This is a genomic window from Nannocystis pusilla, from assembly GCF_020073745.1.
GTDB lineage: Bacteria > Myxococcota_A > Polyangia > Nannocystales > Nannocystaceae > Nannocystis > Nannocystis radixulma.
Map to the genome: position 1 here is coordinate 115344 of NZ_JAIRAU010000028.1, position 57671 is coordinate 173014.

The 57671-nt window shown below is 72.4% G+C and carries 43 protein-coding genes; 25 read left to right on the top strand and 18 right to left on the bottom strand.

Going from position 1 to position 57671, the window contains the following annotated elements; translation table 11 throughout:
- The first annotated feature begins 187 nt into the window (after positions 1 to 187).
- The 4 genes from K7C98_RS22035 to K7C98_RS22050 all read left to right on the top strand — a co-directional run bounded on the left by K7C98_RS22035 (position 188) and on the right by K7C98_RS22050 (position 4600).
- On the top strand, positions 188 to 889 hold the full coding sequence (locus K7C98_RS22035; protein WP_224193695.1) for a geranylgeranylglyceryl/heptaprenylglyceryl phosphate synthase: 702 nt from the start codon (positions 188 to 190) through the stop codon (positions 887 to 889).
- On the top strand, positions 886 to 2502 hold the full coding sequence (locus K7C98_RS44950; RefSeq protein ID WP_224193696.1) for an adenylate/guanylate cyclase domain-containing protein: 1617 nt from the start codon (positions 886 to 888) through the stop codon (positions 2500 to 2502). The genes K7C98_RS22035 and K7C98_RS44950 overlap by 4 nt, the downstream gene beginning before the upstream one ends.
- A gap of 115 nt (positions 2503 to 2617) precedes the next feature.
- On the top strand, positions 2618 to 3289 hold the full coding sequence (locus K7C98_RS22045; protein ID WP_224193697.1) for a hypothetical protein: 672 nt from the start codon (positions 2618 to 2620) through the stop codon (positions 3287 to 3289).
- Between the two features lie 645 nt (positions 3290 to 3934).
- A complete protein-coding gene (locus K7C98_RS22050) occupies positions 3935 to 4600 on the top strand; it encodes a hypothetical protein (RefSeq protein ID WP_224193698.1) in 666 nt (221 codons plus the stop codon).
- A 261-nt stretch (positions 4601 to 4861) separates the two neighbouring features.
- On the opposite strand, the gene K7C98_RS22055 is transcribed toward K7C98_RS22050, so the two are convergent.
- Together K7C98_RS22055 and K7C98_RS22060 are read right to left on the bottom strand one after the other, a co-directional pair.
- Positions 4862 to 6961 carry a cation:proton antiporter gene (locus tag K7C98_RS22055; RefSeq protein ID WP_224193699.1) on the bottom strand — a complete coding sequence of 700 codons (2100 nt, stop codon included), beginning with the start codon at positions 6959 to 6961 and terminating at the stop codon, positions 4862 to 4864.
- Between the two features lie 352 nt (positions 6962 to 7313).
- A complete protein-coding gene (locus K7C98_RS22060; RefSeq protein ID WP_224193700.1) occupies positions 7314 to 9089 on the bottom strand; it encodes a CFI-box-CTERM domain-containing protein in 1776 nt (591 codons plus the stop codon).
- A gap of 213 nt (positions 9090 to 9302) precedes the next feature.
- Here K7C98_RS22060 and K7C98_RS22065 point away from each other — a divergent pair, with 213 nt between their 5' ends.
- Positions 9303 to 10985 carry a serine/threonine protein kinase gene (locus K7C98_RS22065; RefSeq protein WP_224193701.1) on the top strand — a complete coding sequence of 561 codons (1683 nt, stop codon included), beginning with the start codon at positions 9303 to 9305 and terminating at the stop codon, positions 10983 to 10985.
- 65 nt (positions 10986 to 11050) lie between these two features.
- Here the strand turns inward: K7C98_RS22065 and K7C98_RS22070 are convergent, their stop codons facing one another.
- The 5 genes from K7C98_RS22070 to K7C98_RS22090 form a co-directional block, all read right to left on the bottom strand.
- On the bottom strand, positions 11051 to 11890 hold the full coding sequence (locus K7C98_RS22070) for a hypothetical protein (RefSeq protein WP_224193702.1): 840 nt from the start codon (positions 11888 to 11890) through the stop codon (positions 11051 to 11053).
- A 7-nt stretch (positions 11891 to 11897) separates the two neighbouring features.
- Complete coding sequence (locus tag K7C98_RS22075; protein WP_224193703.1) at positions 11898 to 13397, bottom strand: hypothetical protein; 1500 nt, start codon at positions 13395 to 13397, stop codon at positions 11898 to 11900.
- Positions 13398 to 13852: 455 nt separating this feature from the next.
- Positions 13853 to 15589: a DNA repair protein RecN gene (gene recN / locus K7C98_RS22080; RefSeq protein WP_224193704.1), complete on the bottom strand. Its 1737-nt coding sequence runs from the start codon at positions 15587 to 15589 to the stop codon at positions 13853 to 13855.
- A gap of 39 nt (positions 15590 to 15628) precedes the next feature.
- On the bottom strand, positions 15629 to 16546 hold the full coding sequence (locus tag K7C98_RS22085; RefSeq protein ID WP_224193705.1) for an NAD(+)/NADH kinase: 918 nt from the start codon (positions 16544 to 16546) through the stop codon (positions 15629 to 15631).
- Complete coding sequence (locus K7C98_RS22090) at positions 16546 to 17487, bottom strand: GGDEF domain-containing response regulator (protein ID WP_224193706.1); 942 nt, start codon at positions 17485 to 17487, stop codon at positions 16546 to 16548. The genes K7C98_RS22085 and K7C98_RS22090 overlap by 1 nt, the downstream gene beginning before the upstream one ends.
- 307 nt (positions 17488 to 17794) lie before the next feature.
- On the opposite strand from K7C98_RS22090, the gene rplM reads away from it, so the two are divergent.
- On the top strand, positions 17795 to 18229 hold the full coding sequence (gene rplM, locus K7C98_RS22095; RefSeq protein WP_224193707.1) for a 50S ribosomal protein L13: 435 nt from the start codon (positions 17795 to 17797) through the stop codon (positions 18227 to 18229).
- Positions 18230 to 18254: 25 nt separating this feature from the next.
- On the top strand, positions 18255 to 18653 hold the full coding sequence (gene rpsI / locus K7C98_RS22100; RefSeq protein WP_224193708.1) for a 30S ribosomal protein S9: 399 nt from the start codon (positions 18255 to 18257) through the stop codon (positions 18651 to 18653).
- Positions 18654 to 18991: 338 nt separating this feature from the next.
- Here rpsI and K7C98_RS22105 read toward each other — a convergent pair whose 3' ends face one another.
- Complete coding sequence (locus K7C98_RS22105; protein ID WP_224193709.1) at positions 18992 to 19639, bottom strand: RNA recognition motif domain-containing protein; 648 nt, start codon at positions 19637 to 19639, stop codon at positions 18992 to 18994.
- 349 nt (positions 19640 to 19988) lie between these two features.
- On the opposite strand from K7C98_RS22105, the gene K7C98_RS22110 reads away from it, so the two are divergent.
- The 7 genes from K7C98_RS22110 (at position 19989) to K7C98_RS22140 (ending at position 27057) form a co-directional block, all read left to right on the top strand.
- Positions 19989 to 21857, top strand: coding sequence for a type I restriction-modification system subunit M (locus K7C98_RS22110; RefSeq protein ID WP_224193710.1), 1869 nt, complete (start codon positions 19989 to 19991; stop codon positions 21855 to 21857).
- On the top strand, positions 21854 to 23179 hold the full coding sequence (locus K7C98_RS22115; protein ID WP_224193711.1) for a restriction endonuclease subunit S: 1326 nt from the start codon (positions 21854 to 21856) through the stop codon (positions 23177 to 23179). Before K7C98_RS22110 ends, K7C98_RS22115 begins: the two co-directional genes overlap by 4 nt.
- A gap of 279 nt (positions 23180 to 23458) precedes the next feature.
- Positions 23459 to 23848 (top strand): hypothetical protein, encoded by a 390-nt coding sequence (locus K7C98_RS22120; protein WP_224193712.1) that lies wholly within the window; start codon positions 23459 to 23461, stop codon positions 23846 to 23848.
- A gap of 178 nt (positions 23849 to 24026) precedes the next feature.
- Positions 24027 to 25106 (top strand): WD40/YVTN/BNR-like repeat-containing protein, encoded by a 1080-nt coding sequence (locus tag K7C98_RS22125; protein WP_224193713.1) that lies wholly within the window; start codon positions 24027 to 24029, stop codon positions 25104 to 25106.
- A 16-nt stretch (positions 25107 to 25122) separates the two neighbouring features.
- A complete protein-coding gene (locus K7C98_RS22130) occupies positions 25123 to 25812 on the top strand; it encodes a hypothetical protein (protein WP_224193714.1) in 690 nt (229 codons plus the stop codon).
- A 151-nt stretch (positions 25813 to 25963) separates the two neighbouring features.
- Positions 25964 to 26674: a hypothetical protein gene (locus K7C98_RS22135; RefSeq protein ID WP_224193715.1), complete on the top strand. Its 711-nt coding sequence runs from the start codon at positions 25964 to 25966 to the stop codon at positions 26672 to 26674.
- Between the two features lie 83 nt (positions 26675 to 26757).
- The gene (locus K7C98_RS22140; RefSeq protein ID WP_224193992.1) at positions 26758 to 27057 is read left to right on the top strand and encodes a peptidyl-tRNA hydrolase; all 300 of its coding nucleotides are present in this window, start codon (positions 26758 to 26760) and stop codon (positions 27055 to 27057) included.
- A gap of 156 nt (positions 27058 to 27213) precedes the next feature.
- On the opposite strand, the gene K7C98_RS22145 is transcribed toward K7C98_RS22140, so the two are convergent.
- The 3 genes from K7C98_RS22145 to K7C98_RS22155 all read right to left on the bottom strand — a co-directional run bounded on the left by K7C98_RS22145 (position 27214) and on the right by K7C98_RS22155 (position 30223).
- Positions 27214 to 28203, bottom strand: coding sequence for a hypothetical protein (locus K7C98_RS22145; RefSeq protein WP_224193716.1), 990 nt, complete (start codon positions 28201 to 28203; stop codon positions 27214 to 27216).
- A 351-nt stretch (positions 28204 to 28554) separates the two neighbouring features.
- Positions 28555 to 29004: a putative ABC transporter permease gene (locus tag K7C98_RS22150; RefSeq protein ID WP_224193717.1), complete on the bottom strand. Its 450-nt coding sequence runs from the start codon at positions 29002 to 29004 to the stop codon at positions 28555 to 28557.
- A 277-nt stretch (positions 29005 to 29281) separates the two neighbouring features.
- Positions 29282 to 30223 (bottom strand): AraC family transcriptional regulator, encoded by a 942-nt coding sequence (locus K7C98_RS22155; RefSeq protein WP_224193718.1) that lies wholly within the window; start codon positions 30221 to 30223, stop codon positions 29282 to 29284.
- A 100-nt stretch (positions 30224 to 30323) separates the two neighbouring features.
- Between K7C98_RS22155 and K7C98_RS22160 the strand changes: the two genes are divergently transcribed.
- Both K7C98_RS22160 and K7C98_RS22165 read left to right on the top strand, forming a co-directional pair.
- Complete coding sequence (locus K7C98_RS22160) at positions 30324 to 30773, top strand: nuclear transport factor 2 family protein (protein ID WP_224193719.1); 450 nt, start codon at positions 30324 to 30326, stop codon at positions 30771 to 30773.
- The gene (locus K7C98_RS22165; protein ID WP_224193720.1) at positions 30773 to 31600 is read left to right on the top strand and encodes an NAD(P)H-binding protein; all 828 of its coding nucleotides are present in this window, start codon (positions 30773 to 30775) and stop codon (positions 31598 to 31600) included. The genes K7C98_RS22160 and K7C98_RS22165 overlap by 1 nt, the downstream gene beginning before the upstream one ends.
- 313 nt (positions 31601 to 31913) lie before the next feature.
- Here the strand turns inward: K7C98_RS22165 and K7C98_RS22170 are convergent, their stop codons facing one another.
- Positions 31914 to 33428, bottom strand: coding sequence for a vWA domain-containing protein (locus K7C98_RS22170; protein WP_224193721.1), 1515 nt, complete (start codon positions 33426 to 33428; stop codon positions 31914 to 31916).
- 278 nt (positions 33429 to 33706) lie between these two features.
- Between K7C98_RS22170 and K7C98_RS22175 the strand changes: the two genes are divergently transcribed.
- From K7C98_RS22175 to K7C98_RS22190, 4 genes are all read left to right on the top strand, one after another.
- The gene (locus K7C98_RS22175) at positions 33707 to 34318 is read left to right on the top strand and encodes an RNA polymerase sigma factor (RefSeq protein WP_224193722.1); all 612 of its coding nucleotides are present in this window, start codon (positions 33707 to 33709) and stop codon (positions 34316 to 34318) included.
- Positions 34319 to 34324: 6 nt separating this feature from the next.
- Positions 34325 to 37885 (top strand): serine/threonine-protein kinase, encoded by a 3561-nt coding sequence (locus tag K7C98_RS22180; protein ID WP_224193723.1) that lies wholly within the window; start codon positions 34325 to 34327, stop codon positions 37883 to 37885.
- A gap of 218 nt (positions 37886 to 38103) precedes the next feature.
- Complete coding sequence (locus K7C98_RS22185) at positions 38104 to 39039, top strand: hypothetical protein (RefSeq protein WP_224193724.1); 936 nt, start codon at positions 38104 to 38106, stop codon at positions 39037 to 39039.
- Between the two features lie 16 nt (positions 39040 to 39055).
- Positions 39056 to 39265, top strand: a complete 210-nt coding sequence (locus tag K7C98_RS22190) for a hypothetical protein (protein ID WP_224193725.1) — start codon at positions 39056 to 39058, stop codon at positions 39263 to 39265.
- A 158-nt stretch (positions 39266 to 39423) separates the two neighbouring features.
- Here the strand turns inward: K7C98_RS22190 and K7C98_RS22195 are convergent, their stop codons facing one another.
- Positions 39424 to 42747: a tetratricopeptide repeat protein gene (locus K7C98_RS22195; RefSeq protein WP_224193726.1), complete on the bottom strand. Its 3324-nt coding sequence runs from the start codon at positions 42745 to 42747 to the stop codon at positions 39424 to 39426.
- Between the two features lie 573 nt (positions 42748 to 43320).
- On the opposite strand from K7C98_RS22195, the gene K7C98_RS22200 reads away from it, so the two are divergent.
- Positions 43321 to 44112, top strand: a complete 792-nt coding sequence (locus K7C98_RS22200; RefSeq protein ID WP_224193727.1) for a hypothetical protein — start codon at positions 43321 to 43323, stop codon at positions 44110 to 44112.
- A gap of 431 nt (positions 44113 to 44543) precedes the next feature.
- The gene (locus tag K7C98_RS22205; RefSeq protein WP_224193728.1) at positions 44544 to 45050 is read left to right on the top strand and encodes a hypothetical protein; all 507 of its coding nucleotides are present in this window, start codon (positions 44544 to 44546) and stop codon (positions 45048 to 45050) included.
- A gap of 113 nt (positions 45051 to 45163) precedes the next feature.
- Here K7C98_RS22205 and K7C98_RS22210 read toward each other — a convergent pair whose 3' ends face one another.
- Complete coding sequence (locus tag K7C98_RS22210; RefSeq protein ID WP_224193729.1) at positions 45164 to 45775, bottom strand: hypothetical protein; 612 nt, start codon at positions 45773 to 45775, stop codon at positions 45164 to 45166.
- A 30-nt stretch (positions 45776 to 45805) separates the two neighbouring features.
- A complete protein-coding gene (locus K7C98_RS22215) occupies positions 45806 to 47098 on the bottom strand; it encodes an FG-GAP repeat domain-containing protein (protein WP_224193730.1) in 1293 nt (430 codons plus the stop codon).
- 534 nt (positions 47099 to 47632) lie between these two features.
- On the opposite strand from K7C98_RS22215, the gene K7C98_RS22220 reads away from it, so the two are divergent.
- Both K7C98_RS22220 and K7C98_RS22225 read left to right on the top strand, forming a co-directional pair.
- On the top strand, positions 47633 to 49435 hold the full coding sequence (locus tag K7C98_RS22220; RefSeq protein WP_224193731.1) for an acyl-CoA dehydrogenase: 1803 nt from the start codon (positions 47633 to 47635) through the stop codon (positions 49433 to 49435).
- 202 nt (positions 49436 to 49637) lie between these two features.
- Positions 49638 to 50855: a PAS domain S-box protein gene (locus K7C98_RS22225; protein ID WP_224193732.1), complete on the top strand. Its 1218-nt coding sequence runs from the start codon at positions 49638 to 49640 to the stop codon at positions 50853 to 50855.
- A 10-nt stretch (positions 50856 to 50865) separates the two neighbouring features.
- On the opposite strand, the gene K7C98_RS22230 is transcribed toward K7C98_RS22225, so the two are convergent.
- Entirely contained in the window at positions 50866 to 53865 is a 3000-nt protein-coding gene (locus K7C98_RS22230; protein WP_224193733.1) for a serine/threonine-protein kinase, read from the bottom strand.
- Positions 53866 to 54130: 265 nt separating this feature from the next.
- Between K7C98_RS22230 and K7C98_RS22235 the strand changes: the two genes are divergently transcribed.
- Positions 54131 to 55354: an ADYC domain-containing protein gene (locus K7C98_RS22235; RefSeq protein ID WP_224193734.1), complete on the top strand. Its 1224-nt coding sequence runs from the start codon at positions 54131 to 54133 to the stop codon at positions 55352 to 55354.
- Positions 55355 to 55438: 84 nt separating this feature from the next.
- Here K7C98_RS22235 and K7C98_RS22240 read toward each other — a convergent pair whose 3' ends face one another.
- Together K7C98_RS22240 and K7C98_RS22245 are read right to left on the bottom strand one after the other, a co-directional pair.
- Complete coding sequence (locus K7C98_RS22240; protein WP_224193735.1) at positions 55439 to 55855, bottom strand: Rid family hydrolase; 417 nt, start codon at positions 55853 to 55855, stop codon at positions 55439 to 55441.
- Positions 55856 to 56023: 168 nt separating this feature from the next.
- Positions 56024 to 57337, bottom strand: a complete 1314-nt coding sequence (locus K7C98_RS22245) for a DUF4215 domain-containing protein (RefSeq protein WP_224193736.1) — start codon at positions 57335 to 57337, stop codon at positions 56024 to 56026.
- Positions 57338 to 57671 lie beyond the last annotated feature (334 nt).

Below are 57671 nucleotides of genomic sequence, written 5' to 3' on the forward strand. Positions count from 1 at the left end.
TCGCTCGTCACGACCCGCCGGCCTGCCGGCAACCACTGTCACGATGGCCGCAGGGTCGCGGGACGCGCGCGAGGGAACCCACGCCCCCGGACCCGTCTCGCTCGACTTCGCGCACCTGCGCCGACCGCGGTTGCGTTACCCTGGGGCCCGCAAGGCCCAGCGGGCCGGCGAGACCGGAGGCCCAGTCGTGGAGCAGGACCGCAACTTCGTGTTCGAGCGCTACCTCCCGCTGCTCGACCCGGACAGCTTCTCGGACCTCAGCTTTTACCGCGAGCTCGAGCGGATCGGCTACCGCCAGGTGCTGCTGGGCGGCACCGGGGCGGCCGACCTGCCGGGCCTGACGATGAAGCTCAAGGAGCACACCAGGCTGCAAGTCGTGCTCTATCCGGCCGGCCCCGACTCGCTGGCCCCGGCGGACGTCGTGCTGCTGCCCGACGTCATGAACTCGAACTCGCACTACGCGCGCCCGTTCGGGTCCGGCTCGGTGGCGACGGCGATGCACGTGGCGCGGCGCGGCCTCAACTTCATCCCGCTGGCCTATTTCATCATGGGCAACAGCACCGCGCGCTGGTACTTCGACGCGTTCATCGTCAGCTCGCCGAAGATCATCCTCGGCTACGCCAACTACGCGCGCATGGTCGGCTACCGCTACCTCGCGCTCGACTACGAAGATCCGGCGCTGGCGATCGACCCGAACCTCATCGCCGCGCTCAAGCAGGTGCCCGGGCTCCACCTCGTGATCTCCGACGAGTTCGACCCCGTGAGCGGCCGCCACGCCCTGCACATGGGCGCCGACACGGTCGTGACCCCGTCCGACATCTTCGAGGACGCGAGCGACCCGCTGCGGCTCGCCCGCGAGTTCCACGACGCCATGCTCGGGTCCTCGTGAACCAACCCGCGTACGACCCCGCAGGCACCTCGCCGCGCCTGCGCCTGCTCACCCGCCCGCTGCCTGTCCAGGCCGACCTGCCGCTGCCGCCGCCGGGCCGGCTGCTGCGCGTGTTCGCGGTGGCGATCGCCATCGGCTCCACCGCCGCGGCCGTCGGCGCCTATTACATCACCCTCGCCGCCGAGTTCCCGTCCGGCGCGCTGCCGCAATTCCTGGCCCTCCTCGCCGGCCTCGTCGCCGCCTCGATCGCCGTCGTCTACGCCCGCCACCGCCGCTTCGTCGACCGCCTGGAGCCGTGGCTGCGCCGGCCGGGCGACCACGTCGACCTCGACGTGTGGCGCCAGGCGCTCAGCTACCCGGCGCGCCTGTCGGTCTTCATCGGCCTGTCGGCGGTGGCCGTCAGCCTGAGCGCGGCCGCGATCATGGCGGCGCTCACCCGCGACCCCTGGCTCGGCCTCCACATCGCCGTCGGCGGCCTGCTCGCGGCCGTGCTCGACGCGATCTTCGCCTGGCTGTACACCGACGCCGCGACCCGTCCGCTGCGCCGGGCCCTGATCGCGCGCAGCCCGATGCTGCCGGTCACCGGCCCCGGCATCGTCCGCCTCGGCCTCGGCGCGAAGATGGCGATCGTCATCGTCGGCGTGCAGCTGGCCGGCGCGGTGATCTCCGGCACGCTGGCCTATCGCGGCGCGAGCGCGGCGGTGGCCGCCCACGAGCCCACGGCGCTGGCGCTACACATCCTCGTCGTCACCGCGATCGGCCTGCTCGTCAGCCTCTCGGGCTGCCTGCTGGTCACGCGCCACACCACCGACCCGCTGCGCGAGCTGACCGACCTGGTCGGCACCCTGACCCCGGACCAGCTGTCGCGCCGCGCGCTGCCGATCGGCGGCGACGAGGTCGGCCAGCTCAGCGCCGCCGTCAACGGCATGCTCGGCGGCCTCGAGGAGCGCGACTTCATCAAGGACGCCTTCACCCGCTACGTCACCCGCCAGGTCCGCGACGTGGTCCTGCAGGGCGGCCTCGAGCTCGGCGGCGAGCTCGTCACCGCCACGATCCTGATGGCCGACATCCGCGGCTTCACCCCGCTGGTCGAGCACATGCCGCCGAAGCAGGTGGTGCGGATCTTGAACCGCTACTTCACCGAGATGGTCGAGGAGTGCATGGAGCACGGCGGCCTCATCGACAAGTTCATCGGCGACGCGATCCTCGTCGTGTTCGGCGCGCCGGTCCGGCTCGCTCCCGAGCTGTCCGCGCGCGCGGCGGCCCGCGCGGCCCTCGGCATGCAGCGGCGGCTCGCGCGGCTCAACGAAGCGCTCGCGGCCGAGGGCCTGGCTCCGCTGCGGATCGGCGTCGGCGTCCACACCGGCGAGGCGATCGCCGGCAACATCGGCGCGCCGCAGCGGCTCGACTACACGCTCATCGGCGACTCGGTCAACACCGCCACGCGCATCGAATCGGCGTGTAAGGAGGTGGGCTCCGACGTCCTGATCTCCGAGGCGACGCGGATCTTGCTCGGCGATCACGCGACCGTCGGCCCGCCGGTGACGGTCCAGCTCAAGGGCAAATCGCGCCCCACCGCGGTGTTCCCGCTGCTGGGCCTGCAGACCTCGTGATCGCCGTCGCTCGTCGCGGCCCCGATCGCTCGCGCCCCCGCGTATTCGCCCGCAGACTCGCGCCCGCGCCGCCCGCGGTGGACGGGCCGCTCGCCTGCGAGTACAAAGATCTGTCATGGGGACCAGCGACCTGAACTTCCAGTGGGCGGTCCGGCGCCCCGCATGGACGGTGCGCCAGGCCGGTGAACTCGTGCGCAGCGTGGCCGACACCGTCGCCAGCGCGTGTCAGACGTACTTCCCGCCGTCCGAGGGGTTCCAGACCGAGACCACCGAGCTGAACGGCCTGGTCGAGGGCGTCCGACTGTGCGTGTCCCGCGGCGAATTCACGGCGGTGGTCAGCGCCCAGTGCTACGCCGAGCAGATGTCTCCAGAGACATGCCCCTCCAGCCAGGTCGCGGTCCGCCTGGTCGCCGCCCGCCGCCACCGCGACCCGCCGCCGCTGGCCGTCGTGCGCCTGATGGAGATCGCCGGCCCGGTCGCGCTGCTGCTGGCCGTCAGCGCGCTGGTGTTCGCGCTGATCTGCGCGGCCGCGGTGCCGGGCGTCGGCGGCTACTTCCGCCTGTCGCTGTGGATGAGCTTCATGCTGATGATGGCACCCGCGGTCGCGTGGCTGGCCGGCGCCCGCACGTCGATGCAGCTCGAGGCGGTCGAGGCCAGCCAGTCGGCCCTCACCACCCGCGTGGCCGCGCTGGCCGACGCCAACGACCGCTGGCAACGCCTGCTCGCGGTCTTGCACGAGCAGCAGGTGGTGGTCGCGCAGTACAAGGCGCTGCCGTTCCGGCGCTAATCGTCAGACCGCGCGTCCGGGGGGCGCGGGGCCCGAAATCCTGGGTGACGGTCGTGCACGAGCAGCAGGTGGTGGCTTCGAGCTCCGTGGAATTCCGGCGGCGCGGCGCCCGAAGCACCGGGTGACGCCGGGCGCGGCGCGGCGAATTGGGGTCCTCGCTACGGCCGAGCGAGCGACCGAGGTCGACGCGCTGCGGGGACATCGCGGCCGGCAGACGGCTCGCGGGTCACGCGTGCTCGCAGCCGTCGATGCGGGCGGGACTCGGAGGTCGTTCTTCTACGGGAGCAGAGGAGCTCAAGAATGCTGGCGGTGCGGGGAGTCTCAGGTCCGGGCAGCGGCGGACGCCGCGAAATCCCAGCTTGTGCCGGATCTGCGCCTGGAGTAGCATGCGCGATGCTTTTCTGGCGCCCCAACGCATTGCATTGTCCGTCCTGCGCGATCTCCGTGCTGCTGCTGATCGTCGCCTGTTCGAATGACTCGGACCCACTCGACAGCGTATCCGCGAGCGGTCAGGCGACCGCGGCCACGGCGAATCCGTCCAGCCCGGGGGGGCCTACCGGTGCCCCTTCGAGCCAGGGGGACCCGAGCACCGATCCGACCGGGTCGGAGAGCGCGACGGAGAGCGCGACGGAGAGCACGACGGGGATGTCGGAGACCGATGGTCCGACCTCCGGCGGGCCGGACACCGGCGGAGTCTCGCAGGTGTCGTGCGAGCGCTATCTGGATTGTATCGCGGCGACCGATCCTGCGGCGCTGCCGGCCGCGCAGATGGGCTTCGGCCCCGACGCGGCGTGCTGGCAAGGGTCGCCCGAGACGGCCGAGCAGTGCCTGAAGGCTTGCCAGACGGGCCTCGAGTCGGCGCACATGGTATATCCGGACGAGCCCGCGTGCTTCCTCTGCGACGAGGACACGGACTGCGGCGCCGAGGAGCAGTGCCAGGCCGGTACTTGCAAGTTCGTCGGCTGTGGCGACGGCATCGTCAGCGACGACGAGGTCTGCGACGGCCCGAGCTGCCCGGACTGCCACGCGCCCGGGCTGTGCAATCCGCTGTCCCATGCCGGCTGCGAGGCGGGCGAAGAGTGCTTGCGCATCGAGAACGAATTCCAGTGCGCGAACATGCCGAACGCGCCGGGATATCACCAAGAATGTACTTACGACGTCGCGTGCGGGGCGGGGCTCGTCTGTACGATCTTCGACCCGGTCTGCGGCGAGTGCTGCAATAAGCTGTGCAGGACCGACGGGACGGCCAACTGCGATTGCAACCCGTTCGCGCCGCCCTACGAGTACCTCGGCGTCTGCCAGGACGAGTGACGCCGCTCGCGCCCGCGAGCGAGCCGCGCCGATCACCGTGCGGGTCATTCACGCCGACCCCCCAGAACAGCACGTTCCCTGTGAACACCAGGACGCCCGCGGTGCAGCCGAGCTGATTCGTCAGCTCGATCTTCCGCCGCAGGTGCTCGTCCAGGCCGGACTCGGCGCCGGCCCGGGAGATGCTGCGCCAGAGCTGGACCCCCGCCTTGTTCGACCCGAACGTACCATGACGCTCCCGCGCCCCGCCGCGGGCGTCCCCGCTCAACCGTCGCGCGCAGGGTCGGCCGCGGGCCCCTCGTGGAGCAGGGTCCTCGCCGCGAGGAGCGCCACTTCCGAGCCCGTCAGCGTCAGGATGTCGCCCGGTCGCAGGACGTCGTGCGGCGACGGGACCTCCGCGCCGGCGCCGTCGCGGCTGATCGCCAGCACCGTCGCGCTGGTGCGCACGCGCAGGTTGAGCTGCGCCAGCGTCGAGCCGACGGCCGCGCTCTGCTCGTGCAGCCGCACCGGCGTCATGTCCGGGAACCCCGGCAGCAGCGCCTGCACGTCGTCGAGCGAGGCCTGGACCGTCGTGCCCCCGCCGCCCTCGCGGCTCTGCTTCGCCAGCACCTCGACGATGAGCTCCGTACCCGCGCGGACGTGGCCGTGCAGGTGGGCGATGTTCCGCCACACGCTGATCACCAGGGCGACGACCACCACGAGCAGCACCAGCGGCGCCGAGCTGAGGGGCAGGAACGGCTGGACCAGCGCCACCAGCGGCAGGCCGACGACCAGGCAGAGCGCCAGCTCGAGCGCGACCACGAAGACGCGTCGCGGCGCCGAGCCGAGGTCGAGCTTGCTGTCGCCGCGGACCGGGATCACCGTCTCGGCCAGCCCGCGTGCCAGCGCCGCCGCGCGGCGGAGCACCCCGAACAGGAAGATGCCGGCGAGCAGCAGCGTGCCGCCGAGCCACGTCAGCTCGACCAGCCAGGGCGGCAGCGTGAAGCGCTCGGTGAGCTCGATGACGACCCACCAGTGGATCAGGTTCGAGCCGGCGAGCACCGCCCAGAGCAGCGCCGCGTCGAGCGCCAGCACCACCACGTCGGTGCGGATCTGCGACCACACCGAGACCGTGCGGGGCGTCGAGCGCAGCTGCTCGATCCACGACTGGTAGAACGTGACGAACGTCTGCAGCTTCGCGGGCAGCCGCCTCTCGAGCGCGAGCGCCACCGGCTCCGAGCGGCTGATCATCAGCGGCGCCGTCAGCTGCGTCATCACCGACACGCCGACGGCGACCGGGAACACCCAGTCGCCGAGGATCCCCTTCGAGATCGCGAACGACGCCATGATGAACGAGAACTCGCCGTTGTGCGCGCAGCTCATGCCGGCGCGCACCGACACCTTGAAGCCGTTGCCCGACAGGAACGCGCCGAGCGACACCCCGAGCACCTTGCCGACCAGCACCACCGCGGTGAAGAGCAGCACCAGCGGCCAGTTGGCGAAGATCTGCAGCGGATCGATCTGCATGCCGATGGCGACGAAGAAGATCGCCGCGAAGATGTTGCGCACCGGCAGCACCAGCGGCTCGATCCGCCCGCCCTCGCCTGACTCCGACACCAGGATCCCGGCGATGAAGGCCCCGAGCGCGACCGAGTAGCCGGCCGTCGCCGCCAGGGCCGCCATCCCGAAGCAGACCGCGACCGCGGCGAGCAGCGTCAGCTCGTCGCGCTCGCGGCGGACCACCGCCCGGATCGCCCGCGGCACCACGAACAGGCCGCCGGCCAGCAGCGCGAGCAAGAAGCCGAACAGCTGGCCGACCGACAGCGCGAACTCTCCCGGCCCCAGCCCGGCCCCCGACGCGATCGCCGTCAGCACCGCGAACACCATGATGGTCGTCATGTCGTCGAACACCAGGATCGCGAACGTCAGGTCGACGAAGCCGCCGCGCAGCTTCTTCTCCTCGAACGCCTTGGCCGCGATCATGGTCGACGAGCTGCAGATGCACCCGGCGATGAACAGGCTCTCCATCGTGCCCCAGCCCATCAGCGCGCAGACCAGGAACCCCAGCGTCATCATCAAGCCGATCTCGAACACGGCGGTGAGGCCGGCGCTGGGGCCGATCCGGGCGATCTTTCGCAGGCTGAACTCGAGGCCGACGCTGAACATCAGCAAGATGACCCCGAACTCGGACAGCCCCTGGGTCATGTCGTGGCTCTCGGGCCCGCCGAGCACGATGCCCGGCACGTGCGGCCCGATCAGCATCCCGGCGATCAGGTAGCCGAGCACCGGCGGCTGGCGCAGCGACTGCGAGATCAGCCCGGTCGCGGCCGCCGTGCCGAGGATGATGCCGAGATCACGGACGTATTGCGCCAGGTCGACCGCCATGCCGGATCGACGGTACACGCGCGGGCCGGCCGCCGCACGAACGCAGCCGCGACCTGTCCAAAACGTCATGTGCCGCGCAAGCTCGCAGAACCGCCTGCGCACCCTCCCCGACGCGAAGACCGTGAATCCGCCGGCGTCTCGTGTCGACCGTCACGCCCGGCGAGCCGCATGCGCAACCTCGCGTACACGCGCCGCCCCGCCCGGGGCGTGCGCCGAGCATGTCTGTTCGGGCATGTCCTGAAGTTCATTTATTTCAAGTCGACCCCGCCCATCATGTCGTGAGCCACGAAACATGTTTTGACGGTCCTACCAGGGCAAATCATGACATGTCCTCATGGACATGTCCAATCATTCACCCGTGCGACGTCGCGAGCAGCGCCGCGTCGGCGACCGGCTGCAGGACCACGCGCGCCAGCCCGCGCAGCAGCGGCTCGCGGCCGATCACGCGCGCGAGCGGCGGGCTGTGGGCGTAATAGAAGCGCACCAGGTCGACGCCGGTCGCCGAGGTCTTCAGATAATCGTCGCGGAAGGCCCGCAGCGCCGCGACCTGGGCGGCCCACGGCGCGCCCCAGGCGGCGGTGGCGAGGAAGCAGAACGACTCGACGGTCTGGAACTTCTGCGCCTCGGTGGTGATCTCCGCGGTCACCAGCGGGCTGCGGTTGGTGCACGCGTCTTCGTAGACCACGCCGAACTGGTAGGTGTAATCGCCCCACAGCTCGCCGATCTCGAGGTCGATGATGCCCTCGGTGGCCGGCAGCTCGGCGGCGCTGAAGGTCGCGAGGTGGGCCGCGCCGAGCAGCTCCTGCGTGAGCTCGGCGGCGCCGGTGATGTGATACACGTGGATCTGCTTGAGCACGACCGCGGGGTCGGGCAGCGGCGGCATGCGGAAGCTGACCTGCACGCGGTCGAACGACTCGCCGGCGAGCACGAGGTCGTCGGCCGGCGGCAGCGTGGCCAGCCTGCACGTGCCCCAGCCGTCGTCCGGCGGTTCGCCGCCGGTGCCCTCGGTGCCGGCGCCGGTGCCGGGCTCGCCGCCGGTGTCGCTGTCGCTGTCGCCGTCGCCGTCGCTGTCACTGTCGGTGCCGCCGGGGTCACCGGGCCCGCCGTGGGAGTACACGCCCCAGCGGAACGTCTCGCCGTTCTTGTTCATGACGCGCAGGCGGTCGGCTCCGCTGCCGCCGTCCGTGCTGATCTTCGCGTCGGGCGGGTGCAGCGTGCCGGTGGCGCCGTTCCAGTCGCCGTAGCCCGCGTAGTCGACCGTGCCCTGAAAGCCCTTGGCGCGCGGGTCGAACGGGACCGCGTAGACCACCGACGGCTGCCCCAGGTACTCGATGCCGAACGCCGCGAGGTCGGGGTCGACGTAGTGGTCGTTCTCGCGGTCGAACGTGAACGCCGCGTTCTCGTCGTTCTCCCGGCTGATCTCGATGTACGCCGTCAGCGGCGCCGCGGCCATCGCCTCCGGCGGCACCAGCACGGTCACGAACGCCGGCAGCTCGCCGGCCGGGGTCGCGGCGGTCACCGCGTCGAGGTCGTTGAGCGCCGCGTAGGTCTTGGTCTCCTCCGCGTCCTTCTGCGCGTCGAACTCGACGATGTCGTTGCGCGGCGGGTACCAGCTGATGCCCCCCTCCGGGTCGAACTGTCCCTTGTCCGAGTTGAACACCTTCGGCGACGGACAGGTCATGGTGTCGACCGAGATGACGTCGTGCTCGGACTGCGACAGCGGCCGGCAGTGGTAGGGCTCGGACGACGAGGTGTTCTCGTGAAACCCGAGCGAGTCGAGATCGCCGGGGTCCTCGTCGTGAAAGATGATCTTCGGGTACGTCTTGCCGCGCCGGTGGGCCCACACCGGCAGCACCGACGGGCGCGGCCCGTACGGCGCGCGCCAGCTCGACAGGAAATTCCAGATCCCCGGCCGGTTGCCGATCCCGTACTTGCCGACGGCCTGGGTCACCAGCACGTCCTGGACGTAGTTGCCGTCCTGGTCCTCGAGCCAGATCGCGAGCTGGGCGTCGCTCACCGGCGTGAAGTGGAACTCGACCAGCACCGGCTCGTCGGCCGCGGCCACGCGCGGGACCGCCGTCGTCGCGACCAGCGAGACGGCGAGCGGGAGCGAGCGCGGGCGCGGCACTCGCGGACGATAACACAGGGCGCGCCGGAGTCGCGCCGTGCGTTCGCCGCCGTCGTCACATCGAGTCGAGCCATCACCCCAGGCCGCGACCTCGCCAGCGGAGGTGCACGCGTGCGTATCGAGGTTCCGGCAGCGCGATCGCGCCGCGCAATAATGCGCCTTTGACCCGCATTGAAGGCTCGCGCGCAATGATGGTAGAGAGGCCGTGAAGTGGTGCCTGACCGCGACGCCCAGGTGATCGGCACGGTGCTCGAGAACCGGTACCGCGTGCTCAGCTTGCTCGGCCGCGGGGGCATGGGCGACGTGTACGTCGGCGAGGACACGCGGCTGCGGCGGCGCTGCGCGCTGAAGATCCTCCACGCCAGGCTGGCCGAGGACCGCACCAGCGTCGAGCGCTTCCTGCGAGAGGCGCAGATGATCGCCTCGCTCGACCACCCCAACATCGTCGACATCTACTCGTTCGGCGAGGAGCCGTCCGGCCTGGTGTTCTTCGCCATGGAGCTGCTGCAGGGCGACGACCTCGACGCCCGCCTGCGCCAGCGCGCCCAGCGACCGTTCTCGAACCACGACTGCTGCCTGTGGGCGATCCAGATCGCCAGGGCCGTCGGCTGCGTCCACGACAACGGCCTCATCCACCGCGACCTCAAGGTCTCGAACGTGTTCCTCGCCCGCAAGCGCGACGGCGAGGAGATATGCAAGCTGCTCGACTTCGGCATCGCCCGCGCCGAGGACTCGTCCGAGCTGACCGAGACCGGCATCACCCTCGGCACGCCGAGCTACATGTCGCCGGAGCAGGTGCGTAACGCCAACCTCGACCGCCGCAGCGACATTTACTCGTTCGGCGTGGTGCTCTTCAAGCTGCTCACCGGCCGCGTCCCGTTCACCGGCGAGCCGATCCAGGTGGCGATGCAGCACTGCGACTCCCCGCCGCCGGCGCCCTCGAGCGTCGCCCCCGCCGCCGGCATCTCGCCGGCCCTCGATGCAATTGTCCTCAAGGCCATGGCCAAAAAGCCAGGCGATCGCTTCCAGACGATGCACGAGGTCGGCCAGGCGCTGGTCGAGCTGCTGCGCAGCGAGGCGCCCGAGCTCGCGCCGGTCACCACGAGCGGCCGCACGCTGACGCAGCCGCACCTCGGCGCCTCGGCGGTCCCTTCTCCTTGGCTCGCCGCCGCCGCCGGGCCTGCCACCCAACCGTCCCTCGACCACCCGCGACCCGCGCCTGCGCCCGATCCGGGCGGGCGCGAGGCCGCCGTCACGGTCCCCGCGCTCGACGCCTCGACGCCCGGCGGAGGCAGCAAACAGACCGGCGCGACCACGGCGTTCCCGTCCCCGCCGGCCCGCAGCACCCGTCCCCTGCTCGCGCTCGCCGGCGCCGGTCTGCTCGCGGCGATCGCCGTGTTCGCGCTCGTGCTGAGCGGCGGCGACGATCCGCCCCCGCCGCCGCCCGCGCCCGCCGTCGTCGACGCGCCGAAGCCGACGCCGGTCGTCGCGCCCCCGCCCGCCGAACCTGCGCCCGCGCCCGCACCCGCGCCCGAGCCCGCGCCCGAGCCCCCGCCCGCCGAAGCCGAGCCGCAACCCGTGGCCGACGAGGAGCTCCCGCCGCTCGAGTCCGAGGTCGCGGCCGAGCCGGCGCCGGCGGTCAAGAAGGCGGCCGTGAAGCCCGCCGTGCCGGTCGATCCGCTCAAGCAGATCGAGCGCAAGGCCAAGGCTTGCCGCAAGACCCACGACGCCGTGGGCGGGCCGAAGATCGTCATCGACTACGCGATCGGCCTCGACGGCAAGGTCACCCGCTCGGTGCCCTCGGTCAACGACGCGCTCGGCAAGTGCCTCGCCGACGCCGTGATGCAGACCCGCTTCGAGGCCAAGCTGGCGCTCGGCCGCAAGATCTCGCTGTGAGCGCTGCCCCTCCGGAAATGTCCTTCAGGACATGACCTCGAGGTCAGCCTCGCCAGCGGCGCGGCTCACGGCGACCTGGCCTGCGGCCCGCAGTGGATGATCGACGACTCGAACGAGTCGGTGATGATCTTCTCGCGCACGGCCGGATCCTTGACGCTGCTGATGTCGGGGTAGAACTCGCGGTAGACGGCCATCGCCGTCTTGCAGTCGCCGGCACGGCCGAAGCAGGTGGCGGCGGTGTGGAACAGCGCCTTCGGCGTGTCGCGGATCTGCGAGTCCTCCGGGCCCTGCGGCTTGACCCTGGGGATCAGCGCGCGGGCCACGTCGAGCGCCGCCTTGCAGTTGGCGACGGTCTTCTTGTTCATGTACGCGCCGTCGGACAGGTCGAAGTAGGCGCGCAGCAGGCGGTCGCGGTCGGTCGAGTCGCCCTCGCGGCAGCGCATCGACGCCAGCGACTCCGCGGTGGCCATGGCCCGGTCCGGGTGCATGTTGGTCTCGTCCTGGTACCACCGCGCGACCCGCTGCTTGCCCTCCTGACAGCGGCCGACCAGCATCTCGCACATGCCGCGGGTGACCGCGAGGCGCGCGTCGTACTTGGGGTCGATCGCGTGGATCCGGTCGAGGTCGTCGAGGCAGCCCTTGCCGTCGTCGAAGTTCATCTTGCGCGTGGCCGCGGCCACGAGCTCGCCGATCTCGGCCGCCGCCGGGGTCGACGCTCCGGGCTGCTGCGCCTGCACCGGCGTGGTCGTCGTCGCCTGCACCGGCGTCGCCGTCGACTTGTCGTCGGCGGCGCAATTGCACTCGCACGGCGGGCACTTGTCCTCCGCGTGCGAGGGCCGGACGTCGCACGCGACGGAGCCCCAGATCAACATGACCGACCACCAGGAGCTCCGTCGCAATTGCATCGTCACCTCATTTCGCAGCGGTCTTGACCGCGCATTTCTTGTTGAAGCTCTCGAACGACGTGCGCGCGATCTGCTCCGCCTGCGCCTTGTCCTTCATGTCCGGCAGCCGGCTCGGGATGAAGGTCTCCTTGAAGATCACCCACGCGCGGTCGCAGTCGCCCGCCCGGCTGAAGCAGCCCGGCACCCACGCGTAGTGGTCGCGCTGGGCGTTGATGATGCTGAAGTCCTCGTCGTCGTTCGGCTTCACGTCCTTGTGCTTGAGCAGCAGCTTGTAGCTGTCCTCGCACTCCTTGGCGCTCAGCTTCGTCGTGCCCGTGTTCGCCATCATCAGCGCCGTCGAGACCTTGATCAGCTCGTCGCGCGGGCTCATCTTGCCCTGACAGTGCTGGCCCACCATGTGCTCGACCGCCTTGTCGATCTGCTCGGGCGAGTTCACCGGCGGCTGGGCGAAGCTCTCCAGCACCTTGCGCGCCAGCACCTTGCCGGCGTCGCACTTGCCGGCGACCATCAGGCACCACGCCCGCCACTGGGCCACGCCGTTCTTGCCGTCGGTCGACTTGCGCTTGGGCTCGAGCTTGTCGTACGCGTCGAGCTCGGCGAGGCAGCCCTTGCCGTCGCGCGAGGTGAACCTCTGCTGCGCCGCCTCCATGCGCGAGCGCGCCTCCTCGCTCATCTCCATCTTGGCGTTGATGACCCCGGCCGCGTTGAGCGACTCCTCGCTCTCGGGCGCCTTCATCGCCTCCTTCTCCGGGTTCGCGCCCTCGCGGATCGGCCGCAGCGTCAGGCGGATCGGCGACTTGCAGCCGTCGACCTCCTTGGCCGAGTCGCCCTTGCAGGTGCCGAGGTCGCCGCCCTGCTTGTCGGCGGTGCGCGAGCGCTCGTTCTTGCCGCCGGCGCCGAAGCCGTACAGGCTCGCGCTCGCCTCGGCCACGAACTCGGTCACCGACCCGAGCGCGAACGCGCCGAGGTTGATGCCGTAGACGAAGTGGGTCGCGCCCTCGCAGCCGGGGTTGCCCGCGATGTCCTCGCGGTACACCGCCGAGCGCGTCGAGTTGCGCGTGCCGGCCACGAAGTACTCCATCGAGAACTTCTCGCCGCCGGCCACGCGGCCGCCGAGGGTGCCGACCGACAGCGGCAGCTTGGCCACCAGCTCGCCCTGGTTGGAGATGTTCAGCTTCTCGAGCGCGCCCGACGTCCACTCGACCGGCTTGTACGCGCCCTGCTCGCCGCGCACGCTGTCGTTGCGGCACTCCTCGAGGATCTGCATGTTGCAGCCCTCGTAGCGCACGACCACCACGTCGTCGGCCGCGTACGCCTCGAAGCTCGAGCGGTCGGTCGCGTCCCACTCGATGATGAAGGGGCGCAGGTGATTCTCGGGGTTACAGGCGTTCTTGGCGGCGAAGGTCTCGTTCATCAGGCCGCTCTGACCTGACTCGCGCGTGGGACCCGACTTGGGGATCCGGCCGTGACAGCCGGGCCCGGCGAGTGTGAGCGAGAGGAGGCACATGACTGGAAACAGGGGGCGGGGCGACATCATAGCTCGTTGCGGGGGAGGGACTCCGGGGCGCGATCTTGGCCGAATCCGACGCATCCGGGAAGCCCCCCTGGCAAGCCCAGACGTCCCTCGAGCGTCGGTCGCGAGAATCTCCGCCGGGCCCATCCCGAGCGCCAAAACGCTCCAGAACATTGTCCGCGACCCGGCAGGGGCCCGACCTCGTCGTGCGAGGACCACGGAGATCACGCCCGCGCCCGCCCCTGCGCGCTCGCGTACGCCCAGCCGGGCCGCTCCGGCCTCAATCCATACACATGCCTGCAAGGACATGTCCCTGTCCGATCGACCGGGCGATCAATCGACATGGCCCCCAGGACATGTTCGTCCTGTACGGGTCACCGATTCGAATGTCCATTCCATCATGCCCGTTCGAGCATGCCCTGACGAGCATGCCCGTTCGGGCATGTCCGTCAGGACTGGCTCGCCTGCGCGCGACGGCCGGCCCGCGGCTCCTTCTTGCGCGGCGGCGTCGAGCGGGCCTCGGCGATCAGCGCGTGGGCGTGCTCGCGGGCGCTGGTGGTCACGCGCGAGCCGCCGAGCATGCGGGCGAGCTCCTCGACGCGCTCGTCCTCGGACAGCTTGACCACCCGGGTGATCGTGCGGCCGGCCTGGGTGTGCTTCTCGACGCGGAAGTGGGCGTCGGCGAACGCGGCGATCTGCGGCAGGTGGGTGATGCACAGCACCTGGCGCTGGCGCGACGCCGCGTGGAGGCGGCGCCCGATCGCCTCGGCCACGGCCCCGCCGACCCCGGCGTCGACCTCGTCGAACACGTAGGTCGTGACGCTGTCGCCGGTCGACAGCACGCTCTTGATCGCCAGCAGCACGCGCGACAGCTCGCCGCCCGAGGCGACCCGGTTGAGCGCCGCGACCGGCTCGCCGGGGTTGGCCGAGAACATGAACTCGACCCGGTCGAGCCCGCGGGGGCCGAGCTGCCCCGGCGGCAGCTCCTCCACCCTGGCCTCGAGGCGGGCGCGCGGGATGTGCAGCGCCGCCAGCTCGGCCTCGACCGCGCGCCCCAGCCCCTCGGCGGCCGCGGCCCGGCGCGCGTGCAGCCCCGCGGCCCGCTGCAGGCACTTGTCGAGCAGCTCCTGCGCGCGGGCGTCGAGCGCCTCGAGGTGGGCGTCGGCGTGGTCGAGCTGCGACAGCTCCTCGCGCATCGCCGTGAGCCTGGCGGGCAGCGCCTCGAGGTCGCCGCCGTGCTTGCGCTTCAGCGTCTCGAGCTCGTGCAGGCGCTCCTCGACCTGCTCCAGATCACCTGGCTCGAAGGACATCTCGTTGGCGAACCGCGCGGCCGCGGCGGCCGCCTCCTCGCACGCGACCTGGGCCGCGACCAGCTGCTCCTGGATCTCGCCGAGCAGCCGCGAGCTGTCGGCGCCGCGGCGGGCCTCGTCGAGGAGGATCGCCAGGCGCCCCGCGATCGCGTCGTCGGACTCGTAGAGCACGTCGTGGGCCTGGCGGGCGAACGCGGCCCAGCGGTGGGCGTCGCGCAGCAGCACCGCCCGCTGGCGCAGCGCCGCCAGCTCGCCGGGCTCGGGGCTGACGCGCTCGATCTCCTCGATCTGGAAGCGCAGGAAGTCGGCCCGCGCCGCGCCCTCGGCCGCGCGCCGGCGCAGGTCGGCCGCCGCCTGGGCCGCCGCCTGCCACTCGCGGTACTGCTCGGCGTAGGCCCCGGCCTCGGCGTCGAGCCCGGCGTAGGCGTCGAGCAGGTCGATGTGCCGCGCCACGTGCGTCAGCGAGTGGTGCTCGTGCTGGCTGCAGATGTCGATGAGCTGCTCGCCGACCCGCTCGAGCATCCCCTGCGTGGTGAGCACCGCCTGCACCACCGAGCGCCCGCGGCCGGCCCGGCCGACCACGCGCTCGAGCACCAGCGCCTCGCGCCCCTCGCCGATCCCCAACTCGTCGAGCGCCGGGCCCAGCCGCCGCAGCGCCCCGGCGTCGAGCTCGAACTGCGCGCTGGCCCGGGCCGCGTCGGCCCCCTGGCGCACGATCTCCGCCCGCCCGCGGGCCCCTCGCAAGAGCGCCAGCGCGTCGACGATGATCGACTTGCCCGCGCCCGTCTCGCCGGTGAGGACATTCATCCCGCGCCCCAATTCGAGGGCGACGTCGTCGAGCAGCGCGAGCCCGCGGATGTGCAAGTAGCTGAGCACGACGGCGCTATAGCATGCGCACCGGCGGGCGTCAGCGCGTCAGCGCGTCCGGCCGCCCATGCCGGCGCTCCAGCCCAGCTTGGTCGCCAGCACCCGGAACACGCTGTAAGCCGGAGGGCACAGCCGCAGCGGCTCGGGCGCCTCGAGGATGACGACCTCGTCGCCGAGCTCGAGCGACACGCTGGTCTGGCCGTCGATCGTCAAGAAGGCCCCGCCCTCGACCGGGCCCTCGTAGGTGATCTCGATCTGCGCCCCGGCGTCGACGACCACCGGCCGGTGCGTCAGGCTGTGCGGGCAGATCGGCGTGATCGTGAAGGCCGAGGCGCTCGGGGCCACGATCGGGCCGCCGGCCGCCAGGTTGTACGCGGTCGAGCCCATCGGCGTGCACACGATCAGGCCGTCGGCCTTGTACGTCGCCATGAACTGCCCGCCGACGTCGGTCGCCAGCGACAACAGCCGCGGGAACTCGCCGTGCTTGATGTACGCGTCGTTGCACGCGGTCTCGCGCAGGAACACCGCGCCCGCGCGCCGCAGCTCGACCTGCATGCGCAGCCGCGGCTCCCACACCAGCTCGCCGCGGACCGCCGCCGCCAGCCCGACCTCGCCGTGCTCCGCCTGGTACGCGGTGAGGAAGCCGAGGTCGCCGAGGTTGATGCCCAGCACCGGCACCCCCGCCTCGGCCGCCCACCGGCTCGCGCGCAGCAGCGTGCCGTCGCCGCCGAGCGCGATCACCAGGTCGCAGCCCTCGGCCTGGCCCTCGCAGCTCGGCACCACCTCGGCGCCCTCGCGCCGCAGCACCGCCGCGTCGTCGCCCTCGGCCAGCGCGCACACCTGCACCGCGACCGCGTGCTCGCGCAACCACCGGGTCGCGTGGACCGTGGCCTCGAACGCCCGCCGACCGTCGCGCGGGTAAAGAAGGACGCGGCGGACCGCGGGGATCGGCACACGCTTCGACATCAGTCGTCGGGCGAATAGAGGTAGCCCTGGTGCTGGAACAGGCAGATCTTGCCGCCCTGCTCGCGCCGCGCCCGCTCGAGCGCCGCGTCGACCAGGTCGAGCAAGTCCTGCAGCGAGCGCGTGTCCTTGTTGGGATAGAAGGAGACCCCGATCGAGACCGAGAACCCGCCCGCGCCGGCCGCCCGTACCGCCGACGGGTGGAGCAGCGGCCGCCTCGCCTCGCGCGCGACCCGTTCGGCCACCGTCAGCGCGCCCGGGAAGTGCGTGTTCGGCAGCACCAGCAGGAACCCGCGCTCGTCGCTGCGGTGCACGAGGTCGATCTTGCGGACGTTCCCCTCGATGATCGCGTGCAGCGCCGGCGTCAGCTCCGCCGCCGGGCGCGCCCCCTCCGGCGCCTCGTCGACCTCGACCCGCAGGCACGCCAGCGGGTCGCTGTAGCGCTCGGCCCGCTCGAATTCCTCCTGCAGGCGGCGGCGGAACTCGTCGGCCCCGAGCTCGACCCGCCGCGCCCGCGGCCCGTCGCCCTCGGCGCCGTCGCCGAGCGAGAACTGCGCCCGCGTCCGCAGCAGCACGTCGATGCGCGCGCGCAGCTCGTCCGGGTTGTAGGGCTTGCCGAGGTAGTCGTCGGCGCCGCTGCGCAGGCCCTCGACGCGGGCGTTGACCGAGTTGCGGGTGCTGACCATGAGGACCGGCAGGAACCCGCTGGCCTTGGCCTTGAGGATCCGGCACACCTCGAGCCCGCCGATCTTGGGCATGACCACGTCGAGCATCACCAGCGCCGGGCGCTCGCGGTTGAACAGCTCGAGCACCTGCTGTCCGTCGGTCGCCTCGACCACCAGGAAGCCGGCCTCGGTGAGCACCGAACGGGCCGTGGCGCGATCGCCGGGCGAATCGTCGGCGATCAGGATCTTCACGCCGGAGCTGGATTGGACCGCCGTCACGCCGTTCGACTTGCCTTCAGGCCCGCCGGGCCGACCGCGCAGGGCCGTGACCTCGGCCCCAAGGGCCGGGGAGAGAAAGTCTGGCGCCCGCGAACCACGCCAGCAGTATGTCCGAGTCGTCGCTCGCGGCCCAGCCCTCGCACGCCCGGCCCGCCGCCAGAGAGATCGCGCGACCGCGGCCACCGCCGGGCATGTGAGTCTGAGCCCGAACCTCCCGGCGAGGAGCTCACAGGAGCCCGGCGGGCGACGCCTACGCCGCGTCCGGCGCTTGACAGCCCCGGGGTGCTCGCGTATCCATCCCCGGCCCATGGGTACGCACTACCCCAATCCCGCCGATATCCGCCGCGACTGGCTGCTGATCGACCTCACCGGTCTCACCCTCGGTCGCGCCGCCTCTCAGATCGCCAACATCCTTCGCGGCAAGCACAAGCCGACGTTCACCCCGCATCTCGATGCGGGTGACTTCGTGATCTGCATCAACGCCGACAAGGTCAAGCTCACCGGCGACAAGCTCGACAAGAAGTTCTACTACTTCAACTCGGGCTTCCCGGGCGGCATGAAGTCCGCCTCGGCGCGCACCCTGCTCGCCAAGAAGCCGGAAGAGCTGATCACGATCGCCGTCCGCCGCATGCTCCCCCGCTCGCCGCTGGGTCGCGCCACCGTGAGCAAGCTCAAGGTGTTCGCCGGTCCCGAGCACAACCACTCGGCCCAGCAGCCCAAGCCCTACAAGCTCCCGTTCTGACACTCCAGCATCCACGGTTCGTCTCATGGCCAAAGACACGATGAAGTACTACGCCACCGGCCGCCGCAAGAGCGCGGTCGCCCGCGTGTGGCTGTTCCCCGGCGAGGGCAAGATCCTGATCAACCGCCGCGAGGCCGACAGCTACCTCTGCCGCCCGACCAACCTCAAGCTCATCGAGCAGCCCCTGGTCGCCGCCGGTAGCCGCGAGAAGTACGACGTGTGGTGCACGGCCAATGGTGGCGGTCTGTCCGGCCAGGCCGGCGCGATCCGCCTCGGCATCGCCCGCGCCCTCCTGCAGGTCGACCCCGAGGCCCGCTCCTCGCTCAAGAGCGCCGGCTACCTCACCCGCGACTCCCGCGCCGTCGAGCGCAAGAAGTACGGCCGCGCCGGCGCCCGCCGTCGCTTCCAGTTCAGCAAGCGCTGAGCCCCCCGGCGCTCGCGCCACCCGAGAGCGGAGCTCACCAGCTCCGCTCTCGCTGCTTTTGGTCGCCGCGCATCCCGTCCTCCTGCGCGTGCCGTCTCCCGGCGCACGGCCGCGACTCCCCGCATCGAGAACATGTCTCTCGGAGCATGTCCCCGACGCCATGTACGCTCGGGCCTGCCCTCCAGACCATGTGTGGTCCGCCCGAGCTGACGACGCCGACGCGAGCGGCGCGGAGCCCGACCGCGACGGAGCGCCGTGACCGGCTCCGGCAGATCGCCTCCCGTTCGCGACGACGGCGGTCGTGAGACCGCCGCCGTGCTCATCGGCCCTCGCCGCGCTCAGTAGTCCGTGTCGAGGTCGCCGTCGCCTTCCTCGTGGCGGCGGCGGCCGCGACCGACGCGTTTCTTGGCGCGGTCTTCGCCCTCGTCGCGATCCCGACTGCGGTCGCGGTCGCGATCGCGGCGGCCACGGCCCTCGGCGGGCGCAGGTGCGGGCGGCGGCGCAGCCGTGAAGCCACGCGGAGACATGCCCCCGCCGGGGCCGGCGTCGAAGTTGCGAGGCGGTCGCCCCGGGCCGCCGGACGGTCCGGGCGGGCGCGACGCGAACCCGCGATCACCGGCAAAAGCCTCGCGCGGCGGCGGGCGCGAGTCGGGCGCTCCGCGGCCTTCGCCCGGACGACCGGGCCCGCGCGGGGGACCGTCGAACGAGCGCGGCGGTCCATCGGGACGCGGCCCGCGTGGCTTGTCCTCGGCCACGCTCACGCGGATCTGCCGCGTGTCGAGCGTCGCGCCGTCCATCGCCTGCATCGCCGACTCGCTGTCGGCGGGGTTCTGGAACGCCACGAACCCGAAGCCACGCGAGCGTCCCGTCTCGCGGTCGGTCACCACCTTCGCCTCGGTCACTGTGCCGAAGCGAGCGAACGCTGCCCTCAGACCCTCGTCGGTCGTGTTCCAGCTGAGCCCACCGACAAATAATTTCCTCGCCATTCTCTCTTCGCCCTGTCGCGCGTGCGCGCGGCGCCTCACTTCGGATGCTGCTCGCGATCCCTGTCTCTGTCAATCCGAGCCCCCGTCTGCGCCGCAGACGGGCGCGTCGTCCCGCTCTGTTGTCCGGGCCACAAGCGGGCCCGAATGTCGTACAAAACCCACGGCCTTCGGCCTGCCGCGCCGACTGCCTCCGGCCTGCCGCGCCGCCCCAGCGCCACGCCCTTCGACCCTACGACCTGCGCTTCCAAGCCGTTCCCGCGACCTCCCGCACCTCGCCTTCTCGGGCCCCGAACCGCGTCCTCGCCCGCGCCCGGCGCCGGCGCGCCCCTCCCCGGACTTCCCCCGCTTCATGTTGTTCTCACGCCACGAAATGATCCTCGCGGCCCTGGAGACGCCGCGCCTGATCGAGCTCGCTCGACTCCTGCAGATCCCCGAGCCCGCGCGACGCCAGCGCGCCCAACTCATCGACCTCCTCTGCACCGCCCGCTATCACGAGTTCCGCGGCTTCCTCGAGCGGCTGAGCGTGCTCGAGCTGCGCGGCGTCTGCGAATTCATCGGCCTCCGCGACGTCCACGGCGACCCGGCCGACATCATCGATCGCCTGCTGTTCATCGACCGCTCGTCTGGGCCCCCGCCCGCACCTGCGGCTCCGGGCGCGCCCGCAGCTCCGGCCTCGGGCGGCGCGCCGCCGGCCCCGAAGCGCCGCGGCGCCAAGGGCCCCGCCCGCGGTGAGCTCGGCTTCGAGGCCACCCTGTGGCAGGCGGCCGACCGCCTGCGCAGCAACATGGACGCCGCCGAGTACAAGCACGTGGTCCTCGGCCTCCTCTTCATCAAGTTCGTCAGCGAGGCCGGTCCGCCGCTCCGCGCCGCGGGCGCCAAGCCGCCGCCCACGCGCGGCTTCAAGGTCCCCGCCGCCGCGCGCTGGGACAAGCTGCTGCAGAAGGCCCGCTCGCCGCTCCTCGGCCACGACCTCGATCAGGCCATGGCCGCGATCGAGGCCCAGAACCCGACCCTGCGCGGGATCCTCCCGCAGATCTACCAGCGCCCCGGACTCGACGCCGCCCGCCTCGGCGAGCTGCTGCATCTCCTCGACGACATCCCCGACCTGGGGTCGCAGGGCCGCAAGGCCCACGACGTCCTCGGTCGCGTCTACGAGTACTTCCTCACCTGCTTCGCCTCGGCCGAGGGCCGCAACGGCGGGCAGTTCTACACCCCGCCGAGCGTCGTCGGCCTGCTCGTCGCCCTGCTCGCGCCGACGCGCGGCACCATCTACGACCCCGCCTGCGGCTCCGGCGGCATGTTCGTGCAGAGCGAGCGCTACTTCGAGGAGCACGGCGGCCACCGCGGCGAGCTCAAGATCGTCGGCCAGGAGTCGAACCCGACCACCTGGCGGCTCGCCCGCATGAACCTCGCCATCCGCGGCATCGAGGGCGACCTCGGAGCTGAACCTTCGGACAGCTTCATGCGCGACCTCCACGCCGACCTCAAGGCGGACTACATCCTTGCCAACCCGCCGTTCAACGCCCGCGCCTGGGGTGCTACCGCCTTGGCCGAGGACCCGCGGTTCTGCTTCGGCCTCCCGCCCGACGCCAACGCCAACTTCGCGTGGGTCCAGCACATCCTCTATCACCTTGCGCCGCAGGGCCTCGCCGGCCTGGTGCTCGCCAACGGCTCGCTGACGGTCGGCGGCCGCGAGGGCGAGATCCGGCGCCGGATCGTCGAGGCCGACCTGGTCGACGGCATCATCGCCCTGCCCGCGCGGCTGTTCTACAGCACCGCCATCCCCGTGTGCCTGTGGCTGCTCGCGCGCGACAAGGCCGGCGGCCGCGACCGCCGCGGCAAGATCCTCATGATCGACGCCCGCGACATGGGCGCCATGCTCGACCGCACCCACCTCGCCCTCCGCCCCGAGGAGCTGGCCGAGATCGCCGGCATCTACCACGCCTGGCGCGGAGCACCTGTCGCCGAGGGCATGTCCAAGCGGACATATGCCGACGTGCCCGGGCGCTGCTGCGCCGTCGACCTGCCGACCCTCGCCGAGCACGAGTTCATCCTCGCGCCGACGCGGCACGTGCGGCCGCCCGAGGCGGCGAACGCCGCGCCGGCGTTCGCCGAGCAGTTCGCCGCGCTGCGCCGCGAGCTGCTCGAGCAGATCGAGCGGGCCGCCGGGCTCGACCGCGACATCGCCGACGCGCTGGCCCGGGTCGAGGTCCCGTGAGCGCGCCGGCCCACTGGGTGCGCACCACCCTCGACGCGATCAAGGCCGACAGCGAGAACGCGATCGCCGGCGGCCCGTTCGGCTCCGACCTCACCCAGGCCGACTACGTCGACCACCCCGACGGCGTCCCCGTCATCCGCGGCTGCAACCTCGGCCACGGCGAGCGCCGCTTCTACCCGGACGAGCTGGTGTTCGTGCACCCGGACAAGGCCGAGGCGCTGCGCCGCTCGCAGGCCCTGCCCGGCGACGTCATCTTCACCCAGCGCGGCACCGTCTCGCAGGTCGGCCTCGTCCCCGACGACCTGCCGTGGCGGCGCTTCCTGCTGTCGCAGAGCCAGATGAAGCTGACCTGCGACCCGGCCCGCGCCGACCCCGAGTACGTCTATTACTGGTGCCGCTCGCCCGAGGTCCAGCGCTACGTCGAGAACTGGACCATCGCCGCCGGCGTCCCGCACACCAACCTCAGCACCCTGCGCCAGACCCCGCTGCTGCTGCCGCCCCTGCCCGAGCAGCGGGCCATCGCCGCCGCCCTGTCGGCCCTCGACCGCCGGATCAGCCTGTGCGACGACCAGCGGGCCGTCCTCGTCAAGCTCGTCGACCTGCTCTTTCGGACATGGTTCATCGAGCATCAGCCGACCGCCGACAAGGCCGTAGGAAAGCGCCACCCCACCGTCGACCCCGAGCTGTACAGCCGGCTCGCCCCGGCCTTCCACGAGCACGACGACCGCCGGTTCCCGCTCGCCTACCGCCTGCTGCCGCTGACCGACCTGGCCGAGTTTCAGAACGGCAGCGCGTTCGGCATGAGCGACTTCTCCGCCGGCGAGGGCCTGCCGATCATCAAGATCGGCGAGCTCAAGCAGGGCATCACCCGTCAGACCCGCTACTGCGTCCACCGCGACAACTCGCGCCGCATCGACCGCGGCGACCTGCTGCTGTCCTGGTCCGGCAACCCGGACACCTCGATCGACACCTTCCTCTACTTCGGCGGCCCGGCCTGGCTCAACCAGCACATCTTCAAGGTCGTAGCGCCGCGCCCCGAGGACCGCGCCTACATGTTCGGCCTGCTGCGCAGCCTCAAGCCCAAGCTGCTCGCGTTCGCCCGCGCCAAGCAGACCACCGGCCTCGGTCACGTCACCCTCAAGGACCTCAAGACCCTCGTCGTCGAGTACCCGCCGGTCATGATGCGCGACGCCTTCGACGGCCTCACCGCGCCCTACTTCGCCAAGATCGGCGCCTGCGACGACCTCCGCGCCACCCTCGTCGCCGCCCGCGACGACCTGCTCCTCCGCCTCATGTCCGCCCAGGCCCGCCTGCGCCTGTGAACGCCGGCGGCGAGACAATGATGATATGTCCCGAGAGACATATCGCCATTGCGCCCGCGTCGCCGCCCCCGCAAAGGCAGGCACCACGACGCACCGCGCCTCGAGCCGGCTGCTCGGCCGATGCCGCCCCGCCCGTGCCCTGGGCCCGATCGCCCGCGCCGCTCGTCCGTGGTGGTGCGCGTCGCGCCGCGAGGGTATCTTCGCCCGCGGTCGTCCCTACCCGTCCCTCTCGCCCGGCGCGCCGCGGCTGCTCGCCTTCAATCACCCGGAGGATCGCGCATGAAGACCATCGTCCGAATCGGCGCGCTGTACAACGCGAGCGCGCTGGTCGTCTTCGTCACTCCCGGCCTCATGCCGGCGCTCGGCGTCCCGCTGCCCTCGCCGTTCTGGGTGTGGCTGCCCGGCCTCCTGTCCCTGTTCTACGCCATCGTGCTGTGGCTGTCGGCCGCCGACCTGCGCCGCTACGGCGCGTTCCCCTACTACAGCGGCATCATCCGCCTCGGCTTCGCCGCCCTCACCTTCACCCTCGACTTCCCGGGCACGGCCGGCCGGATCACCGCCCTGCTCGGCGCCATCGACCTCGTGCTCGGCCTCGCCTGCGTCGTCGGCATCCCCCGCGCCAGCGGCCGCACGCCGCTGCAGCTGCTGACCAACCGCGGCGGCGATTGACGACCTGGCACGAGTGACATGCTCCCTCGAGCATGCCCCTTTCGACATGTTTTAATAAAAATGTCCATCCGGACATGTCCGGAACGATACCCGCGAGGGCCCGAGCGCGCGTGCGAGCGCCGCGCGAGGCTCCGCCGCGCCCCTGCCCATCCGCGGCCGCGCGCGCTACAGTCGGCGCATGCCCGCCCCCTCGCGCGTCTGCTCCCTCGCGCTCCTGCTCGCCGCCTGCCCGCCCGCCGCGGAAGGCGACACCACCACGACGAGCAGCGCCAGCGACGCGACCACGACGACCACTGGCGCGACCACGACGACCGGGCCGACCACCGAGCCGACCACCGGCGCGCCCCCGGCCGGCTGGTCCGTCGCCCTCGAGCTCGGCGTCGACAAGGGCGCGCTGTTCAGCGTGTGGGGCCCGCAGCCGGACGACGTGATCGCCGTCGGCGGCCAGGGCCTGGGCCCGGAGTCGAAGGGCCTCGCCCTGCACTGGGACGGCACCGGCTGGAGCGAGCTCGCCTTGCCCCCCGGGACCACGCGGCTGCACTGGCTCGCCGGCGTCGGCGACACGCTGTGGGCCGTCGGCGAGGCAGGCACGGCGCTCCGGCGCGACGGCGAGGCCTGGGTCGCCGTCGAGACCGGCGTCAGCGTGCCGCTGTGGGGGATCTGGGGCGCGAGCCCCGAGGCGATCTGGACCGTCGGCGGCGACGGCTTCGTCGGCCCGCCGGTGGTGCTGCGCCACGACGGCGCCGCCTGGCAACCCGAGGCCCTGCCGCCGCTGCCGGAGGGGTGCCACGCCCTATTTAAAATCGTCGGCACCGGCACCGACGATGTCACCGCGGTCGGCGACTTCGGCGTCGTCCTGCACCACGACGGCGCGACGTGGACCCTGCAGGACACCGACTCGATCGCCGACCTCATCAGCGTGAGCGGCCCCGAGAACGGGCGCCTGGCCGTCGGCGGCCGGGCCAACGCGCGCCTGACCTGGTGGAACGGACAGGCGTGGTCCGGCGCCACGCTCGATCGCCCCGGCCTGTCGGGCGTGTGGGTCGGCAGCGACGGCTCCGCGCTGGTCACCGGCTCCGAGGGACAGATCCTGCGCGTGCCCGCAGGCAGCCTCGAGCCGGTGCCCGAGGACAGCCCGACGCTCCTGCTGCTCCACGCGGTGTTCGGCTTCGACGCGGGACCGCGCTTCGCCGTCGGTGGCAACCTCGCCGGCATGCCGCCGCACGTCGGCGTGATCGTGCAGCACCCCGGGCCATGACCGCGTATCATGCGGCATGCGCCTGAATTCGCCGCTCGCCCTGCTCCCGACGCTCCTCGCGTGCGCGCTCGCGTGCGCGCCCGAGGCCGCGACGACCACCGATCAGCCGACCAGCTCGACCACCTCCGACACCACCTCCGACACCACCTCGACGTCGCCCACGACCACCGACGACGCCACCACCGGCGCGCCGACCACCACCGGCGACACCACGAGCGAGACCACCGGCGCGCCTGCCGACTACTGCTGGGGCCTCGACGCCGACGCGCCCCAGCCGTTCCTCGAGCTGTACGACCATCAGGGCGACCCGCTCGGCGACGGGGTGACCCTGCCGCTCGAGTGCGGCGTCCAGGGCCTGTGGATGTTCGGCCTCTACCCCAAGTTCGGCGGCTGGGACCCGATGGCCGACTGGGTCACCTTCACGCTCACGGTCGACGTCGAGGGCTTCGACATCAACCCGGCCGGGCACTTCTTCAGCGGCGACGTCAGCTACTACGTCGGCTGTGAGGAGCTCGATGGCGGCGTCCCGGGCGTCGTCCCGGTCCTGCCGCCCGACGAGCTGGCCGACCTCGCCATGGTCGACGGCCTCACCGCGAACGTGCACGTCGAGCTGGCCGCCGGCGGTCAGACACTGACGTTCGACGCGACGATGCCGCTGTCCGCCCCGACCGAGCTCACGCAGGAGGGCTGCACGCTCGGCGGGTGATTCCGTGCACCGGCGGGCTACGCCGGCGCACGGACTGCCATGAATCGGCCTGCCATGAATCGGCGAGTTGACCCGCGATACGCGGACCGCGCTTGGCCGCACACCGCCGTGAACGTGCAGCACCCCGGGCCCCGACCGCGTATCATGCGGCATGCGCCTGGACTCCCCGCTTACCCTGCCCCCGACGATCCTCGCGTGCGCGCTCGCGTGCGCGCCCGAGGCCGCGACGACCACCGACCAGCCGACCGGCTCGACCACCGACGATACCACCACGAGCGCGCCCGCGACCACCGACGACAGCACCACCGACGCGCCGACCACCGGCGCGCCGACCACCACCGACGCGACGACCACCACCGGCGACACCACGAGCGAGACCACCGGTTCGCCGGCCGGCTACTGCTGGGGCCTCGACGACGACGCGCCCGAGCCGTTCCTCGAGCTGTACGACCATCAAGGCAACCCGCTCGCCGACGGCGTGACCCTGCCGCTCGAGTGCGGCGTCCAGGGCCTGTGGATGTTCGGCCTCTACCCGAAATTCGGCGGCTGGGACCCGATGGACGACTCGGTCACCTTCACGCTCACCGTCGACGTCGAGGGCTTCAACATCAACCCGGCCGGGCACTTCTTCAGCGGCGACGTCAGCTACTACGTCGGCTGCGACGACCTCATCGGCGGCGTGTTCGGCGTCGTCCCGGTCCTCCCGCCCGACGAGCTGGCCGACCTCTCCATGGTCGACGGCCTCACCGCGAACATGCACGTCGAGCTGCACGCCAGCGGCCAGACCCTGACGTTCGACGCGATGATGCCGCTGTCCGCCCCGACCGAGCTCACGCAGGAGGGCTGCACGTTCGGCGGGTGACGCAGCAGCGCTACCTGTCCCTCCGGACATACCGCCCCGGTGGACGCGCGGCGCGATCCGTGCCAACGATCGCGCCCGTGAAGATGTACATCCTGATCCGCGCCGGCGTGCCGCTCGGCTTCGCCATGGTCGCGTGCGCGCACGCGTCGCTGGCCGCGTACCTGCAGTTCCGCGACGCGCCCGAGGTCGCGCAGTGGCTCGCCGGCCCGTTCCGCAAGGTCGTCTGCAAGGTCGGCGACGCCGAGTTCGCCGCCGCGCGGGCCGCCGGTGAATTCGTCGTGATCACCGAGTCCGCGCTCGACGGGGCCGAGGTCGCGCTCGCGTTCAAGCCGCGCGCCGAGTGGCCGCGGGCGTTCCAGTTCTTCCCACTGTACCGCGCGTGAGCCCGTGCGCCGGGCCTGCTGCCCCGGCGCACCGACTGCCATGAATCGCCCCTGGCATGAATCGGCGAGCGACCCGCGATACGCCGGCCACCGCGCGAACGACTCACACCAGGGCGGTCGCCGGCCGGCCCGCGCCGACCGGCGGCGGCGAGCGGCTCAGAAGCCCTCGCAGGCCTTCATCGTGCCGTCGAACACGTTGGGGTTCATGCACACGTCGACGGTCGAGCAGCCGCAGGTGCCCTCGAAGCACTTGTCGGAGTACATCGTGCCGGCGCAGTCGCTGTCCTGACCGCAGCCGCACACGCCGTTGTTGCAGACGGCGAGCTGCGGCAGGCCGGTGGCCGCGCAGTCCGCGTCGGAGCCGCACTCGCAGCGGCCGGTGTCGACGTTGCACATCGGGTGGCCGCCCTGCGCCGGGCAATCGGTGTTGGCCTCGCACGGATCGACGCAGACCTCGTTGTCGCACTTGGCCCCGGTCTTGCCGCAGACCGTGATCTGCATGCCGCCCTCGATGGCGTCGATCATCATCTCTTCCATCGTCAGCGTCTCGCACATGATGATGTCGCTCGGCGTGATGGCGCACTTGCCGACGCCGTCGCCGATGTCGACGCAGGCGTAGCCCATCATGCAGTCGGCCTGGGCCGCGCAGTCCATCACCCAGCCGCTGAACAGCGCGTTGCACTGCGTGTCGACCGAGCACTTCGACGCCGCGTTCTGGCAGCGATTGTCCTGGCAGGTGTAGCCCATGTCGACGCCGCCGATCAGGCAGTCGGCATCGCCGGCGCAGGCCTCCTGGCAGAACTGACCCGAGCCGGCCCCGGTCGGATCCTCCGTCGTCGTCGGCGGGGGCATGGTCGTCGTCGACGTCGGTGCCACCGTCGTCTCGGTCGCCGCGGTGTCGGTCGCCGCCGTGTCCGTGGCCGCCGTGTCCGTGCCGGCCTCGGTGGCGGTGCCGGCGTCAGTGTCGTCCGTCGTCGCGCCCATCGTCTGGCTCGCCATCGTCGCCTGCGTCGCCTGCGTCGCCTGCGTCGCCGAGCCCGAGGTCTCCGTGTCCCCGCCCTTGTCGTCACCGCAGGCCAGCGGCGCGGCGCACAGGGCCACGAACAGGGGGAGCACGGGCGTCTTTACAAGAAATGAGAGTTGCATGGCCGCGAGGGTACATCACACGCCAGCCGCCGGCCACGCTCGGGATCGCCGATCAACGGCCTGGTCTTTGAGACATGGTAGAACGAGTTTCTCCGTGAATCATCAACGAGGCCACAATCGCAGCACAACGCGCCCGTCGATCGCGCAGCGGGCTCGGCCGTGACGAATCCGGCAATCACAATACATTCCGCGGTACGCCGGCAATGCCAGCGATTCAGCGTATCCGCGGAGCTCGCAGGGACGGGCCTCGCGGACGTTTCGGGCCCAATCTTCGGTTTGCCGGCTGCGCGATTCACCGCGGCGAGCCCAGGCGCGCGAGCGAACGCTTCGGGTCGACCCCGCGGCCGCTCGTCACATCGCCGCGACCGCGTCGTGGACCCGCTCGAGCACCAGCCCGAACACGAACCACAGCGGCGCGTAGTCGAAGCGGATCAGCCCGTGCAGGTGATAGCGCGAGTAGCTGTAGTCCCACGGGCAGCGACCGGTCAGCCGGCACAGCAGCGCGCCGGCGACGTACTCCACGGCGAAGATCAGCACCGTCCACAGCGCCCCGCGACCGAGCCACGGCCAGCTGCGGATCGCGTCGTGAAGCCGCTCGAACAGCAGCCCGCCGAGCCCGTACACCGGGAACATCCAGAGATACGTGTGACCGAGCAGCCTCAGGCGCTGCTCGCGGCTCAGCCTGGTGGGTCCCTTGTCGTCGCCCAGATCGCCGCGCACGCCGGTGAACAGCGAGCAGATCGCCGTCCACAGAATTTCGGCGCACCAGCCGACCGCTCCGTATACGAGAACATGGGTCATGGCGACCTCGGTCGACGTCGTGCCGGAGATGACTCCGTCCTCCGCGCTCGCAAGCGACCAGGGCCACGTTCCCGTCCGCGACACGTCCGCGGCCCGATCGAGCGCCGCTCGGGCGGACCCCGCGGACGCCCGCGAGATCGCCGCGGCCGCGATTCACCACAGTCGGCCGCTCGCCCGCGGTCGTTCGTCCGGCCGCGCCGAACCGGCGAGGTCCCAGCCTCATCACCAGGAGCTCACAAACTCATCGGAAGACGTCCCGGATACCCGGGCATGACCTTCAGGACATGTCTTTCGCGCCATCGGCCCGCGCCGCGTCCGGCTGCCGCAGCGCCCGGCGGTAGGCGACGGGCGCGGTGCCGCGGGCGCGCACGAAGGCGCGGGTGAACGCGGGCTCGCTGGCGTAGCCGACGCGGGCGGCGATCACCTTGATCGGCGCGTCCGTGGTGGCGAGCAGGCTGGCGGCGCGATCGAGGCGCAGGCGGCGGAGGTAGCTGCCGACCGGCTCGCCGAGCAGCGCGGTGGTGCGGGCCGCCAGGGCCGAGCGCGACATGCCGACCTGCGCCGCCAGCTCGCCGAGCTCCCACGGCCTCTCCGGCTCGGCGCGCAGGCGCAGCAGCGCGGCGACGACCCGGTCGTCGCGCAGGGCCTCGGCGCCGGGCAGGGTCCCGGCGCCGGCGCGCAGGGCCTCGGCGAACAGCGCCTGGGCCCACGAGGCGGTGATCGTCTCGCGCAGCGACGGCGACAGCGCGCGGGCCCGGCCGAGCAGCGCGAGCGTGTCGGCCAGCCAGCGGCCGAGCTCGGGCTGCTCGCCGGTGATGTGCACGACCGCGGGCAGCAGCGCGAGCCACGGGGCGTCGGCGTGGTCGACCTGCAGATCGACGACGACGAGGCGGGTCGTCGGGGTCCCGGCGCTGACCCACACGTCGGCGGCGGTCTGCTGCATGCCGACGCAGGCGCTGCCGTCGCGCGGGATCGGGGTCGCGGCGCTGTCGCGGATGACGTGCTCGTCGGCCCGCGGCAGGAACGCGAGCTCACCTGCTCGAAGAGACAGCCGGCGATCGGCGACCACGAGCTCGCCGCCGCCGTGCAAGGCGGCGTACAGCTTGGCGCTGGCGCGGGCGGCCCGGCGGTGCTTGCCCCAGCGCCCGCCGAGCTCGAGGCTGGTGACCTCGCTGCCGAGGACGACGAGGGAGCGCGCGAGGGCGTCGAGCTCGGTCATCGGCCCGCAGCATAACCCGGGCCGGCGCAGGACGGACGGATCGGCGAACCGGACGCGCGGTGCGGCCGGGGCGACTAGCTTCGCAGGCACAGGAGACGCCATGCACGACCCCGAACGACCCATGCGCGCGGCCGCAGCGCTCGCGGCGCACCTCGATCTCATCGCCGGCGACATCGAGCGCTGGCTCGCGCTGTTCGCCGACGACGCGATCGTCGAGTTCCCCTACGCCGCGAGCGTCGGCTCTCCGCCGCGCCTGGTCGGCAAGCCGGCGATCGCCGACTACTTCCGCCGCACGCCCGCGGTGTTCCGCGGGCTGAGGTTCCGCGACCTGCGGGTCCACGCCACCGTCGACCCCGACGTCGTCGTCGCCGAGGTCCACGGCTCGGCCACGCTGGCCCCCGGCGACGTCGCCTACGAGCAGGATTACGTGATGGTGCTCGAGTGCAAGGACGGCCTGGTCGTCCGCTACCGCGAGTACTGGGACCCCGCGGCGGCGATGGCCGCATTCGCCAAGCACGGCGGCATCCTCGCCGCGCTGGGAGGTGTGTGATGCGCGTGCTCGTCATCGGAGGCACCGGCAAGACCGGCAGCGCGGTGGCCCGCGGCCTGCGGGCGCACGGGGAGACGCCCGTGATCGCCAGCCGCAGGCCGAGCGGCCCCGACCAGGTCCATTTCGACTGGGCCGACCCGGGCACGCACGACGCGGCGCTGCGGGGCATCGACGCGGCGTACCTGGTCGCGCCGGCGCTGGTCCGCGATCCGGCGCCGCGGATGGTGCCGTTCATCGACCGCGCGCTCGCCCGCGGGGCGCGGCGCTTCGCGCTGCTCAGCTCGTCGGCGATCGACGCGAGCATGCCGGGCGTCGGCGCCGTCCATGCCGCCCTGGCCGCGCGCGCGCCGGAGTGGACCGTGCTGCGGCCGTCGTGGTTCATGCAGAACTTCTCCGACCCGCAGCACGCGCTCGGCCGCGAGCTCCGCGACGAGCGCACGATCGCCAGCTCCACCGGCGACGGCCGGATCGGCTTCATCGACGCCGAAGACATCGCCGCGGTCGCGGTGGCCACGCTGCTCGCGCCGGCGAACGCGGCGCTGGTGCTCACCGGGCCCGAGGCGCTGTCGTACGCCGACGCGGCCGCGATCCTGTCGCGGGTGCTCGGCGAGGCGGTCGTCCACCGGGCGCTGACCCGCGCGGCCTGGGAGGCCCACGTGATCGCCTCCGGGATGCCCGCCGACTACGCGGCGCTGCTCGGCGCGCTCGAGCAGGCGATCGCCGGCGGGGCCGAGGACCGCGTCACCGACGAGGTCCTGCGCCGCACCGGGCGAGCGCCGCGCTCGTTCGAGGCCTTCGCGCGGGCGGCGTTCGCCGCGGCGCCGTGAACATATGCCCGAAGAGACATGTGCAATGATATGTCCCTCGGCGCAGGTGACATGTCGCTTCGAGCAGATAAAGATCGCGGGCCGGTCGCAAGGTGGGGCGAGCTGATGAAGGGCATCGCCATAAGAGATAGTAAGCACACCTCGCGGCCGGCCCGCGAGCCGCGCCGGCGCCGCCGCGGCGGCGATCACCGGGCGCGAGCAAATTCGGGCGAATCGTGGCACATGGCCGCGCGCGGGCGTACGGCGGCCGATACGTGCATGATTCGCCTTTCGCTGTTCACTCCGCACAATAGGACATCGAAGAGACCGCGCCTCACAGCCGCTCGAGGATGCCGCGGATCTCGGCGAGGTCGGGGTCGCCGGGCAGGACCGCCTCGGCGCGCGCCAGGGCGGCGAACGCCGGGGCGAGCGGGTCGCTCGCGCCGCGGCTCAGCGCCTTGAGGCTCTCGGCGTAGGCGTACACGGCGGCGCCCTTCTTGAGCATCGCCGACTCGGCGGCCAGCACCTCGCCGAGCTGCAGCGAGACCGAGGTCTCGCGCTCGGCGAAGGTCACGCCGTCCTTCCACTTCACGGCGACGGTGAACTCGGCGTTCGGGTCGACGCTCGCGGGGGCGCACGACTCGATCGTCTGGTGGAACACCATCGCGTCGTTCGGCGCCAGGTGCTGCGGCTCGATCTCCGCCGCGTCCTCGGAGTACTCCTCGCCGCTGAAGGCGACGATCGAGAAGCCCGGCGGCATGTCGAGGCGCACCCGCACGTCGCGCGCGGCCACGCCCATGGTCTGCACGAAGCGCTCGGAGAACATCTTGCGCGCCTCCTCGGCCGAGGGGATGAACAGCGAGGCGCCGCGGCCGACGTCGGTGACGGCGTCCATCAGCGCGTCGTGGTACTGCTCGGGGTAGCCGACCCCGACACCGACGAGGTAGATGCCGTCCTGGTCCTGGTCGCCGGCGCCGTCGGCGATGATGCCGATGTCGGTGATCCCCGCGTTGGCGCCGCCGTCGCTGACGAGGACGACGCGGTTGACCCGCTCGCCGTCGAAGTGCTGGTGCGCGAGCTCGTAGCCGGCCCGCAGACCGCCGTTGAGGTCGGTGCCGCCGCCGGCCTCGAGGTCGTCGCACGCGGCGACCACCGCGGGGTCGTCGGGCCCGACGGCGACGTGGCCGGCCAGCTTGACCGCGTTCTCGGTGTCCCAGCCGACCAGCGAGACGACGTCGCCGGCGCGCAGGCTGCCGGCGATCCGGCGGCACACCTCGCGCTCCATCTCGATCGCCAGACCCGACATCGAGCCCGACTCGTCGAGCACGAGGGTGATGTTCATGAGCCGGCGATCGGCGTCGGGGATCGACTCGCCGGCGACGCCGATCTGCATGACGTACTGCCCCTCGGGCATGCCGTCGACGCGCGTCAGCTCCGGCGTGACGGTGACCTGGCCGGGCTGCGCGGCCGGGTACTTGAACGAGTAGTAGTTGAGGAACTCCCACGTCCGCAGCGGCACGCCCGCGAGGTCGCCGCGGCTGAGGATCGCCTCGCGCGCCTGCACCGGCGAGGACGTCGAGTTCGAGTCGTCGGGCGAGAGGTAGAGCGTCACCGGCGTCTCCTCGTCGCACGCCGGCGCCTCGCCGGCCTGGGCGTCGTCGGGCTGGACCGGCTCGTTCGGCGACTCCTCCGGCGCGCCCTCGCCGTGGCTGTCCTGGTAGTACCCGCCGGCGCTGCCGTCGTCGCCGCACGCGCCGGTCAGCGCGGCCAGCAGCGGCGCAATCGTCAGCCCGAGCCCCCGGCGCGAGCCGGCGCGCGAAAGTCCACAGTTTTTAAGATTCGTAAGCATGGTGTCCTCGTCGCTCCCCTGCGGAGTAACCGCGGCGAGCGTTCGAATTGCGAGCAGCGACGATTTTTTGCCCGGCGCCCGCGGAAGAGCCCGCCGAGAGACACGGGTCCGCGCCGCGGACAGCCGGGCTGTCGAGCGCCGCGCGCCCATGGGCCCGCGGGGCGCCGCGATCCGGAGCCCACCGGTCCGGCGGCTCGCCGCGCGCACGCGGTCGCGCGCGCGACGCTCCCGGACGGCGCCTTGCCGGCGGGCGCGCGGGTCTGTTACGGTGCCTGCCCGTGGCGGACGCCAGCGATTCGCAGCTGCTCACGGCCTGGCGCGCGGGCGATCAGGCGGCCGGCGAGGCGCTGTTCGCCCGGCACTTCGCGTCGATCGCCCGCTTCTTCCGCAACAAGGTCCAGGGCGACATCGAGGAGCTGATCCAGCGGACCTTCCTCGGCTGTCTCGAGGGACAGCAGCGCTTCAGCGGCGAGGGCAGCTTCCGCGGCTTCCTGTTCGGGATCGCCCGCAACGTGCTCTACAACCAGCTGCGCAGCAACCACCGCCACGGCCAGCCGCTCGACCTCGACGAGGTGTCGCTGTGCGAGCTGGGCCCGACGGCCAGCGCGGTGATGGCCAAGCAGCAGGAGGAGCAGCTCCTGCTCGACGCGCTGGTCCGGCTGCCGCTGGCGCACCAGCTGGTGATCGAGCTGTTCTACTGGGAGGAGCTCAGCGTCGCCGACATCGCCGCGGCGCTGGAGGTGCCGGTCGGCACGGCGGCGACCCGGCTGCGGCGCGCGCGGCAGCTGCTCGAGGAGCAGATGGCGATGCTGACCAGCTCGCAGGCGGTGCGCGAGGCGATCCCGCTCGGCTTCGAGACCTGGGCCCGCAACCTGCGGGCGCAGCAGTAGAGCGCCATGGACCCGGAGCGCCCAGGTCCGCGTCCCGGCGCGCTGTCGGACCTCGAGGCCAGGCTGCTGGCCGCGGCGGTCGGCAAGCGCCTGTTCCAAAGGCCAGCCGAGCCGGTGCAGCTCGGCCGCTACCGCCTGCTCGGCCGCCTCGGCCAGGGCGGCATGAGCGTGGTGTTCCGCGCCCAGGACCCGCAGCTGCGCCGCGAGGTCGCGGTCAAGCTGCTGCACTCGCCGCGCGGCCAGCCCGACCCGGAGCAGCTGGCCCGCCTGCGCCGCGAGGCCCACGCGCTCGGCCGGCTGTCGCACCCCAACGTGGTCCAGGTGTTCGAGATCGGCGAGGCCGACGGGCAGACGTTCGTGGTGATGGAGCTGGTGCGCGGGACGACGCTGTGCGAGTGGCTGCGCGAGCGCCCGCGCGAGCCGGCGGAGATCGTCGAGGTGCTGGCGCAGGCGGGGCGCGGGCTGGCGGCCGCGCACGCGGCCGGCATCATCCACCGCGACTTCAAGCCCGAGAACGTGCTCGTCGGGGCCGACGGGCGCGCCCGCGTGGTCGACTTCGGGCTGGCGCGCGCCAACCCCGGCGCGCCCGCGGAGACGGCGACGGGCAGCCTCGAGGCGCCGCTGACGAAGTCCGGCACGGTGCTCGGGACGCCGGCGTTCATGGCCCCGGAGCAGCTCCAGGACCCCGGCCGCGCCGAGGCCCGCTCGGACCAGTTCAGCTTCTGCGTGATGGCCCACGAGGCGCTGTACGGCGAGCGCCCGTTCGAGGACCTGGCCGCGGTGGCGGCCGGGACCCTGCGCGCGCCGCCTGCCGGGACGAAGGTGCCGGCGACGTTGCGCGAGCCGCTGCTCCGCGGGCTCCGCCGCGACCCGGCCGAGCGCTGGCCGACGATGGACGCGCTGCTGGCCGCGCTGGCGCTGCCGGAGACCGCGGGACGGCCGGCGCGGCGGCGCTGGTGGCTGGCCGGCGCGGGGGCCGTGGCGGCGCTGGCGATCGCCGGGCTGGCGGTGCCGGCGTGGTCGAGTTGGCGCGAGGCGGCGGCGGCCGAGCGGACGCTCGCTGCCGTCGAGCAGCAGCTCGCCGGCCTGCTGGCGGACGGGGCTGCCGCCTCCGGGCCGCTGGTGCTGGCGAGCGTCGCCGACGCGCAAGCCGGGCGAGCCTGGGCCCGCTGGGCGCGGCTGCTCGAGCAAGCCCAGGAGGCCGCGGCGCGCGAGGCCTGGGCGCACGCGTTCGTGTTCGCCGAGGGCGAGGTGCAGGCGCGCGACGAGGCGCTGCTCGGGCTGGCACGCGCGGCCGCCGAGCGCCGCGAGGGAAGAACGGCGCGCGACGGCGGGCCCAGGCGGCCCGACAGCGGGCACAACCCCGCCGGCGCTCCCGCGACGGCGCGCGACGGCGCGCATGGCTCGGCCGAAGCTTTCGCCGCGACGCGCGACAGCGCGCACAATCCGTCCGACGCTCCCGCGACGACGCGCGACAGCGCGCATGGCCCCATCGGAGCCCCCGACGCGGCGCGCGGCGGCGCGCATCGTCCGTCCGACGCTCCCGCCATCACGGGCGATGGCGCGCACGGCCCCATCGGAGCCCTCGACGCAATGCGCGACGGCGCGCATGAATTGGCCACCGCACCCGTGGCGACGCGCGACGGCGCGCACCCTCCGCCCGACTCTCCCGCCGGGACACGCAGCGGAGCACGTCGCGGGCCTCGATCCGGCGGCGGTGCGCGCGAGGCCGCGCGGGTGCTGGCGCTGATCACCGCCGAGGCGCCCGAGCTGAGCTCCGCCCCGGAGCTGGGCCCGTTGCGGGCCGCGGCCGCCGTCTCGCCGCCGGCGAGCCGACCCGCCGGCGCCCGGGATGGCGGCGCCCCGGACCGCGAGACGGCCGGCCTCGGCCCCACGGACCCCGCGCCGCTCGAGCAGCGGCTCGGCGACGCCGGGGTGCCGCGCGGGGTGATCGCGCTGGCCCGGGCCGGGCTGCTCGACCTGTCGGCGGCCACCCTGCTCACCCTCGCGGGCCGGGCGGACCCGCCGACACGCGCGCGCTGGCGGCTGGCGGCGTCGGCCCTGGTCGCCGCGACGGGCGACGATGCGCGGGCGCTGGCCCTCGCGGTCACGGCGGCCGCCGAGCCCAGCGTGCGCGACGCGGCCCTGGCCGAGCAGGCCAGCCTGCTGCTGCGAGCCGGGCGCGTCGAGGAGGCCGCGCGGGTGCTCGCCACGCGGCTGGCGGAGGCGACCCCCGAAGCCCGGCCCGAGGTCGAGGCCCTGCGCGATCGCCTGGCCGCGCTGCTGGCCGCGCGCACGCGCCTGTCGCTGCGGTTCGGCGACACCGATCCGTGGACCGCGGTGGCGCCCGCGGCCCTGCGCAGCGATCCGCTGGACCGGACGCTGGTCGTCGACAGCGAGGGCGGGCTGCTCGCGGCCTGGTCGCTGGCGCAGCGCGCCGATCGGCTGCTCGTCGAGCTCGCGCTCGAGCCCTCGGCGCTCGCACCGGGCGGCGTGTTCGTGGTGCGAGTGGCCGGCGCCGAGACGGCGGCCCAGCTCGAGCTGCACGTCGCGGCGGACCACGAGTCGCCCGCGCTCGAGCTGCGCTGCGCGGCCTCGATGTCCGAACCGACCGCCCACGCCGACGACGCCGTGGCGCGGGCGGCGGACGACGGCGCGCGCACGACCGACTCGGCAGGGGGCTCCGCCTCGCCTGCGACCGCGAACGATCGGGCCCGCGGCGCCGCGGACGCGACCCCTGCCGGCGACGCGACCGTCGCCTCGCTCGGTCCGGTCCGCGTCGACGGCACGGGCGTCCCGCTGCGGCTGCAGCTCGACGTCGCCGCCGACGCCCTCACCTGTCGAGCGCTCGACGCCGGCCGCTGGCCCGCGCTCCGCGAGCAGGTGGCGCTGCCCGGCCGCTGGGTCCCCGGCCCGCTCGCGCTCGAGCTGCGCGGCGGCGAGGCCCGCATGCGCGTGCGACTCACGGCGCTCGAAGTCCTGGGCGCGGTGCCGGCGACGGTCGGACCGCCCTCCCCGCTGGCCCGGGCGGCCGCGCGGCTCGTCGACGGCGATCCCGGGGCGGCCGCGGAGCTCCTCGCCGAGCTCACCGGCCCGCGCGCGCGGCTGTGGCAGGCCCTCGCGGCGATCCGGCAGGCGCGCTGGCAGATCGCCGGGCCCTCGCTCGAGCGCGTGCTCGCCGACGAGTCCGGGCTCGCAGCGCTGCAGCGCTGGCTGCGGGCCGATCCGGTCGGCCTCGCGCCGGCGCTGCGGCACTTGCTCGGCGAGCCGCGCTTCCTCGACCTGTTCGCGCGCGCGTGGCAGCGCGAGCTCGACGCGCTGCAGCTCGCGCCCGAGGTCGTGCGGCTCGTGCTGGCCGAGTTCGCCGGCCTCGACGCCCGCTGCGACGGCGCCCAGGCCTGCGCCGCGCTGCACCGCGTCCACGGGCGAGCGCTGGTGCAGATCGGCGAGCCGGTGCGGGCGCGTCGGGCCTTCGAGGCCGCGCTCGCGGCCGCGCCGGAGGACGCCGAGGGACGCGCGCTGGCCCGCCGGTTGGTCCTCGACCTCGCGCTCGTCGGGTCGCCGTGACGGGGGCGCTCCGGTCGTCGGCAGCTCACCACGACAGCAGCGCGCGAGCCCTCGACCTCGCGCTCGCCGACTCGCCCTGATGGGGCCAGCTCGCGGTCCTGGGCCTCGACTCCGGCGGGTCGATCCCTCGCACATGGCTGGCCCGGGCCACGCCTCGTTCGGCGTCGCATGAAACGCAGTTGACGGGGCCCGGGGCGCGTGCTGTGCTTCCGCGAACGATGCGCGGCACGTCCCTGTTGTGTGGCCTGTTCGGCGGCGCGCTGCTGTGCGGTTGTGGCGACGACGGCGGCGGCTCGGCCGGCGGCGGGCAGATGTACACCACGCGCAGCAGCGTCAGCGACGGCATCGCGGCCGCGGGCGACGTGTTCGTGGCGGCCGGCCAGGGCGTGTTCGGCCTGTTCGGCGGCTCGGGTGCCCACCAGATCCGCGACGGCTGGAACGTCGAGTACCAGAAGCTCCTCGTGTCGCTCGGGAGCGTCATCCTGCGCCGCACCGACGACGGCGACCACGAGATCGTCGCGCGCGTCATCGTCGACCTGCAGGCCCTGCCCGATGACGGGGTCCTCGTCGACCACGTCGACGGCCGCGGCGGACCGGGCTCGGTCGACTTCACGCTGCCGCCGGCCACCGGCGACAGCGTGGCGCTGTCGCCGGGCACGCTCGAGGCGGACGCCGAGATGATGAACAAGAACGGCTGGGCGTTCTACATCGAGGGCACGATCGAGAAGCGCGACGGCTACTCGTGCAAGCCCGACGCCCCGGCCGACTGCGTGCAGGCCCCGACGATCCGCTTCCGCTGGGGCCTGCCGCACGGCGCGGCCTACACCGGCTGCGAGTGGAACGACCCGTCCGTCCCCAGCCAGAACGTCACCCTCACCTTCCCCGCCGTGTCCTGGCTGCAGACCACGATCGCCACCGAGACGACGACGATGCGCGCCCAGTGGATCGCCGACGCCGACCTCGACCGCGACGGCGAGACCACGCTCGACGAGCTGCAGCAGATCGACGCCGCCGCGCTGCTCACCCGCCGCCGCGGCTACGAGCTGTCGGGCGCCGCCGGCCCGATCGACACGGTCTACGACTACCTGCGCGAGCAGGTCCGCGTCGCCGGCATGCGCAGCTGGGGCCGGTGCACCACCGCCTCCGCGCTCTGACGGGCGCGGTCGGCCCATGAGCCTCGAACCCGACCACGAGCGAGCTCTGCGCGAGGCCGAAGTCGACAACGCCGACGCCGCGGCCGAAGAGATGAGCCTGCAGGGGTTCACGCATCGTCGCTGCTCGCGCTGCAACGGCGAGCTCAACGTCAACGACAGGGGCTCCGGTTACACGGTCTCCTGCGAGACGGAGAAGTGCCTGCGCCTCACCTTTCGTGGGATCTGAGCGCCTCCCGCGAAGTAGCCGATCGCGGTCACGACGCGCTCCGTCCCGCGCAGAAGAATGGACATGCTCCATGGAGCATGCCCATCCAGTCATGTCTTTTAAAACATTTCCGATCGACCATGTCCTCTCGGACATGAACTGCCGCTCGCCGCTCGCCGTCAGCGGTGCAGCCACGCCTCGACGGCGGCGAGCTCCGCGGCGAACGGCGGGCCCTCGTCGCGCAGGGTCGCGGCGGCCTGTTCGGCCAGATCGCGGCTGCGCGGCGCGTCGCTGGCCCCCAGCGCGCGCGCCAGGCTGAAGCGGGCCTCGGCCAGCTGGTGCCTGGCGATCCCGCCCTTGCTGCGGATCTGCACCGCGCGCTCGAGCAGCGGCGCGGCCGCGTCGGGCCGCTCGCGCGCGAGCTCGAGGTCGCCGAGGGCCACCAGCACCTCCGCCACCTCCGGCGTGTCCTTGCCGAGCGTCTCGCGGATCGCCAGCGCCTCGGACAGGCTCGCCTCGGCCTCCGTGAGCGCGCCGCGGGCCAGGTGGGCCTCGCCGAGGCGCAGCAGCGACGTCGCGGTGGCCGGGTGCTTGCGCCCGCGCGCGCGCGCCGAGATCGCCAGCGCCCGCTCCAGCGTCGCCACCGCGGCCGCCGGGTCGCCCCGGCGCTGCAGCAGCCCGAGCGTGTTGAGGAACGGCGCCAGGTCGGGGTGGCTCGGCCCGAGCGCGCGCTCGGCCAGGGCCAGCGCCTCACCGGCCTGCGCCAGCGCCGGCTCGCGCTCGCCGCGGGCCGCCAGCACCAGCGCCAGGTTGCGCAGCGAGCTGGCGATGTCGGGGTGCTCGGGCGGCAGCTTGCGCCGCTGGATCGCCAGCGCCCGCTCGTGCAGCGCCTGGGCCTGCGCGTAGTCGCCGATCCGGTAGTTCAGCGTGCCCAGGCTGTCGAGGATCGCCACCACCTCCGGGTGCGACTCGTCGAGCTTGCGCTCGCGGATCGCCAGCACCCGCTGCAGCAGCTCGCGCGCGCTCAGGCGGTCGCCCTCGAGCAGCGCCAGCAGCCCGAGGTTCTGCAGCGTGACCGCCACGTCGAGGTCGCTCGGGCCGAGCTTGGCCTCGCGGATCGCCAGCGCCCGGGTGAGCAGCGCCCGCGCCTCGGCGTAGCGGCCGCGCACGTGCTGCAGGCGGCCGAGGTTGTTGAGCGCCGTGCCGACCTCGAGGTCGTCGGGGCCGAACGCGCGCTCGGCGATCGCCGCCGCCTCCTCGAGCAGGGGCAGGGCCGCGTCGTAGTCGCCGCGGGCTTGCTCGAGCAGGCCGAGGTTGTTGGCCGACACGCCGACCGCCGGGTGATCGGCGCCGAGGGCCTCGCGGCGGACCGCCAGCGCGCGGGTCTGGGTCGCCAGCGCCGCGTCGAGCTGTTCGGCCGAGCGGTACATGTTGCCGAGCACGTCGAGCGCCGCGCCGACGCTCGGGTGGTCGGGCCCGAGCAGCTCCTCGCGGATCGCCAGCCCCGCCTGCATCCCGGCCAGCCCCTGCGCGTGCTCGCCGCGGGCGAACAGCACGCGCGCCTTGTTCTCGGCCAGCCCGGCGCCGAGCAGCCCGCGGGTCTCGCCGAGCCGCTGCACGATCACCTCCGCCGGCAGCGCCCACTGCAGCGCCTCGGCCGAGCGCGCGCGGTCGCGGCCGATCGTGCTCACCAGCTGGATCGCCGCCCCGGCCGCGACCTCGTCGGCCTGCAGCGCCTCGGCCTCGACGTACACCCGCCGCAGCGCCTCCTCGGCGCGGTCGAACGCGTCGCCGCACTCGGCCAGGTCGGCCACCAGGTCGCGCGCGGCCACCACCAGCGGCGCGTGCGGCAGCGCCTCGGCGGCGGCCAGCATCGCCTCGGCCTGCGGCAGCCCGCTGCAGTCGCCGGCCACCAGGTGCCCGCGGGCCTGCAGCAGCTCGCGGCGCAGCGCGTGCACCCGCTCGCGCGTGACCGGGTCGTCGGGCGGCGCCGGCAGGCGCGACAGGTAGCTCGTCTCGGTGCACGGCTGCAGCGGCGCCAGCCCGGCGATCGCCGGCACCAGCCGCGGCACCTGGGCCGCCGAGTCGGCGGTGAACACCTCGAGCAGCGCCGCCAGCGACTCGCGCTGCTCGTCGAGGCACGCCGCCGCCTGGCGGTGCAGCGCCGGCGAGCGCGACCCGTCGACCTCGGCCTCGGTGCACACGCGGGTGCGCAGCTCGGCCCACGTGCCCGTCCAGCGGTCGATCCGCGGCGCCGCCTTTTGGTACGACGACTCGGCGAACGGCGCCCCCGTGGCCAGCAGGGCCGCGTGCAGGGCCGCCTGCGTGTCCTCGTTCCACACCGCGAAGATCTCCTGCCCCGCCGCGGCGCAGCCGGCCACGCTGCGGGCGCGCAGGCCGAACAGCCCGAGCCCGAGCAGCGCCACCCCGGCCAGCCCGAACAGCCACGGCCGTCGCCGCTGGCGCGCCAGCCCGCGCTCGAGCTCGACCAGCAGCGCGTCCATCGTCGGGAATCGCCGCGACGGCGAGCGCGACAGCCCGCGCTCGAGCACGCGACCGAGCCACGCCGCGGCCCTGCGGCGACCCTGCGGCGGCCGCGGCAGCGGCCCCTCGGTGACCGCGAACATCAGCTCGTGCACCGACTCGCCGCGGAACGGCCGCTCCGCGTGGACCGCCTCCCACAGCGCCACGCACAGCGCGAACTGGTCGGTGCGCGCGTCGACCTCGTCGTCCTGCCACTGCTCCGGGGCCATGTAGGCCGGCGTCCCGAGCCGCGTGCCTGCGCGGGTCAGGCGGACGTCGGTCGCGCTCGCCCGCAGATCGCCGGGCAGGCTCGGCTCGCGCGACGGCGACCCTGCCCCCGCGCGCGCCAGGCCGAAGTCCATCACCCGCACGCGCCCGTCGCCGCCGACCATCACGTTGTCGGGCTTGAAGTCGCGGTGCACCAGGTCGACGCGGTGCGCCGCCGCCAGCCCGCGCGCCGCCGCCACGAACACCTCGACGATCTCCGGTATCGACCGCGGCCGCGCGTGCAGCCACGTCCGCAGCGTCACCCCGTCGACGAACTCCATGGCGATGAAGACCTCGGCCTCCTCGCCCTCGCCGACCACGCCGGTGTCGTACACCGTGACCACGTTGGGGTGGGTCAGCTTCGCCAGCGCCCGCGCCTCGCGGACCATGCGGATCGCCTCGCCCGGGCTGGCGTCGGGGCGCAGCAGCTTGAGCGCGACCTTGCGATCGAGCTCCGGGTCGTGGGCCGCGTAGACCGCCCCCATCCCGCCGGTGCCGAGCAGCGAGAGGATGACGTAGCGCCCGACCACGTTGCCGCGCGCCCGCGTCGGCCGGGGCGCCTCCTCGCCGGTCGCCGACAGCGCGCCCGGCCCCGCCGGCAGCGTCTGGGAGATCCCCAGCAGCGCCTGCTGCTCCTCCGAGGGCCGCCCGCTGCCCACGGGCAGGTGCAGCAAGGTGCGGTCGTCGTGGTCCACGCGGCGTCCGGGGGTCATGCGGACCTTAGCCCGGGTGGAGTACCCGCCGCCCGGGAAAAAATTGTCCCGGCGGAGAGAAAACTCGAGACAGGAGGGGTGGCGGATCCGCCCGCGCCGAGGACGCCTGCCCGCCGGCGGCGGCGAGCCGCGCCTCGCCTGCCGCCGGCACGAGTGACATGTCCTTTAAAACATGCCCGTAAGTATGGGCCGGCGCCCCGGCGGACGTGGGCGAATCACGACATCGGCCGCCGCCGAATCGTAGGTGTCCAACCTCGATTCGCCTCATGACATTCCGGTGACTCGCCGGTGATGCGCCGGGGTTGTTCGGCCGCCTTCAGCCGCGGTACCCTGCCGGACATGAAGCGCGAGCGCGGCCAATCGCCTGTCGACCGAGCGCGGCATCGGCCGCCTCGCGCCCGGATTGTCGCCTCGGCGCTGCCCGGTCGGCGCGAGACAGCCGCCCCGCGAGCGCGTCGGTCAATCGCACCGCTCGGGCTCGCTCGGGGAAGGCGCGCGCACACGTCGCAATCCTGCGAACATGGCTCGCACAATTGCGACGCCCGCGCTACCCGCGCCGCGTACACTTCCCGCATGCAAATTACAACTCTACTGCCGGCGCTGTCCACATCCCGCCGCGAGCGGACCTCGCTCCGTCGGCTCCCTGCCGCCCTGGCGCTCTCGCTCGCGCTCGGTTGCGGCGAGTCCGGTTCGGAGACGTCGGCGACCTCGGAGGCCTCGACCGACCAGCCCGCGACCGGTGACGCGAGCACCGACGGGACGGGCGGCGGCCCGACCATCACCAGCGGCCCCGTCACCGACGGCTCCGCCACCGACGATTCCGCCACCGACGATTCTGCCACCGACGGCTCCGCCACCGACGATTCCGCCACCGACGCGAGCACCGCCGCCACGACCGGAGAGCCCGGCGTGTGCGCGCAGCTGTGCCAGCGCACCGTCGATTGCGAGGTGCCCGTGGCGCTCGAGCAGTGCGTCGCCGACTGCGAGGCGGCCGCACCGGCGCTGCGCGCCTGCATCGTCGCCTGCGACCAGCCGGTCTGCGAAGACATGCTGATGTGCACGACCCTGTGCGCCCAGCCGGGCGACCCCGACGCGACGCCCTACGCGAGCTGCGAGGACGACGCGTCGAGCTGCCAGCCCGGCACGTACCTGTGCATCGAGAACAACGACGGACTCACCGCCTGCACCCCGTTCTGCGACGAGAACGAGCAATGCCCGGTGCCGGCGACGGGCGACGCGATCCCGACGTGCGACACCGCCGACGAGCCCAAGTTGTGCTCGCTCGACTGCAGCGGCGGTCAGCAGTGCCCGGACGACATGATCTGCGACCCGAAGTCGGCCCTGTGCATGTGGCCGCCCGCTTGAGCCACGGCCGCGAGCACGCACCACACCTCGCCGACGAGCACCCGATCGCGCGCTTCAGCTCGAAGGCGCAATCGGGTGTGACCGCGTTTGGCCGTGTGTGAGGCCGGCCGTCGGCGGCGCCGCGTCCGTGGTCTTTCGCGGAGCTGCGGTCACCGAGGCTGATCTTGATGTCGTCGAAGAACACGGTGAAGGCGTGGTCGTAGTCCTGCGCCCAGTCACCGAAGGAGATGGATTCGGTTGGGGGCGCGGCCCCCGAGTGGCGTCCTCGCGGGCGAACTCGCGCGCCGCGAGGCACCGAGAAAAAATTCCGAAGTTTCGCCAATTGCCTACTAGGTCCAAGAGACTTCCAACGCGAGCCCGATCGAAGTCGTCTCATCGCCACGACTCCGAGCGGGGCAGCCTCCATTCCCCCAACCAATTGACGACAAGCCATGACCAAGCCGAATCTCTTCTTCAGCCTTCTCCTCGCTGCAGCCGGCTTCACCGGCGGATGCGACGCCCCTCCTTCGGACGCCGCCGAGCGCCTGGCCGAGCTGGCCGCGGCCCGGGCCCCCGAGCAGCCCCGTGAGGAGATCGTGGTCGTCGAGTCGGGCGACGAGCCGCTCTCGATCTGCGACTTCGTCCCTCTCGACGCGGTCGACCTCGAGGGGCTCCCGTCCGAGTGCGACGACGCGGCCCGCGAATTCACCATCCACGTCCCCGGGGAGGGCAACGGACCCGCGAGCGGCGTGAACGACGACCTGCGAGCGCGCGTCCAGCCGGCAGCCTGTGCAGATTGGACCTGGACCGAATATCACTTCTTCGACAACCCCTGCAACACCTGCAACCCCCAGCCGAACATGCCCGGCTGGAAGCGATCGATCCAGTCGCGTTGGTGCAACGCGTGCGGGTATTGCTCGAACTGGAGCGTCGAGAGCATCCACTGCCTGGCTTGCTGAGCGCGCCCGCGCCGTCGCGGCTTTAGGATCCACATCTCCGCGTCCCTCGCCGTCGCCGCCGAGCGCAGCAAGGCGACGCGAGGTCAGAGCGCCCGCCGTCGATCCGCTGCGCCTCAGCGGCCCGCGCCGTCGCGCCAGCGGTTCCGGACGTTCATGCGCTCCCCCAGCCGGGCGCCGTGGTCGAATGAATCGTCGTGACGGAGGGCGCCCAGGAGGCCCGCAGCGAGATCGCCGGTCTGCCAGTCGAGGTCGCCGGCCAGCGTGTTGGACTCGCCGTCGAGGTACCTCAGCGGGGTCCGGTCGTCGAGCAAGGCGGTGAGGCACGTCTCGACACCCGGCACCGTCAGCAAGCGGCGCGCCACGCCGGTGTTCGTCGAACCCGGCATGCTCCACCAGTCCGGCGGCATCTGCCTCACCGCTGCGCAGTAGGCCGCCTGCAAGCCGGCGGCGCTGACGGACTCCCGCCGCAGCACGTTCGTCTCGACCAGGAAGAACAGCTCGATCGGCGTGAAGCGCTCCTCCTCGGGCACCGGCTTGCTCAGGAACGGATCGAGCTTGCGCTTGCTCGGGAGAGCGTCGATCTCCAGGTACGTCCGGCTCTCGGCCAGCATGCCCTGCACCGCCTCCTTTATCGCACGCGTGTCGCCGTCGCTGGTGGACACGCACGCCTGGGTGGTGAACCCCAGGCACAACCCGAGCAAGGCCATCTCCACGCGGCGCGACATCAGCGTCCTCCCATGAGCACTGCCAGCATATCACGCCCCCGGCAGAATCAAACTTGGAGACAGGCAGGCCGGCGTCGCGCGACCTCCGGCCTGCCCTGATTCGCGCGTCCGGGCCCGATTCTGCCGGCTCACTGCGGCGGGATGCACACCCCGCCGCCGACCGAGATCTGCGCCTGCGTGCGGAACGTGTTGAGCTTCTCCCAGTGCGGGACCTCGAATTGCGGGATCGTCCCGTCCTCGCGCACGTTGGTCACATGATAGGTGTGCTGATTCCAGATCCGGCGGCCCTGGACCCACCGGTCCTGGACGTCGCGCACCGCCTGGACGGTGAACGGGAGCACCCCGCCGTTGAGCGCGGTGTTGGAGACCACCAGGATCTCCGACGAGCCGTCGTTGTCGATATCGGCGACCACCGGGTATTCGATGATCGTGCCCGACAGGTGCGGCGTCTGCATCAGCGGCGAGCCCAGATCGTCGAACACCCACACCGTGTGCTCGTCGGCGTAGATCGCCTGGGCCTTGCCGCCGCCGATGAAGTCGAACGCGGTGCCGCCGGCCTGGGCCGCTGACGCCGAACTCGGGCTCGCCGTCGCCGTCGAGGTCGTGGATGTTGATCGGGCGGCTCAGGTCGCCCTGATTGTTGGGCGTGAATTGCCACACCAGCGTCCCGTCGTGCTGGCGCAGCTCGATGGAGTTGTCGCGCGAGATCAGCACCTCGGGCTGCGGGTCGCCGTCGAGGTTCGCGACCTGCGGGAAGGCCCAGCCGAAATTGTTGGTGTCGTACCAGGTGCTGCCGTCGGCGTGGAACGCCGCGCCGTTGACCAGCACCTCGAGGCCGGGCTGACCGTCGAGGTCGGCCGCCATCGAGGCGCCGTAGATGGCGTCGTTGCCGCGGGTCCAGAGCTCGATGCCGTTGTGGTCGTACAACTTGGCGCCGGCGATGATCTCGACGTCGCCGTCCTGATCGACGTCTGCCAGCGCCACCGCGCTCGACTGCGAGCCCGGCCACGTGGTGTTGCTCTTCCACTTCAGCGAGCCGTCGTGCTCGAAGGCGATGAGCCGGCCGCTGCCGCCCGGCTCGATGGCGACGATCTCGGCGATACCGTCGCCGTCGATGTCGCCGGCCGCCGGCGTGCCGCCGAACTGCACCGGCTCCGCGGCGAAGAAGTGGACCGCGCCGGTGGCCCCGTCGAGCACGTAGAGCCGCGACGGCGAGGTGTCATTGTTCAAGTTCGGCCCGGCGACCACGACCACGTCGGGGATGTCGCACAGGTCGATGGCGCCGTCCTGGTTGTCGTCGGTGAGGTTGATGACGAGCGGCATGACGATGCAGTTGTCGAACCCGGGCGGGCCGGTGAAGGTCCACTGCGGCTCGGGCTCGAACGAGTCCGGCGGGGCCTTGTCGGTGCAATCGCCGATCGCGTCCATGTCGTCGACGACCTTGCACGAGCTCGGAGGGGCGCCCATGTCGGGGTCGTCGCGCATGTGGTCGAACTTGATCGGACCGCTGTCGCTGTGCTGTTGCTCGTCGAGGTGCTGCTGGCGACCGTCGGGTCCACCGGCGCGGTCGTCCCGGTCGTCGTCCCGCCCTCGCTCTCCGAGCCGCCCTCGGTCACGGTCGCGGTAGAGGAGGTCGGCACGATCCCCGTCGTCGGTCCCGTCGTGACGCTCGTGCTCACCGTCGTCGTCGCCGACGCCGCCGTCGCGCCTGCCGTCGAATTGCCGTCGTCGCCGCAACCGGCGAGGACGAGCGCGAGCGAACCGGTGCGAGCGACGCGAGTGAGGTCCTTATTCATCGACATCGCCGGCCATCGTACACCACGCCCCGGTTGCCTCGCGGCGCGATATCCTCCCCGCGTGACCGCCGGAAACCCGCTCCTGTCCGACCGCGACGTCGCGTTCTTGCTGTACGAGGTCCACGACGCCGCCGCCCTGCTGCGTCTGCCCGCCTTCGCCGACCACGACCGCGAGGTGTTCGACCTCTTCCTCGCCAACGCGCGGGCGTTCGCGCGCGAGGTGCTGTACCCGGCCTACCGGCCGATGGACGAGGCCGCGCCGACCTTCACCGGCGGGCGGATCCAGGTCCACCCGCGCATGCGCGCGATCTGGCCCCGGCTGTGCGAGCTCGGCGTGATCACGGCATCGCGGCCGCACGACGTCGGCGGGCAGCAGCTGCCGCGCACCGTGGCGCTGCTGGCCGAGGCCTACTTGATGGCGGCCAACCTCAGCGCCTACTGCTACGCCGGCCTGACCGCCGGCGCGGCCCACCTGATCGAGGCGTTCGGCTCGGATGACCTGAAGGACAGGTACATGCGGCGCATGTACTCCGGCGAGTGGACCGGGACCATGGCGCTGACCGAGCCGCAGGCCGGCAGCAGCCTGGCCGACATCCGCACCCGCGCCACCCCCCGCGACGACGGCACCTACGCGATCCAGGGCGGCAAGATCTTCATCTCCGGCGGCGACCACGACCTCGCCGACAACGTCGTCCACCTCACCCTCGCGCGCATCGACGGCGCTCCGCCCGGGATCAAGGGCATCTCCCTGTTCGCCATCCCGCGGCTCTACGTCGAAACCGACGCGCTGGTCGACAACGACGTCAGCACCGCCGGCATGATCCACAAGATCGGCTGGCGCGGGCTGCCGAGCCTCGTCATCAACTTCGGCGAGCGCGGCGCCTGCCGCGGCGAGCTCGTCGGTGCTCCGGGACATGGTCTTTCGTACATGTTCCAGATGATGAACGAGGCCCGCCTGATGGTCGGCCTCAACGGGATCGCCACCGCCGCGGTCGCGTACCACGAGTCGCTGGCCTACGCCCGCGAGCGCCGCCAGGGCCGCCCGGCGGGCCGCCGCGACCCCGCCAGCCCGCCGGTGCCGATCATCGAGCACGCCGACGTCCGGCGCATGCTGCTGCGCCAGAAGGCGATCGTCGAGGGCGGCCTGTCGCTGCTGGTCGAGACGGCGCGGCTGACCGACCTCGCCCACCACGCCGACGACGAGGACGTGCGCCGGCGGTCGGCGCTGCTGCTCGACCTGCTGACACCGATCGCCAAGAGCTTCGCCGCCGAGCGCGGCTACGACAGCAACATCCTCGCGCTGCAGATCCACGGCGGCTACGGCTACTCGAGCGAGTACCTGCCCGAGGCGTGGCTGCGCGACCAGAAGCTGAACAGCATCCACGAGGGCACGACCACGATCCACGGGCTCGACCTGCTCGGCCGCCGCGCGCTGGCCCCCGGCGCGCTGCAGGCGTTGGGCCGGGAGATCTTGCAAACATGTTCGCAGGCGCAGGCAGCGGGGGTCGACCTCGGCGACGTCGCCGCCTTGCAGGAGGCCGCCGGCACCGCGGGTGCGCTGATCGCCGAGCTGGCGGGACGTCACCTCGCCGACCCGGAGCGCATGCTCCGCCATAGCCATGACGTCCTCGACATCTTCATGACCGTCGTCGTCGCCTGGCAATGGTTGCGCCAGGCCACCGTCGCCCGCGCCGCCCTGTCCCGCGGGACATTGTCCACAGCAGCCGACGAGGCGTTCTATCGCGGCAAGCTGCAGGCGGCGCAGTACTGGCTGCGCACCGAGCTGCCCCGCGTGGCCCCGCTCGCACGCCTGTGCCGCGACGAGGAAGACTCGTACGCGGCCACCCGTCCGGAGTGGTTCTAGCGCCGGGGCACGCGACCTCGCGAGAGAAAAGGATCGACGTGCCCGCTCGCCGCACGAGCTAGCGCCACAACTCGGCGCGTGGCCGCGCCGAAACGGCGCCTGAGGGTCGGCCCGACGCGCCGTTGCATACCCGCTCGCGCCCCGCGGACGGTGACAACGCGGGACGCCCGCGGCACACTCCCCGTCGATCGGACCTGGCAGCATGCCGACCATTCAGGAACTCGAGGCCCAGATCGCGGCGCTGCGGGCCACCAACGCCGCACTGCAGCAGGCGCACGAGGAGCAGCGACGGCAGCTGACCCAGACCGCCTCGCTGCTGCGGGCGATCGCCGAGTTCGCGCCGATGGTCCTCTACGCCAAGGACCTCGACGGCCGGTTCACGCTCAGCAACCGCCTGCACGCGACGCTGCTCGGCCGCACGCCCGATCAGGTGGTCGGCAAGCTCGAGTCCGACCTGCTCGACGCCGACGTCGCCGCCGAGATCCATCAGGTGGTGGACGAGGTCATCCGCACCGGCACGCCGAGCGTCAGCGAGTTCGCCATCCCGATCGACGACCGCGAGCGCGTGTTCCTCGAGCACATCTTCCCGCTGCGCCGCGCCGACGACCCCGACCGCAACGGTGACGGCATCGGCGGCGTGGCCATCGACGTCACCGAGCGCAAGCAGGCCGAGGACGCGGTGCGCGTGTTCGAGGCGCTGGTCCACCACTCGCCCGACGGCGTGCTGGTGCGCCCGAACGTCCCCTGCGAGCCGATGTTCTGCAACCCCGCGCTGCGGCGGATCCTCGCCCTCCCGCCCGACGCCACCGCCGAGGACGCCGCCGGCCTCATCGTCGACATCGTCCCCGGCACCACCGAGTTCCTGCGGCTCGACGGCGTGCGCGTCGACCTCGAGCTGACGATGTTCGCGATCCCCGGCGCCGCCGGCGGACGCGGGGCCGCGGCCACGCAGGTCCGCGACGTCACCCGCCTGCGCAACGCGATCCGCGAGCGCGAGCGGCAGGACGAGATCATCCGCCAGCAACAGGCCGAGCTCATCGCCGAGATGTCGGCCCAGCTGCTGCCGCTCGCGCCCGGCGTGCTGATGCTGCCGCTGGTCGGCTCGCTCGACGAGTCGCGCTCGCTGCACGTGCGCGAGGCGGTGCTCGACGCCATCGCCCGCCACCAGGCGCGCATCATCATCCTCGACCTCACCGGCCTGCGTGCTGTCGATACCACGCCCGCCGGTCGCATCATTCAGCTGGTCGAGGCGGTCAAGCTGATCGGCGCCCGCACCGTGCTCACCGGCATCCAGCCGGCCGCCGCCGCCGCGCTGGCCGACCACGGCCTGCAGGTCGACGACTCGCTGATGGTCCTCGGCACCCTCAAGGAGGCCGTGTCGGCCACCCTGGCCACGGTCGCCAACAAGCGCTGGCGCTAAACGACACGGCTCACCGCTCCGCCGCGTCGTCCCGCGCCCGATCGAGCAGCGCCCGCGCCCGCACCAGCGGCGCATGGTCGGGCTCGGCCGTCGATGTGTAGATCGCCTCGGCTCGCGCCAACCACTCGATCGCCGCCGCGGATCGCCGCCGCTCGAGCGCGACCTCTCCGAGCGCCGTCATGACCTCCGCCAGGTCGAGGTGGCGCGGCGGCAGCGACCGCTCGAACGTCGCCAGCGCGGCGTGAAGGTCGCGCTCGGCGGCGTCGAGCTCGCCGAGCCGCACCCGCGCCTGCCCCAGGGCGAGCGACAGCCGTGCCGCGGCCACGACGTCCGCCCTGTCGTCCGACCCGGCGAGCGCCGCGCGAGCGCTCTCCAGCGGCGCGACGCTCTCGGCCTCGACCCCTGCGACCCGCAGCGCCCGCGCGTAGAACCGGAGGAGCAGCTGGTGTCGACGGTCGCGCGGATCGTGCTCGTCGAGCGCATCGCGGACGACGGATTGTGCCTCGCGCATCGCCGGCAAGTCCCCGTCCATCGCCGCCGCGAGCATCGCCCACGACCAATAATTCGCGCCGAATTGCTCGGGCTCCGCGCGCCGCACCTCGTCCATGCGGCGAAGCGCTGCACCTGCGGCGCCGCTCATCATCTCGGCGTGCGCGAGCGTCAGCGTCGCCACGAACCGGGCCTGCTTGCTCCCCACGCGGCTCAGGTGCGCGTGAAAGCCCCGCATCCGCTCGAGCGCCTCCTTGGGCCGGCCGAGATCGATCAGCGCGAACGCCAGCATCCCCTCGTACATCGCGCGCTCGGCCTGACGCGGGCCCATGAACTTCTCCGACAGCTCGACGATCCGGCGCCGAAGCGCCGCCGTCTCCTCGGTCAGGTCGGCGTCGGCCAGCAGCACGGCCGTGTTGCGGAGCACGTTCAGACCGAGCGGCGTCTCGAGTCTGTCGTGCTGCTCGAGCAGCGCCCTCGCCTCCTCCCACGACTCTCTCGCCTGCTCCGGTTCACCCCCCTGGAGATGAATCGTCCCGGCGTTGAGGAGGAACTCGGCGTACAGATCGACGTCGCCCTGCACGCGCCGGTTGAACGCGGCGATGAGGGGCAGCTCTGCGGCGGCCTGCGCCGGCTGCCGCAGCGGGTACGCGAGCAGATATCCCCGGCGCGAGCTCGCCTGCGCCGCGACCGGCACGTGGCCGATCCCGACCGCCGTCCACAGCGCCTGGTCGAACGCGGCCACCGCCGCCGACCATTCGCCGTCCTGCATGTGCAGCCCCGCCTTGCGGAGATACGCCTCCGCGCGCAGCGGCTCGTACGCGACCGCCTCGCCGTCGGCCAGGACACCGTCGACGAGCTCCAGCCCGCGCTGGATCTCGGCGACCTGCTCGTGCACCTCCGCCCGCGCGAGCCCCTCGCGGTGCCGCTGCACCCGCGCCTTGAGCTCCGCGTCGTCGGGCGGCGGGATCACCGACATCAACGCCTCGACGTCCTCGCAGCCGCTCAGCCGCGGCAGACCGGCGACCGCCCGCCCGAGGTGTTCCAGGCGCGCCGCGTCGGCCGTCGTGAGCGCGTCGACCATCGCATCGAGCGCTGCGCGTCGCTGATCGAGGCACCCCGTCCGCAGGTCGAACAGCTGCATCGAATGGCGCCCCTCGGCGTGGGCCCGACAGGCCTCGTTGCGCATCTGCACCCAGGCTTCGGCGTATCGATCGATCTGCGGCTCGATCACGGCCAGGATCTCGTCGGCGTGCCCCGGATCCAGCGCCCGCAAGGCCGCGCGCACGGATTCGGCGCGGGCCGGCTCCCAGATGCCCGCGAGCTCCGCGTGCGCGTCCGGACACTGCTCGACCGCGCCGGCCTGGAACACCGCCGCGCTGGCCGCCCCCGTGATCGCCACGCTCGCGACCAGCGCGGCGACGCGGCGGTACTTCGCCCGCGGGTCGCGCTCCAGCGCCGCGAGCAGCTCCTCCATCGACCTGAACCGCGCGCTCGGCTCGGGACGCATCCCGCGCTGGAGCACCTTGAAGACGTACGACGGCACCGGGCTCCGCACCGGCGGCGGCGCGACGTTCCCTCGCAGGACGTCGGCGCGAAGCGCCTCGTACGAGTGCATGGCGAACGGCGGCGCGCCGTACAGGCTCTGATAGAGCGACACGCAAAAACTGAACTGGTCGCTGGCCGTGGTCGCCACCTCGCCCCGGTGCTGCTCGGGCGACATGTACGCCGGCGTCCCGAGCACCGTGCCGGTCCTCGTCAGCGAGGACCGCAGGTGCGAGCTCGAGAGCTCGCTCCCGTCGGTCACGCTCGTCAACCATTCGTCTCGCCCCTCGCCCTCGCTCGCGCGCGCGAGGCCGAAGTCCAGCACCTTGACCGTGCCGTCCTCGGTCATCATCACGTTCTGCGGCTTGAAGTCGCGATGGACGATCCCCACCCTGTGCGCGGCTGCCAGACCGCGGCCGGCCTGCACGAACGCGGCCGCGATCGCCCGCCACGGGCGCGGCGTCTTCAACCAGGCGTCGAGGTCCGAGCCGTCGACGAACTCCATCGCCACGTACACCGTGCTCTCGGTCTGCCCGACGTCGTGCACCGCGACGATGTTGGCGTGGGACAGCCGGGCCATCGCCTGCGCCTCGCGGAGGAGCCGCGCCTCGGCGTTCTTCTGCGAGCGCACGATCTCGGCGTGGAGGACCTTGACCGCGATCTTGCGATCGAGCTTGTCGTCGTAGCAGGCGTACACGACCCCCATGCCGCCTTGGCCGAGCTGGCGGAGCACGTTGAAGCGCCCGATCATCACGGGCTGGGATCGGCGAGGGAACAGCGCTCGCTTCAACAACCGCTTGGCGACCGAGTCACTGCCCTCGGCCGGTCCCGGGCGCCCGGCCATCAACGCCGTCGGCGGCTCATCCCAGTCCTTTCCCGAGGGCTCGGTGGGCGAGCCGGCGCCACGGTCGTCGTCGCCCGCGGATCGGGGCGTGACGCCGATGCCTGGAGGCGTGGAGCCGGGCTCGAGTGTCATGTGCCTCCACTCTCCGTAGCCTGAGCCCGGGCATGACTTCAATCCTCGCGGCCTGCGAGTTCTTTTTCGCTCGACATGAGCCGCCCTGCCCTCGGAAGCGCTGCGCGCCTCATCGTGCGGTTTTGCACTCGCCGGGCATGACGTCCGTCTCGTGTCCGGAGGAATTGTTGCAGCTCGCCGGGACACTTGCCGGGTAGCAAGACGCTCCGGGGCGACGCTCGACCCGAGCTCCACGCACCGCACCAACCTTGATTGAAGATCGACCATGCGGACAATCACCAGGACCTCGCTCGCCATCCCCACCGTACTCGCGCTCCACACCGCCGCCTGCGGTGACCTTGCTGCCGACTCCGACGGCTTCGCGAGCGCGGACGCCGTCGATTTTCGCGACACCAGCGACGAAGCCGACTATGAATGCCCCGGCGACATTCGTTGCCTCGGGAACTCGCCCTGGGTCGGCGACTACGCCTTCTCCAACTTCCCCCGCTTCGCCGACACCCCCAAGCCCGACCCCTACGCCGGCGTCACCTTCGAGATGACCGGCGCCACCAAGATCATCGACGACGTGGAGGAGGAGGTCACGCTCCAGGTCACCGACGAGGGGCGCTTGACGGCGGTGCGAACGGTCAACCAGCAGGAGGTGAGCGTCGAGGGTACGGTCTTCACGTTCATTGTCCAGCCCACGGGCGGGGGCCCTTCCACCACCGTGGAGCTCGCGATCAAGACCGAGACGACGCCGAGCGCGGGCACCTACTTCGACATGCCGCGATACACGGTCTTCACCGACGTCACCCCGGCCGACACGGACACCTTCCCTGAAGATTCGGAGCGCCCGGGCTGGTATCACGTCTGTCCCCAGGCCGACGGCACGAACAAGGCGATCGTGCTCAAGAACGTGCGCCTCCGTTACTCCAAGCAACTGGCCGAGCTGGTCAGCGACGATCAGAGCGTGGTGCTGGCCTGCGAGCGACAGGCGCTCGCCAAGGGCGCCACCAACCTGGAGGTCCTGCCGAACTCGGGGTGGAACGTCGTGACCGGCAGCGGCATCGTGAACCGGCATTACGGTCGCGACAATTACAACGCCCTGATCAACGCGTACCGGGCGTACTACTCCGGCGACGCGCGGACGGTCCAGGGGACGCAGGTCTTCTTCAGGGACCTGGCCCACAACCCGCCGATGTTCGACCAACTCGACCCGAGCTACCTGCCGCCGGCCCCGATCGTCGGGTCCTACAACTTCGTCCTCGAGTCGGTCTACAGCACCTCCGGCGCCTCCTGCAAATCGTACACCTCCGCCTTCCCCGAAGGCGTACACCGCAACCCCACCTATTCGCCGCCCGGCCTGGTGTTCGCCGAGCCGACCTACGAGGCCTGGGACGACCTGAACAACTGCGACGACAACACCTACGACCTCGACGATCACGGCGAGGTCGCCTCGTACGTGATCGAGTTCGTCAACCCGTTCGGCGGCGGCGGCTCCTCGAGCTAGCCGGCGCCGCGCAAGACCGCACGGGCCGGTTCAGGTGCGACCGAGCGCGTGGGCGCCGTCGCGCGAGCCGGCGCCGGAGCACGTCTAGCGCGCGGCCCAGAACTCGTACTCGACCAGCTGGTTGTCGAACGCCAGCGCCTCGACCACCCGCAGCGTGCCCGCGGTCGGCTTGATGCGCTCGGCCGCCAGGAACTCGGCCATCACCGCGAAGATGGCGGGGAACGAGTCGCGCGGGACCTCGCGCGTGAACGTGTACTCGACGCGGACGATGTCGCCGACGCCGTAGCCGGCCTCGGCGAGCAGACCCGGGATTTGCTGCAGGATGAATCGCGTCTGCGCGACCGCGTCGCCGGGGAACTGGATCGTGCCACCGGCATCGTGCGCGCCGATCCCCGACGCCAGGTACAGATCGCTGAAGTTCTTCAGGCTCAGCCCCCAGCTGAACAGCCGGCTGTAATCAGGGCCGTGGGCGTACGGATACGCGGTCTTTTGCAGCGCCATGAGGTCTCGTCCCCGCGACGGGGGATCGGGCCCTTGATAGCAAGAACACCGCGAGGAACATAGTCCCCATCGGTGCCGGTGCCGAAGCACGAATCGCTGCACCGACATCGTCGCACGTCGGCGCCAATGACAGCTGTCCGCCGGCGACAATGACAGCTGTCCGCGATCTCAGTTCGCGCCGCTCGCGACCCAATTGATCAGGGTGCACTTCTCCGCGTCGCTCAGCGAGCCCCCGAGCGGCATCGTCGCACCGCCGCCGCCCGCCACGTTATTCTGCTGTCCGAGGATCTTGTACAGCAAATAACTGTCGGCGACATTGCTGGCAGTCACGCGGGCCATGTCGGCGTTCGTCGCGTCGACCCCGACGGTGTTGCTCTTCAGGGTCGCGGCGCTGGTCATCGTCAGGCCGCCGGAGCCGCCCGCGTGGCAGCCGCACTTCGGCTGCACCACCGTCGTCCACACCTGCTCGGCCGTGACCGCCTCCGGGGCGCAATCGGGCACCACCAGCTCGACGCCGCCGCAGGTGCCGGCCTCGCAGCTGCCGCTCTGACAGTCGTCGTCGACCGTGCACCCCTGTCCTTCGGGACAGCCGCCGCAGGTCGGGCCGCCGCAGTCGAGGCCGGTCTCGCCGTCGTTCTTCAGCCCGTCGTCGCAGGTCGCCGCCGCGCAGCTGTTGCGGCAGGCGTCGAGGTCGTCGTCGTTGCCGTCGTCGCACTGCTCGACGCCCTGGTGGATCACCCCGTCGCCGCAGGTCGCCGTCACGCAGTCGTTGCGGCAGTCGTCGCCGTCGTCGTCGTCGCCGTCGTCGCACTGCTCGACGCCCTGATGCAGGCTCCCGTCGCCGCACACCGCGATCGCGCAGCTGTTGGTGCAGTCGTCGCCGTCGTCGTCGTTGGCGTCGTCGCAGCCCTCGCTGGCCTGCGTCACGCCGTCGCCGCAGAACTCGACCAGGCACAGCGCGGTGCAGCCGTCGTCGTCCTGGTCGTTGCCGTCGTCGCACAGCTCACCGGGGCCGACGTGGCCGTCGCCGCAGAACGGCAGCTGGCAGGTGCCGAGGCACAGGTCGTTGTCGTCGGTGTTGCCGTCGTCGCACGCCTCGACGCCCTCGAAGACGATCCCGTCGCCGCACACCGCCAGCTGGCAGGCGTTGCAGGCGTCAGCCGGATCGGCGTTGCCGTCGTCGCACGCCTCGCCCGGGTCGAGCAACCCGTCGCCGCACACTCCCCCCGGGGTCGTGGGATACGGCGGCTCCGTGGTCGGCTCGACGGTCGTCGCCGTGGTCGTCGTCGCCGTGGTCGGATCGACGGTGACCGAGCCGACGGTCGTCGTCGGATCGAGCGTCGTGTCGGTCGCTGCGGTCGTGTCGTCGCCGCCGGTCGACGTGTCCGTGTCGCTCTCCGTCGCGAGCGCGGGGCCGACCGGACCACAACCGGCGGCGAACAGGGGCAGCGTGACGGACAGCGCGAACAGGGCACGAATCATGACGAAGCTCTCCGGAAACCGCGGCGAGGATGCCCGGCCGCGCGAGAGCCGCCAAGCCGGAAATCGCGCCCCCATCGGCCGACCTGCACGCGATCCCGCGCCCCGAAATCCACGCCCCCGCAATTGTGCAGAGTGCGATCCTATGGTCATTCACGCCCGCGAGCGAATCCTCGTCGCCGCGACGCGAACGGCCCCCGCCATGTCTCCCGGGCCCGATCCGCGCGCTCGCGCTCGCGCTCGCGCTCGCGGCCTGCCTTCTCCGGCCCTCGGATCCACCGCCACGCGCACGCACCGCCCGCCCCCGCGACGGCCACCAGCAGCGCTGGATCTGCCG

Excerpts from the sequence above, each read along its gene's own strand:
- K7C98_RS22045 (WP_224193697.1), top strand. The coding sequence starts at position 2,618 with ATGGGGACCAGCGACCTGAACTTCCAGTGGGCGGTCCGGCGCCCCGCA.
- K7C98_RS22050 (WP_224193698.1), top strand. The coding sequence starts at position 3,935 with ATGTCGGAGACCGATGGTCCGACCTCCGGCGGGCCGGACACCGGCGGA.
- K7C98_RS22055 (WP_224193699.1), bottom strand. The coding sequence starts at position 6,961 with ATGGCGGTCGACCTGGCGCAATACGTCCGTGATCTCGGCATCATCCTC.
- K7C98_RS22070 (WP_224193702.1), bottom strand. The coding sequence starts at position 11,890 with ATGCAATTGCGACGGAGCTCCTGGTGGTCGGTCATGTTGATCTGGGGC.
- K7C98_RS22075 (WP_224193703.1), bottom strand. The coding sequence starts at position 13,397 with ATGTGCCTCCTCTCGCTCACACTCGCCGGGCCCGGCTGTCACGGCCGG.
- K7C98_RS22085 (WP_224193705.1), bottom strand. The coding sequence starts at position 16,546 with ATGTCGAAGCGTGTGCCGATCCCCGCGGTCCGCCGCGTCCTTCTTTAC.
- rplM (WP_224193707.1), top strand. The coding sequence starts at position 17,795 with ATGGGTACGCACTACCCCAATCCCGCCGATATCCGCCGCGACTGGCTG.
- rpsI (WP_224193708.1), top strand. The coding sequence starts at position 18,255 with ATGGCCAAAGACACGATGAAGTACTACGCCACCGGCCGCCGCAAGAGC.
- K7C98_RS22105 (WP_224193709.1), bottom strand. The coding sequence starts at position 19,639 with ATGGCGAGGAAATTATTTGTCGGTGGGCTCAGCTGGAACACGACCGAC.
- K7C98_RS22110 (WP_224193710.1), top strand. The coding sequence starts at position 19,989 with ATGTTGTTCTCACGCCACGAAATGATCCTCGCGGCCCTGGAGACGCCG.
- K7C98_RS22120 (WP_224193712.1), top strand. The coding sequence starts at position 23,459 with ATGAAGACCATCGTCCGAATCGGCGCGCTGTACAACGCGAGCGCGCTG.
- K7C98_RS22125 (WP_224193713.1), top strand. The coding sequence starts at position 24,027 with ATGCCCGCCCCCTCGCGCGTCTGCTCCCTCGCGCTCCTGCTCGCCGCC.
- K7C98_RS22130 (WP_224193714.1), top strand. The coding sequence starts at position 25,123 with ATGCGCCTGAATTCGCCGCTCGCCCTGCTCCCGACGCTCCTCGCGTGC.
- K7C98_RS22135 (WP_224193715.1), top strand. The coding sequence starts at position 25,964 with ATGCGCCTGGACTCCCCGCTTACCCTGCCCCCGACGATCCTCGCGTGC.
- K7C98_RS22140 (WP_224193992.1), top strand. The coding sequence starts at position 26,758 with ATGTACATCCTGATCCGCGCCGGCGTGCCGCTCGGCTTCGCCATGGTC.
- K7C98_RS22145 (WP_224193716.1), bottom strand. The coding sequence starts at position 28,203 with ATGCAACTCTCATTTCTTGTAAAGACGCCCGTGCTCCCCCTGTTCGTG.
- K7C98_RS22150 (WP_224193717.1), bottom strand. The coding sequence starts at position 29,004 with ATGACCCATGTTCTCGTATACGGAGCGGTCGGCTGGTGCGCCGAAATT.
- K7C98_RS22155 (WP_224193718.1), bottom strand. The coding sequence starts at position 30,223 with ATGACCGAGCTCGACGCCCTCGCGCGCTCCCTCGTCGTCCTCGGCAGC.
- K7C98_RS22160 (WP_224193719.1), top strand. The coding sequence starts at position 30,324 with ATGCACGACCCCGAACGACCCATGCGCGCGGCCGCAGCGCTCGCGGCG.
- K7C98_RS22165 (WP_224193720.1), top strand. The coding sequence starts at position 30,773 with ATGCGCGTGCTCGTCATCGGAGGCACCGGCAAGACCGGCAGCGCGGTG.
- K7C98_RS22170 (WP_224193721.1), bottom strand. The coding sequence starts at position 33,428 with ATGCTTACGAATCTTAAAAACTGTGGACTTTCGCGCGCCGGCTCGCGC.
- K7C98_RS22180 (WP_224193723.1), top strand. The coding sequence starts at position 34,325 with ATGGACCCGGAGCGCCCAGGTCCGCGTCCCGGCGCGCTGTCGGACCTC.
- K7C98_RS22185 (WP_224193724.1), top strand. The coding sequence starts at position 38,104 with ATGCGCGGCACGTCCCTGTTGTGTGGCCTGTTCGGCGGCGCGCTGCTG.
- K7C98_RS22190 (WP_224193725.1), top strand. The coding sequence starts at position 39,056 with ATGAGCCTCGAACCCGACCACGAGCGAGCTCTGCGCGAGGCCGAAGTC.
- K7C98_RS22195 (WP_224193726.1), bottom strand. The coding sequence starts at position 42,747 with ATGACCCCCGGACGCCGCGTGGACCACGACGACCGCACCTTGCTGCAC.
- K7C98_RS22200 (WP_224193727.1), top strand. The coding sequence starts at position 43,321 with ATGCAAATTACAACTCTACTGCCGGCGCTGTCCACATCCCGCCGCGAG.
- K7C98_RS22205 (WP_224193728.1), top strand. The coding sequence starts at position 44,544 with ATGACCAAGCCGAATCTCTTCTTCAGCCTTCTCCTCGCTGCAGCCGGC.
- K7C98_RS22210 (WP_224193729.1), bottom strand. The coding sequence starts at position 45,775 with ATGTCGCGCCGCGTGGAGATGGCCTTGCTCGGGTTGTGCCTGGGGTTC.
- K7C98_RS22215 (WP_224193730.1), bottom strand. The coding sequence starts at position 47,098 with ATGCCGCTCGTCATCAACCTCACCGACGACAACCAGGACGGCGCCATC.
- K7C98_RS22225 (WP_224193732.1), top strand. The coding sequence starts at position 49,638 with ATGCCGACCATTCAGGAACTCGAGGCCCAGATCGCGGCGCTGCGGGCC.
- K7C98_RS22230 (WP_224193733.1), bottom strand. The coding sequence starts at position 53,865 with ATGACACTCGAGCCCGGCTCCACGCCTCCAGGCATCGGCGTCACGCCC.
- K7C98_RS22235 (WP_224193734.1), top strand. The coding sequence starts at position 54,131 with ATGCGGACAATCACCAGGACCTCGCTCGCCATCCCCACCGTACTCGCG.
- K7C98_RS22240 (WP_224193735.1), bottom strand. The coding sequence starts at position 55,855 with ATGGCGCTGCAAAAGACCGCGTATCCGTACGCCCACGGCCCTGATTAC.
- K7C98_RS22245 (WP_224193736.1), bottom strand. The coding sequence starts at position 57,337 with ATGATTCGTGCCCTGTTCGCGCTGTCCGTCACGCTGCCCCTGTTCGCC.